Annotated in this window: 52 protein-coding genes and 4 pseudogenes (2 of these 56 cut by a window edge); 16 read left to right on the forward strand and 40 right to left on the reverse strand. The window is 70.0% G+C overall.

Annotation, left to right across the window (positions count from 1 at the left end; translation table 11 throughout):
* From QF037_RS49435 to QF037_RS49455, 5 genes are all read right to left on the reverse strand, one after another.
* Positions 1–1,160, reverse strand: the 5' portion of a protein-coding gene (locus QF037_RS49435; protein ID WP_307038069.1) for a hypothetical protein. 262 nt of this gene lie to the left of the window's left edge; the window shows 1,160 of its 1,422 coding nt (coding positions 1–1,160); it begins with the start codon at positions 1,158–1,160; its stop codon lies off the left edge, out of view.
* Positions 1,154–1,576, reverse strand: coding sequence for a hypothetical protein (locus tag QF037_RS49440; protein ID WP_307038071.1), 423 nt, complete (start codon positions 1,574–1,576; stop codon positions 1,154–1,156). The genes QF037_RS49435 and QF037_RS49440 overlap by 7 nt, the downstream gene beginning before the upstream one ends.
* Before the next feature lie 637 nt (positions 1,577–2,213).
* The gene (locus QF037_RS49445; protein ID WP_307038073.1) at positions 2,214–2,561 is read right to left on the reverse strand and encodes a helix-turn-helix domain-containing protein; all 348 of its coding nucleotides are present in this window, start codon (positions 2,559–2,561) and stop codon (positions 2,214–2,216) included.
* Positions 2,562–2,748: 187 nt separating this feature from the next.
* Entirely contained in the window at positions 2,749–3,111 is a 363-nt protein-coding gene (locus tag QF037_RS49450; protein WP_307038075.1) for a PadR family transcriptional regulator, read from the reverse strand.
* A 50-nt stretch (positions 3,112–3,161) separates the two neighbouring features.
* Positions 3,162–5,831, reverse strand: a complete 2,670-nt coding sequence (locus QF037_RS49455; protein WP_307038077.1) for an ATP/GTP-binding protein — start codon at positions 5,829–5,831, stop codon at positions 3,162–3,164.
* Between the two features lie 215 nt (positions 5,832–6,046).
* Between QF037_RS49455 and QF037_RS49460 the strand changes: the two genes are divergently transcribed.
* Positions 6,047–6,253 carry a hypothetical protein gene (locus QF037_RS49460; protein ID WP_307038078.1) on the forward strand — a complete coding sequence of 69 codons (207 nt, stop codon included), beginning with the start codon at positions 6,047–6,049 and terminating at the stop codon, positions 6,251–6,253.
* 25 nt (positions 6,254–6,278) lie between these two features.
* Here QF037_RS49460 and QF037_RS49465 read toward each other — a convergent pair whose 3' ends face one another.
* Together QF037_RS49465 and QF037_RS49470 are read right to left on the reverse strand one after the other, a co-directional pair.
* Positions 6,279–7,205 carry a zeta toxin family protein gene (locus tag QF037_RS49465; protein ID WP_307038081.1) on the reverse strand — a complete coding sequence of 309 codons (927 nt, stop codon included), beginning with the start codon at positions 7,203–7,205 and terminating at the stop codon, positions 6,279–6,281.
* Complete coding sequence (locus QF037_RS49470) at positions 7,202–7,909, reverse strand: hypothetical protein (RefSeq protein WP_307038083.1); 708 nt, start codon at positions 7,907–7,909, stop codon at positions 7,202–7,204. The genes QF037_RS49465 and QF037_RS49470 overlap by 4 nt, the downstream gene beginning before the upstream one ends.
* A 468-nt stretch (positions 7,910–8,377) precedes the next feature.
* On the opposite strand from QF037_RS49470, the pseudogene QF037_RS49475 reads away from it, so the two are divergent.
* The 3 genes and pseudogenes from QF037_RS49475 to QF037_RS49485 all read left to right on the forward strand — a co-directional run.
* Positions 8,378–8,515: pseudogene (locus tag QF037_RS49475) on the forward strand (AAA family ATPase); the annotation flags it as partial.
* A 107-nt stretch (positions 8,516–8,622) separates the two neighbouring features.
* Positions 8,623–8,778: pseudogene (locus QF037_RS49480) on the forward strand (VWA domain-containing protein); the annotation flags it as partial.
* A 500-nt stretch (positions 8,779–9,278) separates the two neighbouring features.
* Positions 9,279–10,271 carry a hypothetical protein gene (locus tag QF037_RS49485; protein ID WP_307038342.1) on the forward strand — a complete coding sequence of 331 codons (993 nt, stop codon included), beginning with the start codon at positions 9,279–9,281 and terminating at the stop codon, positions 10,269–10,271.
* 96 nt (positions 10,272–10,367) lie between these two features.
* Here the strand turns inward: QF037_RS49485 and QF037_RS49490 are convergent.
* Positions 10,368–10,622 (reverse strand): annotated as a pseudogene (locus QF037_RS49490) (hypothetical protein); the annotation flags it as partial.
* Between the two features lie 201 nt (positions 10,623–10,823).
* Between QF037_RS49490 and QF037_RS49495 the strand changes: the two are divergent.
* The 3 genes and pseudogenes from QF037_RS49495 to QF037_RS51350 form a co-directional block, all read left to right on the forward strand.
* Positions 10,824–10,898: pseudogene (locus QF037_RS49495) on the forward strand (rodlin); the annotation flags it as partial.
* A 145-nt stretch (positions 10,899–11,043) separates the two neighbouring features.
* A complete protein-coding gene (locus tag QF037_RS49500; RefSeq protein WP_307038085.1) occupies positions 11,044–12,018 on the forward strand; it encodes an LCP family protein in 975 nt (324 codons plus the stop codon).
* 63 nt (positions 12,019–12,081) lie between these two features.
* Positions 12,082–12,318, forward strand: coding sequence for a hypothetical protein (locus QF037_RS51350; RefSeq protein WP_373464017.1), 237 nt, complete (start codon positions 12,082–12,084; stop codon positions 12,316–12,318).
* 87 nt (positions 12,319–12,405) lie between these two features.
* On the opposite strand, the gene QF037_RS49510 is transcribed toward QF037_RS51350, so the two are convergent.
* Both QF037_RS49510 and QF037_RS49515 read right to left on the reverse strand, forming a co-directional pair.
* A complete protein-coding gene (locus QF037_RS49510; RefSeq protein ID WP_307038089.1) occupies positions 12,406–16,224 on the reverse strand; it encodes an nSTAND1 domain-containing NTPase in 3,819 nt (1,272 codons plus the stop codon).
* Between the two features lie 138 nt (positions 16,225–16,362).
* Positions 16,363–17,658 carry a hypothetical protein gene (locus tag QF037_RS49515; protein WP_307038091.1) on the reverse strand — a complete coding sequence of 432 codons (1,296 nt, stop codon included), beginning with the start codon at positions 17,656–17,658 and terminating at the stop codon, positions 16,363–16,365.
* 246 nt (positions 17,659–17,904) lie between these two features.
* Here QF037_RS49515 and QF037_RS49520 point away from each other — a divergent pair, with 246 nt between their 5' ends.
* Complete coding sequence (locus tag QF037_RS49520; RefSeq protein WP_307038093.1) at positions 17,905–18,771, forward strand: aldo/keto reductase; 867 nt, start codon at positions 17,905–17,907, stop codon at positions 18,769–18,771.
* Between the two features lie 116 nt (positions 18,772–18,887).
* Here QF037_RS49520 and QF037_RS49525 read toward each other — a convergent pair whose 3' ends face one another.
* Both QF037_RS49525 and QF037_RS49530 read right to left on the reverse strand, forming a co-directional pair.
* On the reverse strand, positions 18,888–19,253 hold the full coding sequence (locus QF037_RS49525) for a VOC family protein (RefSeq protein WP_307038095.1): 366 nt from the start codon (positions 19,251–19,253) through the stop codon (positions 18,888–18,890).
* Between the two features lie 10 nt (positions 19,254–19,263).
* Complete coding sequence (locus QF037_RS49530; protein WP_307038096.1) at positions 19,264–19,905, reverse strand: TetR/AcrR family transcriptional regulator; 642 nt, start codon at positions 19,903–19,905, stop codon at positions 19,264–19,266.
* Between the two features lie 188 nt (positions 19,906–20,093).
* On the opposite strand from QF037_RS49530, the gene QF037_RS49535 reads away from it, so the two are divergent.
* A complete protein-coding gene (locus QF037_RS49535; protein WP_307038099.1) occupies positions 20,094–20,657 on the forward strand; it encodes a hypothetical protein in 564 nt (187 codons plus the stop codon).
* A gap of 115 nt (positions 20,658–20,772) precedes the next feature.
* The gene (locus QF037_RS49540; RefSeq protein WP_307038101.1) at positions 20,773–21,255 is read left to right on the forward strand and encodes a hypothetical protein; all 483 of its coding nucleotides are present in this window, start codon (positions 20,773–20,775) and stop codon (positions 21,253–21,255) included.
* Between the two features lie 101 nt (positions 21,256–21,356).
* On the opposite strand, the gene QF037_RS49545 is transcribed toward QF037_RS49540, so the two are convergent.
* The 14 genes from QF037_RS49545 to QF037_RS49610 form a co-directional block, all read right to left on the reverse strand.
* Positions 21,357–21,659: a DUF1330 domain-containing protein gene (locus QF037_RS49545; RefSeq protein ID WP_266834946.1), complete on the reverse strand. Its 303-nt coding sequence runs from the start codon at positions 21,657–21,659 to the stop codon at positions 21,357–21,359.
* Between the two features lie 107 nt (positions 21,660–21,766).
* Positions 21,767–22,294: a DUF1772 domain-containing protein gene (locus QF037_RS49550; RefSeq protein WP_307038104.1), complete on the reverse strand. Its 528-nt coding sequence runs from the start codon at positions 22,292–22,294 to the stop codon at positions 21,767–21,769.
* A gap of 92 nt (positions 22,295–22,386) precedes the next feature.
* Positions 22,387–22,875 (reverse strand): nuclear transport factor 2 family protein, encoded by a 489-nt coding sequence (locus QF037_RS49555; RefSeq protein ID WP_307038106.1) that lies wholly within the window; start codon positions 22,873–22,875, stop codon positions 22,387–22,389.
* Positions 22,876–22,906: 31 nt separating this feature from the next.
* Entirely contained in the window at positions 22,907–23,119 is a 213-nt protein-coding gene (locus QF037_RS49560) for an acyl-CoA carboxylase subunit epsilon (protein ID WP_307038109.1), read from the reverse strand.
* 10 nt (positions 23,120–23,129) lie between these two features.
* Positions 23,130–24,689: an acyl-CoA carboxylase subunit beta gene (locus QF037_RS49565; RefSeq protein ID WP_307038111.1), complete on the reverse strand. Its 1,560-nt coding sequence runs from the start codon at positions 24,687–24,689 to the stop codon at positions 23,130–23,132.
* Between the two features lie 5 nt (positions 24,690–24,694).
* Positions 24,695–25,513, reverse strand: a complete 819-nt coding sequence (locus tag QF037_RS49570) for a 4'-phosphopantetheinyl transferase family protein (protein ID WP_307038113.1) — start codon at positions 25,511–25,513, stop codon at positions 24,695–24,697.
* Complete coding sequence (locus QF037_RS49575) at positions 25,510–25,848, reverse strand: acyl carrier protein (RefSeq protein ID WP_307038115.1); 339 nt, start codon at positions 25,846–25,848, stop codon at positions 25,510–25,512. Before QF037_RS49575 ends, QF037_RS49570 begins: the two co-directional genes overlap by 4 nt.
* A 67-nt stretch (positions 25,849–25,915) precedes the next feature.
* Positions 25,916–26,845, reverse strand: coding sequence for an alpha/beta hydrolase family protein (locus tag QF037_RS49580; RefSeq protein WP_373464018.1), 930 nt, complete (start codon positions 26,843–26,845; stop codon positions 25,916–25,918).
* A gap of 2 nt (positions 26,846–26,847) precedes the next feature.
* Entirely contained in the window at positions 26,848–28,341 is a 1,494-nt protein-coding gene (locus QF037_RS49585; RefSeq protein ID WP_307038117.1) for an FAD-dependent monooxygenase, read from the reverse strand.
* 32 nt (positions 28,342–28,373) lie between these two features.
* Positions 28,374–31,649: an FAD-dependent monooxygenase gene (locus tag QF037_RS49590; RefSeq protein WP_307038119.1), complete on the reverse strand. Its 3,276-nt coding sequence runs from the start codon at positions 31,647–31,649 to the stop codon at positions 28,374–28,376.
* 2 nt (positions 31,650–31,651) lie between these two features.
* Positions 31,652–32,590, reverse strand: coding sequence for an aromatase/cyclase (locus QF037_RS49595; protein ID WP_307038122.1), 939 nt, complete (start codon positions 32,588–32,590; stop codon positions 31,652–31,654).
* A 157-nt stretch (positions 32,591–32,747) separates the two neighbouring features.
* On the reverse strand, positions 32,748–33,530 hold the full coding sequence (fabG, locus tag QF037_RS49600; protein WP_307038124.1) for a 3-oxoacyl-ACP reductase FabG: 783 nt from the start codon (positions 33,528–33,530) through the stop codon (positions 32,748–32,750).
* Between the two features lie 27 nt (positions 33,531–33,557).
* On the reverse strand, positions 33,558–33,830 hold the full coding sequence (locus QF037_RS49605) for an acyl carrier protein (RefSeq protein WP_307038126.1): 273 nt from the start codon (positions 33,828–33,830) through the stop codon (positions 33,558–33,560).
* 278 nt (positions 33,831–34,108) lie between these two features.
* Positions 34,109–34,735: a hemerythrin domain-containing protein gene (locus tag QF037_RS49610; protein ID WP_307038128.1), complete on the reverse strand. Its 627-nt coding sequence runs from the start codon at positions 34,733–34,735 to the stop codon at positions 34,109–34,111.
* 263 nt (positions 34,736–34,998) lie between these two features.
* On the opposite strand from QF037_RS49610, the gene sigJ reads away from it, so the two are divergent.
* Positions 34,999–36,021 (forward strand): RNA polymerase sigma factor SigJ, encoded by a 1,023-nt coding sequence (gene sigJ, locus QF037_RS49615; protein WP_307038129.1) that lies wholly within the window; start codon positions 34,999–35,001, stop codon positions 36,019–36,021.
* Between the two features lie 12 nt (positions 36,022–36,033).
* Here sigJ and QF037_RS49620 read toward each other — a convergent pair whose 3' ends face one another.
* The 14 genes from QF037_RS49620 to QF037_RS49685 all read right to left on the reverse strand — a co-directional run bounded on the left by QF037_RS49620 (position 36,034) and on the right by QF037_RS49685 (position 50,280).
* Entirely contained in the window at positions 36,034–37,380 is a 1,347-nt protein-coding gene (locus QF037_RS49620) for a cation:proton antiporter (protein WP_307038131.1), read from the reverse strand.
* 26 nt (positions 37,381–37,406) lie between these two features.
* The gene (locus tag QF037_RS49625) at positions 37,407–37,823 is read right to left on the reverse strand and encodes a nitroreductase/quinone reductase family protein (RefSeq protein WP_307038133.1); all 417 of its coding nucleotides are present in this window, start codon (positions 37,821–37,823) and stop codon (positions 37,407–37,409) included.
* A 24-nt stretch (positions 37,824–37,847) separates the two neighbouring features.
* Positions 37,848–38,402 carry a flavin reductase family protein gene (locus QF037_RS49630; protein ID WP_307038135.1) on the reverse strand — a complete coding sequence of 185 codons (555 nt, stop codon included), beginning with the start codon at positions 38,400–38,402 and terminating at the stop codon, positions 37,848–37,850.
* 37 nt (positions 38,403–38,439) lie between these two features.
* Positions 38,440–39,939 carry an FAD-binding oxidoreductase gene (locus QF037_RS49635; RefSeq protein WP_307038137.1) on the reverse strand — a complete coding sequence of 500 codons (1,500 nt, stop codon included), beginning with the start codon at positions 39,937–39,939 and terminating at the stop codon, positions 38,440–38,442.
* A 61-nt stretch (positions 39,940–40,000) separates the two neighbouring features.
* Positions 40,001–41,635 (reverse strand): MFS transporter, encoded by a 1,635-nt coding sequence (locus QF037_RS49640; protein ID WP_307038139.1) that lies wholly within the window; start codon positions 41,633–41,635, stop codon positions 40,001–40,003.
* 114 nt (positions 41,636–41,749) lie between these two features.
* Entirely contained in the window at positions 41,750–42,565 is an 816-nt protein-coding gene (locus tag QF037_RS49645; RefSeq protein ID WP_307038141.1) for a dienelactone hydrolase family protein, read from the reverse strand.
* 92 nt (positions 42,566–42,657) lie between these two features.
* Complete coding sequence (locus QF037_RS49650; protein ID WP_307038143.1) at positions 42,658–43,023, reverse strand: antibiotic biosynthesis monooxygenase family protein; 366 nt, start codon at positions 43,021–43,023, stop codon at positions 42,658–42,660.
* A gap of 26 nt (positions 43,024–43,049) precedes the next feature.
* Complete coding sequence (locus QF037_RS49655; protein WP_307038144.1) at positions 43,050–43,655, reverse strand: nitroreductase/quinone reductase family protein; 606 nt, start codon at positions 43,653–43,655, stop codon at positions 43,050–43,052.
* A 12-nt stretch (positions 43,656–43,667) separates the two neighbouring features.
* The gene (locus QF037_RS49660; RefSeq protein ID WP_307038145.1) at positions 43,668–45,362 is read right to left on the reverse strand and encodes an NAD(P)/FAD-dependent oxidoreductase; all 1,695 of its coding nucleotides are present in this window, start codon (positions 45,360–45,362) and stop codon (positions 43,668–43,670) included.
* A gap of 59 nt (positions 45,363–45,421) precedes the next feature.
* Positions 45,422–46,684 carry a ketosynthase chain-length factor gene (locus QF037_RS49665; protein ID WP_307038147.1) on the reverse strand — a complete coding sequence of 421 codons (1,263 nt, stop codon included), beginning with the start codon at positions 46,682–46,684 and terminating at the stop codon, positions 45,422–45,424.
* Positions 46,681–47,937, reverse strand: coding sequence for a beta-ketoacyl-[acyl-carrier-protein] synthase family protein (locus QF037_RS49670; RefSeq protein ID WP_307038149.1), 1,257 nt, complete (start codon positions 47,935–47,937; stop codon positions 46,681–46,683). The genes QF037_RS49665 and QF037_RS49670 overlap by 4 nt, the downstream gene beginning before the upstream one ends.
* A complete protein-coding gene (locus tag QF037_RS49675; protein ID WP_307038152.1) occupies positions 47,937–48,260 on the reverse strand; it encodes a TcmI family type II polyketide cyclase in 324 nt (107 codons plus the stop codon). The genes QF037_RS49670 and QF037_RS49675 overlap by 1 nt, the downstream gene beginning before the upstream one ends.
* A gap of 234 nt (positions 48,261–48,494) precedes the next feature.
* Positions 48,495–49,361 (reverse strand): hypothetical protein, encoded by an 867-nt coding sequence (locus QF037_RS49680; RefSeq protein ID WP_307038154.1) that lies wholly within the window; start codon positions 49,359–49,361, stop codon positions 48,495–48,497.
* 163 nt (positions 49,362–49,524) lie between these two features.
* Entirely contained in the window at positions 49,525–50,280 is a 756-nt protein-coding gene (locus tag QF037_RS49685; protein ID WP_307038156.1) for a response regulator transcription factor, read from the reverse strand.
* A 282-nt stretch (positions 50,281–50,562) separates the two neighbouring features.
* Between QF037_RS49685 and QF037_RS49690 the strand changes: the two genes are divergently transcribed.
* The 5 genes from QF037_RS49690 to QF037_RS49710 form a co-directional block, all read left to right on the forward strand.
* A complete protein-coding gene (locus QF037_RS49690; protein WP_307038158.1) occupies positions 50,563–51,948 on the forward strand; it encodes a hypothetical protein in 1,386 nt (461 codons plus the stop codon).
* 239 nt (positions 51,949–52,187) lie between these two features.
* Positions 52,188–52,973 carry a response regulator transcription factor gene (locus tag QF037_RS49695; RefSeq protein WP_307038161.1) on the forward strand — a complete coding sequence of 262 codons (786 nt, stop codon included), beginning with the start codon at positions 52,188–52,190 and terminating at the stop codon, positions 52,971–52,973.
* Positions 52,970–53,740: a sensor histidine kinase gene (locus QF037_RS49700; protein WP_307038163.1), complete on the forward strand. Its 771-nt coding sequence runs from the start codon at positions 52,970–52,972 to the stop codon at positions 53,738–53,740. The genes QF037_RS49695 and QF037_RS49700 overlap by 4 nt, the downstream gene beginning before the upstream one ends.
* Before the next feature lie 130 nt (positions 53,741–53,870).
* Entirely contained in the window at positions 53,871–54,536 is a 666-nt protein-coding gene (locus QF037_RS49705) for a LuxR C-terminal-related transcriptional regulator (protein WP_307038165.1), read from the forward strand.
* Positions 54,537–55,033: 497 nt separating this feature from the next.
* Positions 55,034–56,158 carry the 5' portion of a hypothetical protein gene (locus QF037_RS49710; protein WP_307038167.1) on the forward strand. 561 nt of this gene lie beyond the right edge of the window, so 1,125 of the gene's 1,686 nt are visible here — the first part of the coding sequence; the start codon lies at positions 55,034–55,036; its stop codon lies beyond the right edge, outside the window.

Below are 56,158 nucleotides of genomic sequence, written 5' to 3' on the forward strand. Positions count from 1 at the left end.
TCGCTGATGCCGTCGAGTTGGGCGTCGTGGGAGATGTCGTCGCCGGGACCGCCGTATCCGACGTGGCGGTCCGTCACGACCATGCGAAGAGAGGTCAGCGGAATGCCGAAGCGGTCGGCCCTGTTCCTCACTTCGTCGAGGCGGGGCAGGTCGTGCTCCTGCCCTTGCGTGAGCTGGCGTCGGGACTGGGCAACCAGCACATGGAAACGCGGGGTCTGCAGGATCAGTTGTCCGGCCTTCACCGCCCAGCGCCACGGGCTGATGTCCGCGTCTGCCGCGCCGGGAACGATCATGCAGACGCGGCTGGTCCAGAGCCGGATCGCCTCACGCATCAGGTACTGAAGGTTGCCGGTGCCAGCGGCCGGGGTGCGCAGCAGGATAGGGAGGCTGATCATGCGGACGACCCGGTCCCAGAATGCGGCGTCGGCAATGTCCTCGGATTCCAACAGGTACATCAGGGCCGTCTCGTCGAGATGGCCGACGCCTCGCTGGGGTGCGGGGAAGCTCGCGAGTGTGGATCCGCCGCCCTGCCAGAGCGCGGCGAGGAAGGCTGACATCCGGTCGGCAACGTCGGTGGTCATCCGCGCCGTGAGGGCGTCGACGGCATCGCGGGTGGGAACGCGTTCCCCCGCGCGAGCGGCCTCGGCTCCCTGGACGACCGTGTTCAGGAACTCCTCGGTCGCCGCTTTGTCGAGGGTGCCGCGGCCACCTTCGAGAACGGAGCGGGACACCAGATGGGGGATGCCAGGAGAGTCGCCGGCTGGCTGGAGTGCGCCGAGCGCGGATGCGTCGAGGAGCAGCGCGGTGCTGCTTCCGGGCGGGGGAACATCCCCTTGTTGCCGGGCAGTGGGCAGTTGACCGAGAGCGAGAAGCACCGGCCGGTCGGCACGGGGAAGGCGATGGAGGTCGTCCTCGAGTTCGCGCTGGTCCGATGTGGTGCGCAGATAGATGAACCGGCGTGGTGTGCGGGGTCTGCCGGGCCATTCGAGGACCATGTCGGGGACATGAGTGTGGTTGAAGAACTCGGTTTTGGTGATGGTGGCACCGGGGTCCATGCGGCGCAGGTGCCGGGCGACGATGTCTTTGACCCGGGTGAACATCGTCCGGTCGTCGGGCTCGTCCATGGCCTGGGAGATCGACTGTTCGACGATGTTCACCACGAGCCCTCTCTGCGGGTGAGTTCGGCGGCGACGATGGCTGCCCAGTCCTTGAGTGGCAGGAGGGTTTCCTGCTTGTCCGAGAGCACGATCAGCCACAGGCGTGCGGCGACCGACTGGGCGAGTTCAGCGTCCAGGAGTTTTCGGGCTGCCTCGGTGTCGCTGGTGCCGAAAACGCGGCTGCTGTGCTGAAGGACTGCGGCTTCCACCTGGCCGGGTGAGTTGAGGGTGGACCAGGAGTTCGCGCGGAAGGGTGCCCAGGTGATCCACATGAAGTGATCACTGAGGTGGTGCTGGGCCTGGGCGGCTACGTAGCACTTGGCGAGGAACTCGTCGAACTGTGTTCCCTGATCGCTGGGTTGCGCGTAGTTCTTGACCTCCGCGCAGAACATGTCGTTCTGGTAAGGCTCGCCACGCATGGCGCCCCCCAGATCGAAGGAGAACGTCCGGCCTCCATACGGCCACGGCAGAGTCAGCCTGCGACCGCAGGACTCCGAATCTGTGTTCGCGTACGCGCCGAAGATACGCATCGTTCCCTCGAGCCACTGCTTGGCTCTGCGGGCCCCCGAGAAGCCCTTCACCTGAGCATCTTCGCCAACCACCACAGGCGTAGCTTAGTGCGATCGGATCATCACGATGCGCTCGAACGGGCCAATCTCCGCCACACCGACGCTTGCCGGCTCCGGGAAGGGAGACCCACGGCCTGGGTAAGTAGGATTTGGGCCCGCTTCTCAGGCGGATAGCTGCGGGGCATCACGGCCGCCTACAAGTCGATGGCCGATGGTCATTACTCTCTACGGCTACAGTCTCAAAAACTGGACGCAGCGCGAGCAGACACCGCTCTGACGCAGGAGACACATTGGCGTCAGGACACGGCGCCCGCTCGACTGCCGACTATCAACGGTCGAGGCGGGCGTTGCCTTGCTGGTGGGGCGCATTGGGTGCCGGGAGTAGTTAACCGGCCAGCCTCTTTGGTGATCGCGGTGCACAGTAGTGCAATGCGCGCGGCTTGAGCGGTGTAGTTACCGTCGGGCGCGACAGGTAACTAGCGCTGGCTCAGGCCTCGAATTCTGCGTTCAGCCTCAGCCTGGCGCCGAGCGCCCGTAGGTACCTGGCGAGTGTGCCGACCTCAGTCGCTTCCAGGGTGCCGGTTTCGATGGCGGAGACGCGTGATTGGGATACCTGCATCCGCTCGGCGACGGTCTGCTGTGTGAGCCCTCGACGTTTGCGCTCCAGGCGGAGGGTGGCCATCAGAATCTGCAGGTCGTCGGCGAGTGCCTCCTCGTCGGCGGGGAGGTCTTTTTGGAGATCCTCCCAGCTTCGCCCGCTGATGTCGGGAGTGGTGTCGCAGTAAACGCTGAGCACTCGGCCCTGTCGATGCAGTCCCCTGGGTTCCGTTGTCATGTCATATCCCCGGATGCCGTGCTGCAAGTATGGCCTGGGTGCAGGCAGTAGCTCGAAACTCGGCACTGTGTAGCTTCGTGAGCGGGTGTGTGGTGGTGGACTGCGGTGGTCCACCACCGTGCTGCCACGACAACCAAGAGCATGCTGCAGATGAGGAGTTGGATGGCACTGTCGGGTGGAACGTGGCTCATGTGCTGGCTCCTCCGTTGAGATCGGGCCGCAGCACGTACGAGAGAGCCCCTCGCCTGGAGATTATGCGAGCGATTTCCTTTGGGGCCTGCACAGCGCCAGCGGAGCTGAGGCGGTAGTAGCGGCGACGAGGACGTTTCTGCTCTCGCGGGTCGGCGTCTTCCCACCGGGATTCCACCCAGCCGACTCGCTCGAGACGCGCGAGGATCGGGTGGATCGTCCCGGATTCCAGCTCGACTTTTTCGCCGATTTGGAGGCCGTACATCTCTTCGCTTGGTTCCTCCAGGAAGGCCCGCAGGACCTGACAGGTCTGGAGGGTCATCTTGGGGGCGCGGACAGGTGGCCCCTCGGTCGTCGCCATGTTCTAACTCTACCAAGCCCTAGGTAGAGTTAGAAATCGATCTTTGAGAATCAGGCAGGATTCAAGTGCAGTTGGCGCTGCGCCACCAGCCTTCGCCAGCGCGTGCGCACTCCAGCCGCTCCTGCGATCCACCGCACCCGAGGCGCTTCAGGTGCAGGCATTTCCTGTCCGGCCAGGAAGTAAGCAATGTCGACGCAGTAGACGTTTCCTCTCCCTCGGGTCAGCTCACGCAGCTGCGCGATATCACCGGCCAGGCCGACCGTGTCGTCCAAGACCGCGTGGTGGAAGGCCGACACGAGAACCGCGGTGGCCTGCATGGACGCTAGACCGGCCCTGTCTAGGTCTGCCTGCAGTTCTTGGACACGCTCGCCGATGCCCGTTTCCGTACCCGCATCTCGCAGCAGTGACGCGAGTTGGACATTGATGCGTGTAGCCCGCAGGTCGACAGAGCGCAGTAGGCAGCGGGCCAGCTCGATTTCGTCATCGGCGACAGCCGGGTCGGCGAAGGCGAGAGCGAAAGCTCGCATCGCCTGCGAGGTTGCGGCTTCACCGGCGATACCGTGTTCCTCGGCTTCGAGGCGGGCATCCTGGTAGGCCTCTGCTGCGCGGCCGAGCTGGCCGTGAGGCCACCACACATCGCCGAGTACCCGGTGATGACGGCCCTGCCATCCAAGGTCTCGTGCCGTCTCCAGAACGGCGGGGAAGTCACCGGCGAGGCGCGACAGGTGGGCCAGGCCTCGTCGGGCGGCGAAGGCGAAGTGGCCGCCGCCCGCAGCGACCTGCCTCATGTTCTGGCGGGATAATTCCGTCAGCCCGAGATCGCGCTGCACTTTGGCGAGGTAGTAGACGGCGAGATCGTGCAGCCTTGCAGGCAGGAGGTTGGTGTTGATAACGGCTGTGAGCCGTTCAGCAGTACGTTCGCGGTGTTCGTGCTGGCGCCGGGCGAGAGCGCTGAGCGTTTCCGCCAGTGCTTCGGCTGCGGTGCGCAGGGTTTCCGCGAGTGCGCCATGGGGCGGTGCCACCGGTTCCCAGACAGAGTCCGACACGTACCGGAAGGCGGCATCGGTGAGCCAGTCCAGGTCGAGTTGGAAGTCCCTGGCGAGGGCGAGTCCCTGGCGCAGGCAGGCAACCAGCGTGGCTCTGTCTGGCTGGGAGGCGGCGGCCAGTTGGTCGCCCACCGCACAGAAGGCCCGGTGTCCGGCCCGCTTCCAGTCGTGGGCAGACCACCGGTCGTCAGTACCGTCGTCGGCGCTGCGGATACTGGAGCGGATCACCTGGTGTAAGTGGAAAGGCCATAACGCACTCTGTTGGTGCAGGATGAAGGGTCTGTCCACCAGCCGTGCGACGGGAGCTTCTCGGGTGAGGCCGGCAGCCTGCGCAGCAAGCGGAATGGACCATGACTCCAAGAGGCTGACGGAGCGCAGGACATCGCGTTCGGGCGTCGTCAGGTCGCGCAGTGTACGGGTGATTAATGCAGGGAATTCGTGGTCAAAGTCGGACGGCTGGGGCTGTCGGCCTTGGCGCCGCAGTTCCACGTAACGGCCGGCGGCCAAGTCCAGGTAGAGCGGCAGACCATGGGCGTGCGCGGTGATGACGCGTCTGATGTCCTCGTCGATCAGCGGCTGTCCGTCCCGGCTAAGCCGGTGGACAAGGTAGTCCTCGCAGTCTTCGGGCGAGAAATCCCCGACGAGTATCTGCCGGGCTCCGCTGTGATAACTCAACTGCGGCCAGGCAACCGGACCGGCCCAGTCGAGCTGACCCTGCAGCCCGGCATGCGCCCATTGCAGCCTGTTGCGGCCTGTGATGACGAAGAAGGCATTGGGCATCAGCCATACAACGCGCTGGATTAGCCGTTCAAGGTCTCGATGCGTGCGGTCTCCGACATCCTCGAACGTATCGAGGAGAACGACGAGCAGGGTCTTCTGTTTCCGGGGCAGCTGAGCCAGATCCCAGGCCAGCAGATGGGGTGCGAAGGACAGCATGTCCGCATCAGGTTCCGCCTCCAGCAGATCCGCTAAACGCGTGCACCCGACCAGAGCCCGGGCGGAACTGCGGTGCTCACGCAGGGCCCGGACCGCGGCACTCGTGACCTGTCCCGCCACGGCACCCACAGTGCCCGGCAGCAGGAGTGCCTGGGCAACGTCACTGAGCGCGGACTGAAGCTGCCCGGGGAGCGCGAGGGCATTGCTGAAGCGTGCGAAGGAAGAGCCGGTACGGCGCAGGTACTCCTCCAGGGACTCCCCCGGATGGTTGCGGTCCCAGTAGCGGCACAGCGCCAGGTCAAAAGCCGGCATGGGCCGGCCAAGGGCGGCCACAGCCAGTCTCAGGGACAGCACGATCCGCTCGAAGTCCCACCCCACGGACCGCGCGAGATCGATACGCACCGGGATGACCCGTGCACCGGCAGGAAACGGCTCCCACTGGGCCGGGCGGTGAGTGCCGTCGGCCAGTACCGCTTCGATTTTGCGGGAGAGCGTGGTTTTCCCGATGCCTCCGACGCCGTGGAACATCAGTACGTTGCGCCGGGGGCACTCAACGTTCTCCACATCGAAACCCGCAGCGGAAATCTCTTGGAGATGCTCTGCTAATGCAGTCATGACGGTCCGCCACTGCGTCTGCCGGTTGGTAAAAGCCTCAGCTGCGGCGACGCCGACATCGTTCGACCCGAACACCATGCGAAGATCCCGTACCACGCGGCCCCCCGGCTCCTGGTGGATCACCGGTTCACGGTGCATTCGTCGTGCCGGTGACCAGTCGTGACCCTATGCTCTCGTGTAGGCGGCCGTTGTTGTAGACCGCGTACCCGGAACAAGCGCGCGTTCCATCCCCTCGAAGGAGGTTCTTCATGCCCAATACCTCACCCTCGGCAGACGCTCCTCCTGCACAGGATGACGCCGCACCACACCGCTTAGGCTATGTCCATGCTCTGGAACGAGTGCAGATAGTGGCCTCCTGGTACACCCGTCAGATCAGCCAGGAACGAGAGGCGGCCTCCCCGGACCAGGACCGCATCGACGAACTCGTGGCTGGTCTGCGCCAGTGCATCACCGATCAGCGATCACTGCCGTCGGCGGATCCGGCGTCGGTGGCACGAATTTCGGCCGACTACGCGGCCCTCTACCGGGATCTCGGCAGCCGATGACCGCACAACTGCACCGGAACGGGATTCAGTCGATCGGCCTCGAGCCTTTCGGCAGCATCGGCCGGGCCAGTTCGTAGCTCTCCGCGATCTCATCCCTGTGAGCGGGCAGTTCACTCCACAGCCATTCCTGGATCTTCACGAACTCGATGGCCTCGTCCGTCGTGTAGAGACGGTTCCTCTCTTCCAGAAGGGCCTCAACCGCGGACTGCTGGTAACGGCGCCGGGGACTCCACAAGGGGTATCCCCCTCGGTTTACCACCATGATCGGGCCGACCACGGCGGCGGCTTCGGCCAGGCGAAGAGTTTCTGCCACCGCCGCGAAGCACCGGTGGTGGCCCTCGCGGGTGGTGAACCGGGCGGGCATATCGGGCGTCCGGGTCTCGGCGAAGCGGACGGTGACCCCCTGGAAGCTGTCGGCTGCCCGTACGGCCATGGGCACCAATTTGACCTCGTACCCCAGAGCGTGGAAAGCGGCGGCGCTGCGGAAGAACTCCTCAGGCTCGCCCGGCGCGATCTCGATCACCGCATGCGCCCGATGCTGCGCGACGAACCGTTTGACCATCCGCTGCCACGCCTTGAGATCCCTGCGGATACGGGCTCCCGCCGTACGGGAGTTGTGCCGCATCAGCGCCTCGTACCAGGGATGGAACTGCTTGAGGTCGTCCGTGCAGATCCGCACCGCCTCGCGCACCTCCTGCGCGTCCATGATCCGCAGTGTGATGGTGGTCTTTCCCGCACCGGGCTGGCCCATGATGTAGAGCGCCACAGGGCGTACCTGGGAAACGGGTTCTCCCAGCAGCAGACCGACGATCTGCTCGTGGAAGATCTGGTCCAGCTGCTGCCTGGGCAGCCGCACCGTCGGGCACCTGCAGTCCGCCTCGCACCCCGACACGGTGAAGTCAGCGGACACGATGCCCGCCCCGAACATCCCGTCTCCCCGGCGGTCGTTCACCAGTTCCTCCTGCCGATCCCGTCGTGCCGCCTCAGAATCAGGGCGAGCGCAATCCCATCCAGAACCAGCGCAACCGTGTAACCCCATTGCCGTCGGCGGGAGGCGCCGCCCTCAGCAAGATCCATCAGCTCGCCGGCGAACTCCTCGGCGTACCGCGCACGTTCGCTCAGCGGAAGAGGAGCGACAGCGACGTTGAGGAGCCTGCGCGCGAAGGTCGGCGCCTTCTTCTTCGGTTCCACGGGGAGCGGTTCGCTGCGCAGGGCGAAGTGATAGTTGATCTGCTCGATCTTGCGCGACGGTGCACCCGTGGCGCTGAGCCGGCGTACGCAGGCAGTCCTGGAGCTGAAGTCCAGCACGCATTCCATTCGCAAGGCACGCGGCTCCTCGCCCGGGGACATCTGCTCCGCCTCCTCCCCCACACGGATGTCGAGCGTGTATTCGTAATGAAGAACCCGCGGCTCCAAGCCGGAGAACCGCGGGCCTACTTCGGCGATCGGAGGACTCGGAGGACTCTCCATCAGCAGGGAGTTCTCGCCCAGGCTCGCGAGCACCGTGATGACCAGGTAAGCGCAGTTGTGTGCGTGCCGGTCGAAGTCGGCGGAGCTCTTGATCCACTCCTCGGCCTCGGCGGAGACCGTGACACGCCATGGTGCATTCACAGCGGACACCGTACACCACACACGCATGGCTTTCAGAACCCACATGTTGTATTCCGACTACAGTGAGCGCACGACGTGAACCATCCATGTCACCACGGCGCCTGACGCCCTCTTACCCCCCACTCGCAGCACGCACAGCTGTCCCTGCCGACCGGTCATCGTTCACGCCGACCAGGTGAACAGATGCCCGACTCCGACCGGCGCACTGCACATCTGCGCCCTTCCTCATCTACGGGCCGCACCGGGCCCGCAGACCGCGCAGTACCCACCTCCGGCAGAACAGAAGGCCGACAGGACATCACCCTCCCAAGGAAGGCGCCGAGTTGACCTGCTTCCTGCAGGAGGCAGGCTGGCGACTCACGGCGCGGTCACCATAGGAAGCGCAATAGGCCGGATTGGGGCGGGAATTGCCCGTGAGGCCCTTAAGATGATGATCTCCTCGCGGTTCCCTTGTGGCGCCGTTGCCTGGTGGTGCAGCGAGGGTGCAGCACGGTGCGAACCGCCAGGAGTGTCATGCAACTCAGCCGCGTCCGGGTCAAGAACTTCCGCAACTTCGAGGACTTGACGATCGATCCGTTCCCCTCCCCTGCAGTCATCGTCGGGGAGAACGGAGTGGGCAAGAGCAACCTGCTGGCCGCACTGCGCCTCGTGCTGGATCCCGATCTGCTCGACCGTCACCGTGTACATGAGTACCGACGACATCCGCGACGGCGGGCCCAGCCTCGCCCAGGGGTCGAGGTGCGTGTGGAGATCGAACTGTGGCCGTCCCGGCCACCCGCGTCGTCGACAGCGCGGGCTTCTTCCACGCCGGCCGCGATCCTCAAGCCGTTGACGATCAACTGCTGTACGACCGGCTGCTGAACGAGTTCCCCACGTGGCTGACCGACGCCCGCGCTGCCGGAGTCATTCCATGACGCTCCTCGGCTCAAGGCCTCCAGATTCCGGCGGATCAGCCGTGTCGAGGGACCGAAGGGACTGGCATCTCGGATGGGTGTAGCCCCACGACCGTGTTGGAGGATGCGACGGAGTGGGCGACGAGGATGAGGTCTGTCCAAGGTGCTCGCGGCCTGATCAACTCACCGCGGTGTGGCAGCCGCCAGCAGAACCGGGTGGTCGGGGGCACTGCGCTGGTGTGGGGGTCAGCTGGCAGTGGGTGACAGTTCGCCCGAGGCGGGGGACATTTCTGAGGTCTGGCCAGCTGCGGTCGCTTCCGCTGTCTCGGCGAGGACGTCGCGTCGGACGCCCTCAGGTGCGGCGGCGGGCAGGGCAACCCTGTGGGTGGGTGGTGAGTCTTCTGAGCGGTCACGTTGTGATCGGAGCCACGAGGAGAGACATCATCAACGCCATACGCAAGACCCTGACTGCCACCGCCGTCGTCGGTGCCGTTCTCGCGGGTTCCGCCGCCTGTGGAACGGTGGAGCAGCTGTCTGCCGGCAGGAAGCTCGAGCAGGCCTTCGAGAAGCTCGGCAAGAAGAACACGCTCTCCTTCGAGGTCGACATGAACACCGACGCCGCGTCCTTGAGGGCGCTGGACGCCGCGTCCGACCCCGAACCCGGGGAGGAGATCCCGGACGAGGTTGCCGAGTTGCTCAGCAACGCGAAGATCACCGTGACCGTGCAGTCGAGGAAGGCGCTCGACAAGTCCGGCGAGAAGGACCTCGTCGGCACGGCCGTGAAGGTCGGCACCGCGGACGGCGACCTTGTCGAGTACCGGGTGATCGGCGACTACACCTACCTCCGTGCCGACACGGACGTCCTGGGCAAGACGATGGGCAGCCCCCTGCCGGACGCCGACGAACTGCCCCCGGAGGCCGGGGCGATGAAGGACGTCCTTGAGGGCAAGTGGGTCAAGTTCAACACCGAGGAGATGGACAAGGCCGCCGCCGAGGGTCAGGAAGCCGAGGGTGGTCCCGCGCCGTCCCTCAGCGCCAAGACGCAGAAGAAGCTCGTCAAGGCCCTCCGTGAAGTCATCGCCCGTGAGGTGGAGTTCAAGACGACCGGTGACAGGGGCGATACCGAGCACGTCACCGCCACGGCCCCCTTCCGCACGCTGGTCACCAAACTGTTCGGCGAGATCCGCCCCCTGGTGAAGAACCTGCCGACGGGCATGGAGCTGCCGACGGACAAGGACCTGAAGGACGCTCCCAACGCCAAGGTGACAGCCGACTTCACACTCAAGAACGGCGAGCTGGCCCAGGTGGACCTCGACCTCGCCAAGCTGGCCGAGAACGCCAAGGTGAAGAAGCTCGGCCTGACATTGCGGATGCGCGAGGGCACCAAGCCCACCGCTCCGGCCGGAGCCACAACGCTCGACCTCGCCGACCTCATGAACGGCTTCCTCGGCGGTCCGGCGATGACCGATACCGAGCTCGAAACGAGCGATCTCGCCGACGAGGGCGCCCTGTAAAGCCGAGTTCCGATCACGCGTGAAACGCGGCGGCCCGTCCTTTTCCGTCCCCCGTGACGGAAAGGACGGCCCCGGCCTCTTGCGCCGGACGCCCCGTCAGTACAGCTTGTTGACCGCCGTGGTCGTGGTCTTCTTGAAGGCGGTCACGGGAGCGCCCTTGAAGTCGCCCATCTGTCCCCACTGCAGGACGGTGACGGTCCTGCCGTCCCGCCCGACCGACAGCAGGTCGACGTCGTTCGCGCCCCAGGATGTCTCGGTGTGCAGGCCACGGACGTGGGCGCCCTCCTCGACCTTCAGCTTGCCGTAGTCCCGGCTCTCGGCCTCGACGTCGGGCGAGGCCTTCTCGCATCGCGAGAACCGGTACCGGCCAGAGAGGTGACCGGCTGGCTTTCGACATCGCGTCGATCTGCACTGGCTGCGCGAGGTCTTGGGGCATGGCTGACAGTTCGTCATCAGGTGGCGCTAGACGTACTGGCGTGCGTCTCAGGAGATGCTTGACCGGAGTCTTTTCCAACCTCAGGTCGTGCGTGACGCAGGACCAGGACGGCCTAAAAGGGCGACGAGCCACTCTCGCACATCCTGGACAACATCCCGGTCCTTTCGGGCAACGCCGCCAGCGGCAGCTGATCTGCCGACACGCACAGCGGGCCGCCGAATTCTCGGCAGCCCGCTGGCTTACCTTCTCCCCATGGAGAAAAGCCCCCCTTCTTCCTGCTCCACATCCCCCCGCCCCCGGAAATGGCTTCGCCGTTCGATGATTCCGGGAGTCGTCATGCTGGTCACCGGATCGGTGCTCGGCATCTCCGCGTTCCAGGCGCCCTCACGAGCGCCGCACGCGATGAATATCCTGCTGATGGGAACCGACGGTCGCGACACCATCAGCCCCGAGGAAAAAGAGAGATTCCACGCGGGCGGTGTCGCCTGCGACTGCACGGACGTCATGATGCTCGTCCACGTGTCGGCACTCCGGGACCGGATCAGCATCGTCAGCCTGCCGCGGGATTCCCTCGCCGACATTCCCGAGTATCGCGACGATTCCTCCGGACAGGAGTTCCCGGCGCGTCCGGCGAAACTCAACAACGCGTTCGCGGAGGGCGGTGCCCCCCTCACCGTACGCACCGTCGAGGCCATGACGCATGTGAACATCGACCGCTATCTGCAGGTCGATTTCCGGCGCTTCATGGACGCCGTCGACGCGATCGGCGGGGTCGAGGTGTGCACCGCGCGGCCTCTGAAGGATTCCGCCACCAAGCTCGACCTCCCGCCCGGGAAGCACCGGCTGGGCGGCGGACAGGCGTTGCAGTACGTCCGCTCGCGGCACGTCGACGGCAGCGCCGACCTCGGCAGGATCCAGCGCCAGCAACGGTTCCTGGTGTCGGTGATGCGCGAGCTGAAGCACCTGACCAGCGATCCGGTGGCGATGGCGCGCGTGGCCCACGCGCTGCTCGATTCCGCGCAGGCGGACCCCGGCTTCGGTGTCGGGGAACTGGTGGACCTGGCGTCGTCGCTGAGCCGGATCCCCCTGTCGTCGACGGAGTTCACCACGGTGCCGGTCGCCGGGTTCAACCCGCTCATCGCGGGCGTCGGTTCGACGCTGCGCTGGGACGACAAGAAGGTGGACCAGGAGTTCGGGAAGCTGCGCGACGACCGTCCGCTGATCCCTCGTGGACAGTCGCCCCGGCCGGACGACCCGCCCCGGTTCAGCGGCTACGCCCCCGTCCGGGGGAGCTCACTGGCGTGCTCGTGACGGGCGTTCTCCCTCGCACGCTGGGCCAAACGGGGCACAACCCGCAACCACGCCGACGACGAGATCAACGACGCCGTCGACGCCGCCTACCGCACGAAATCCGGCCGGTACGCCGTCAACATCATCAAGGCCATCACCAGCCCCGAGGCGAGCTCAACGACCATGCGGCTCGTGCCCCGTTCCGAGGGGACCAGGTCGAAGAACAGCTCGAAGGTGGTCACGCGGCTGCTCGTCAGCGCGGTACACACTCCAGTCGCCGGGCCGCCTCGCGACGGTCCGGACTGCTCGTTCTCCAACTAGGCGTTACGTCTTCGCGCTCACTCAGATCACCGAGTACATGGCCCACGAGCACACAAGAACGGCGCCCCGATCCCCCGAGGCACACCCTCACCCGTCCCCGCCCCAACCACTCGCCCGGCACACGCTGCGGTAGGAGGCGTCGGGGATGTAGGTGCGCCACTGGGCCGGGGACAGGGTCGTTGCGGTGCGGGCGCAGATCCGGTCGGCTGCGTAGGAGGGGGTGACGGGGTAGCGCTGGAGGGGGACGTGGAGGCTGCTGGCGTGGAGGGTCGCGCCGTTCGGGGTGAAGGCGAGGGAGACGATGCCCTCGCCGGGGGTGGTGAGGCCGCTGCCGAGGGGCTGCTGGTCGGCGGTGTCCCACAGCTGGAGCGAGCCGGAGTCGCCGGCGACGGCGAGGGTGCCGCCGTCCGGGCTGAAGGCCAGGGCGCTGACGGCTTCCGGGGAGCCGTTCGCCGGGGGGACGGGGAAGACGCTGGGCAGGACGCCGAGTCGGTGGGTGAGGTCGCCGTCCCACAGGGCGACGCGCCCCGAGGCGTCGCCGACCCCGGCCCGGGAGCCGTCCGCGCTGAAGGCCACCGTCTCGATCTCCTCTCCCAGGCCCAGTGCTCGCGCCGTACCTGCCCCGGAGGGCAGGGTGGTGAGACGGTCGCCGGTGACGAGCAGACGGCCGTCCGGCCGCAACGCCAGCGCGGTGGGGTTCATGTCGCCGAGCACGGCGGTCCTTCGGCCGGTCGTGGTGTCCCACGTCTCGCCGATCTGGCCGTCGGACTGATCGCGGACGGTCACCAGCAGCCGTCCGCCGGGGCTGAGGGCGATGAGCTCCACCGCTGCGGCGGCCGGCGACGGTGCCAGGGCAAGCGTCGTGCGGATGCGACCACGCGCGAGGTCCCAGAGGGCCAGCGACTGCGCCGAGGCGCCGCGGCCCGGCGCGGAGAGGCCGTACGCGAAGGCCGTGCCGTCCGGGCTGAAGGCCAGCAGTGGCAGCGGCACGGCGTCCGTCGCCGCCGGTCCGGCTCCGCCGTCGACGGCGGGAGGAGGGGCGGCGGGCAGCGTACGGAGCAGGCGGCCGTCGCCCGTGTCCCGCAGCCGGAACGCGTAGCCGCTGTCGGACTGCTCGGCGGTTGCGAGCGTACGACCGTCCGGGCTCAGCAGCGCGGCGCCCAGCGGGATGCCACGCCACGCGGAGGTGGTCGCCGGCCCCAGGGCGAGCGTGTGCACCGTGCCCCCTTCGAGGTACCGCAACTCGGGCCGGTCGGGGTCCCAGGCGATGGCGCCTTGCGGCCGCTGGTCGTTGAGGGAGTGGCGGAAGACGGGAGCATCGGGCGCGGAGAGCCGCCATACGGCGAGCTCGGCAGGGCCGGAGGCGGCCAGGAAACCGCCGTCCCCGCTGAAGGACACGGACGCGGCGTCCGGGTAGGCGATGTCCGCGACCTGCTGGCCCGATGCCGTGTCCCAGACGTGTACGTCCGTCTCGGAGACCGCCGCGAGCAGGTGGCCGCGGGGGTCGAACTCCACGCGGGAGTTGTCGTCGCCGCAGGTGTTCGCGCCCGCGCTCGTCCAGGCACCCGCCAGGTCGCGGTGCGAGGCCAGGTCGCGGACCTGGATGGGGCCGTCGGCGGGGCAGACCGCCACCAGCCGGCCGTCCGCCGTGGCGGCCACGTTCGTCTCGCTGTCCGTCCGGGCCTCGAACAGCAGTCGGCCGTCCGAGACGGCACGCAGTTGCTGCCGCGGCTGCTCGATGGCGCTTACGAGATAGCTCCGGGGGTCGGCGACGAAGGAGACGAGGTACTGCGACGAGACCGCCGCCGGCCCGGCCCAGCGGCCCGAGGCGAGGTCCCACAGCCGCTCGCCCCAGTCGCCGTCGAGCTCAAGGAGCCTGCCGTCGCGGCTGGCCGCCCACGTTCCCGAGGTGCCCGCCGGCAGCCGCCCGGAGGCGATGGCCCGGTGGGTGACGGTGCTCCAGGTTCGCCAGGTCCGTCCGTCGACGCTCAGCAGGACACGGCCGGAGCGGACGAGGAAGCGGGAGGCCGTGTCGCTCTGCGCGGGATCGGTGAACGCGTCCCGCTCGGGCTGGGCCAGGGCGTCCAGCAGGGCCGCACGTGTCTCCGGCAGGGGCGCGATCCGCCAGGCGGCCAGGCTCAGCAGCATCGCTGTCCGCGGATCCGTGGTCCGCATGGTGTCGGACACCGCGGCGACCCGCCGGGCCGCGGTGTCCTCCTCGTCCCGCACCTCAGTGCCGTGCTGCTGCCAGGCGACCAGGCTGATCACCAGCGCCACTGCGAGCAGCGCGGAGAGCGTGGCGGCCAGGCGCCGGGTCCGCCGCCTGGTACGGGCGACGGCGTGCCGCTCCGCGTCGCGTGCGGCGAGAGCCGCGTTCAGGAACGCGCGCTCGGCCGAGGTGAGGTGCTCCTGCCGGGCGTCAGGCGACGGCTCCCCCGGGGACCGCTCGCCCGGCGCGAAGAGTTCCGCAGCGCGCTCCAGGCGTACACCCCGGTACAGGGCCCCCTGGTCGCGGCCCAGTTCCAGCCAGGCGCGGGCGTCCTCGGCCAGCCTGCGGTGGGCGACCAGCCGGACGCGGTCCTCGTCGATCCATCGGCTCAGCCGCGGCCAGCTGGTGATGAGCGCCTCGTGGGCGAGTTCCACGGTGTCGCCGTCGAGGGTGAGCAGCCGGGCGGCGGCCAGCCGCTCGACGACCACCGGCAGTTCGGGGTCGGACCACTCGTCCAGTTCCGCGCGGGTGGCCGAGCGGCGGGTGTCGGGAGTGCCCTCGCCCGGCGCGATCAACCGCAGCAGCAGCCGGCGCGCGGCGCCCTCCTGGGCGGGCGTCAACGTGCCGTACGCGCGTTCCGCGGTGGCCGCGATCGCGCCGTTGACGCCGCCCGCCGCCTCGTACGCGGCGAGGGTGAGGATGCGGCCGCGGCGGCGGCGCCAGGTCTCCAGCAGCGCGTGCGAGAGCATCGGGAGCGCGCCGGGCTGGTCGACGACCTCCTCGACGAGACGCGAGGTCAGCTCGCGTTCGACCACGAGTCCGGCCGCGGTGGCAGGGCCGGTGACCGCCTCCCGCAGCTCCGCCGGGCTCATCGGCCCCACCAGGAGGCCGCAGCGCCGCAGCGCGTCGGTGAGTTCCGGGTGCTCGGCGCACCGCCCGTAGAAGTCGGCGCGCATCGCGATCACCGTACGGAGCCGGGAGTCCGGGTCCTTGGCCGTGAGCAGCAGGTCGATGAAGCGGGTGCGCTCGGCCCGGTCCCGGCAGAGGGTGAACACCTCCTCGAACTGGTCGATGATCAGCCAGGTGTCGGGGTCATCGTCCTTCGGCGTCAGCAGAGGGCCGTACGTGGCCGCCGGGCGCTCTCCCGGAGTGAGGATCCGCAGTGCCGTCCGACGTCCCAGGCACTGCGCCGCCTCCTGGACGGCCGGGATCAGCCCGGCGCGCAGCAGCGAGGACTTGCCGCTGCCCGAGGCCCCGAACACGGCGGCGAACCGGTGCTCCCGCACCAGCTCCAGCAGCTCGGACACCGGACGGTCACGGCCGAAGAACAGCTCCCGGTCACCCGGCTCGAAGCGGGCCAGCCCCCGGTACGGCGACTTCGCGTCGTCCTCGGCGGTGCCCGCGACGTCACGGGCCGCCGCCTGGACCCCGGCGGCCTCCTCCGCGGCCTCCTTCCAGCGCGCTTCCCACTCGCCCGGGTCCGCGTCGCACGCACGCGCGTAGGCCCGCGTCACCGCCGCCGACGGGAGCCGCTCACCCGCCGCGGCCCGGGACAGTGTCGTCACCGACACACCGGTGTGCTGGGACATCTCGCGGTACGACGGATTGCCCGCCTTCTGGCGCAGCAGCCGCAGTTCGTGGGCGAATCGCTGGACCGGACCGGCGTCCGGGTCCACCGGGCGCTCGGGACGACCCAATCTAAGCTCCCCAAAAGCAACAAAAGATGGTGCTTCCGGACTATGACGGAACCGACTGGCATCGGACAACGCCCGGGCCGGTGACATCGGTCACCGGCCCGGGCCTCATGCTTCACCGCACTCGGCGGCGTGGTGCTGTCACGCGTGCTCGTAGTAGGACAGGTGGCTCTTCCAGTTGCCGACGGTGTCCGGGATGAAGGTGCCGCCGGGCGGGGTCACGATGAACTGGTCGTCCCAGTTCTGGGGGTTCGCCCGGACGTTCAGCCCGTCACAGCGGCCCATGTGGCGCGACTGGGTGTTCTCCACCTCGGCCATGCACTGGCCGGTGTCCGCCATCAGTTCGTCGCCGTCGGCGAACCACCACTGGGTGTGGTCGTTGTAGTTGCAGGTCTTGAGGACCGCGTAGCCGGAGGAGGTGTAGCCGAGGCAGGAGTTGCCCTGGCCGATCAGGTAGCCGACCGCGCCGTCCTTGTTGGTGTGCGTCGTCTCGGCGATGTCCCAGTTGTAGTGCGGCGAGTTCCAGCTGCCCGAGTACAGGTCGTCGTGCACGGTGGAGCCGGCGGCGTTGTGGGGGAGGCGGAACTGCAGGCCGTTGGCGATGGGCTGGCCCCGCTTCTCGGCGATGACCGGCTCGACGGACCCGCCGCCGGTGTAGGCGATCGGGAAGGCACCGAAGTTGTGGCCCATGAGGTAGTTCACCGTGTTCTGGATGGCGCCGGTCATCGCCGGTCCGACACTGCCGATGCGGTTGCCCACCGTCTTGAGCAGGTTGCCCATCTCCTTGAACGTGGCCCTGACGCCCTGGCCGACGTACTTCTCGTCCAGCTTGTCGAGGCCGGAGAAGGCCAGCATGGAGACCGTGGCGTCGAAGAAGGCGCCTCCGACGCTCTTCCAGTTGAGGTAGCCGTCGGTCAGGTACTGGAAGGCCAGGGCGCCTATGAAGCCGCCGGTGAACGACGCGATACGCACGCCCCACTTGCAGCCGACCGGTCCGGTGAGCGAGCAGATCAACGTGGAGGCGAGGAATGTGACCACCGCGTCCACGGCGATCTCGACCGCCCGTGCGGTCAGATAGGACCAGCCGGCCTGCGTCGCCTTGTGCATCTTGCTCACGCAGTCGGCGGCGGCCTCCTTCTCCTTGACGGCCACGATCTTCGTCTGCTGGGCGTCGAGCGAGTACGAGGCGGCCTGCACGGTCACGACCGGCTCGGTCGTCACCGTGCGGGGCGGCTTGCCGTACGCGGCCTCGATCGCGTTGACCGAGTCGTCGCAGAACTGCGTGGCCGAGATCTTGGGCTGGGCGGCCCTGAGGGCCGGTGCCCTGGCGTCCAGGATCGTGGCGGCCACGGCGGCGACCAGTACAGCGATGAGCAGCGTCCGTAGCGTCCGTATCGGCACCCGTTGGAACGGGCGCCCACTGAACCAGGTCAGCACTGATGAGCTCCTTGGGAGGACGTATGGGTCAGCGGTCGCGGCGGTGCGGGTGTCGCCGGCGCGCTCCGGCCCCTCGGGGGAGGGACTGGGGTGACCCGATCCTGGAGCCGCCACAGTTGTTGCTCAAGCCCCTCGCCAGGCCGCAAACAACCCTGTGACCTGCCAGAACGCCATCACGCCCTAGGTGTGTCGAGGAACCCGCATGAGGCGGTCCCAAGTATCGTCGGGCTGGTGAGGGGGAGACCGATGACTTCAAGCACAACGAACACTCCGGGTACGGCGGGCACGTTCTCCATCGGAGGCGAATACCGGGTAACGCGGCTTGGGTTCGGCGCCATGCGCCTGCCGACCGGGCCCGGCCCTGAGCGGGAAGCCGCCATCGCGGTAGCCCGGCGCGCCGTCGAGCTGGGCGTCACCTTGATCGACACCGCCCACATGTACGGATGGGGCGCCAACGAGGAACTCCTGGCCGAGGCCCTGTATCCATACCCGGACGACTTGCTGATCACCACCAAGGTCGGGGTCACCCAGTCCGGGCCGGAAGGGTGGGCGTACGACGCACGGCCGGAGAGCCTGCGCGAGCAGGTCGAGCAGGGCCTGCGCCGGCTCCGGACCGAGTACATCGGCCTTCTGCAGCTGCACCGCATTGACCCGAAGGTTCCGGTCGCCGAACAGGTCGGGGCGCTCCGCGAACTCCAACTGGAAGGGAAGATCGGGCACATCGGGCTGTCCGAGGTCACCCCAGCGCAGCTCGCCGAGGCCCGGCAGACCACCGAGATCGCGAGCGTACAGAACCGCTACAACCTCTTCGACCGAGACTACGAGTCGGTTCTGGAGGCATGCGAGGCCACTGGCATCGCCTTTCTTCCCTGGCGCCCCGTCGCCGCAGCAGCCGACTCCGGCCAGGCATCCGCGCTCGCCACCGTCGCCACCGAACTAGGCGCAACCGCCCCCCAGGTCCTGCTCGCCTGGCTGCTCGCCCGTTCCCCGGTCGTCCTGCCGATCCCCGGAACCGCCTCGCTCGCCCATCTGGAGGAGAATTTCGCTGCCGCAGACCTCCGGCTCACCGACTCCCAGCGGCAGCGCCTCGACCGTACGGCCGCGCCTGCCTAGTACTGCGTCACTGTCGCTGTCCGGCCCGATCACGGCCCGGCTCAGCTGGTCCGCCTGGCGGCGCCATCGAGCCCGAGCCCGCGCCGGCCATTACCGCCGACAAAGCCGGATGGCCGCTACCTGGGGGACATGACCTCGAAGAGATTTCCGGCGTCATCGGTGAAGTACAGGCCGCGAGGACACAGCGGGTGGTCGATCCGGCCGTTGTCAGGCTCGCCGGGATCGTTGCCGTAGGGCACCCCGGCGGAGTTGAGCCGGGCGAGGATCCCGTCGAAGGACGACGGATCCACGTCGAAGGCCAGGTGGTGGCCGACCGGATTCTCGACGGACATGAAGTCCAGCGTCAGGGAATCGTTGATCTGTACCGGCGCGAAATGCCGGTCCGCGCCTCGATAGTCCAGTCCCATGACGGAGGCGAAGAAGCGCGCTGCTGCCTCGTTGTCGACGGCTGGAACGATGGTGTGGTTCAGCGTGATGGACATGCTCTGTCTCTCAGATCTCGACTGGCTGGGACAGGACGCCGTGCAGGAAGACGTCGACGAGGTCGCGCACTCGCAACGGCGGCGCCGGATCCGTCGGCTCGCTTCCGGTTGGCGGCCTGCCGGCCCCGGCGAACAGGAGACCCAGGAAGATCAATGCCGACTGCTCGGGAGGCAACCGCAGCGACTCCCGCTCAGGCTCGAAGAGTTCGGCCAGCGCCTCTCGCACGGGCAGGGTGCCGGCCGCACGATCGGGCTGGGCCTCTGAGCTGCCGGGACGGCCACGTCGTCCGCGCCCGCCCGTCGTATGAAGCGCCCCGACCACCGCGCCGACCCGGTCCAGGTGGGCGTGCAGCGCCGAGGCAGCCTCGGTCAGCCGGTCGGCAAGCGGCTGATCCATGGACACCAGAGCGAGTTCGTCGAGGGCGTGGGCAGGACTGAGCGCCTCGGCCACGCACGCGTCCAGGAGTTCCTCCTTGTCCGCGAAGACGCGGAAGATGGTGCCCTCCCCGATCCCTGCGGCCCGGGCGACCTGGCGTGTCGTCACCGCGCTGCCGTGCTCGATCACGAGGGGAAGCGCGGCACGAACGATCATCTCCCGGCGGCTGTCGGGATCCATCGCCGGTGCTCTTCGCCGACTGGGTGCGGTCGTCATGGACGCAAGTATCGGAGTGAGCACTCACTCCGGTCAAGAGATCGCCGACACGGAGCGTCAACCTCGCTCGATCGCTCGGGCGGACCACCCCGGCGAGCGGTACCTGGGCCGGCTTCAACTGCCGATCTTCACCCGGCCTGTCGACCCTCCCGTCGGGTACCGGCTGGTGTCCCGGTAGCGTCCGTTCCATGGCCGCCCTTGATGCGCTCGCCCGCCTCTGCCCGCCGCCCGCCCATCCGCCACCTGCGGTGGACTGGGCGCAAGCCGAGCGCGGCCTCGGTCTGGCTCTGCCCGCCGACTACAAGCAGCTCGTCGAGACATACGGCGACGGCATCTTCGACGAGACGATCTGGCTGCTCGTCCCCGACTCCGCCTACGACGACTGCGACCTGCACGCGCAGACGACGCAACGGCACGAGATCCTGGCCGACCTGTGGGAGTTCGAGGACAAGCCCGCCGGTCTGCAGGAGGCGGGGGCGAGGGTCCTGCCGTGGGCATTCGAGGAGGGCACGGGAGCGTTCCTGTACTGGCTCGCGCGGCCCGGTCAGCACCCCGATGACTGGACCGTGCTCTACAACGAGGGTCGCGGCCCCCTATGGGAGTACCACGACATGGGGTGCCTTGCCTTCCTACTGGCGGTGCTCACTGGAACGGCGGAGACGGAGTACTTCGGCTACCTCTACGACGTGCTGAAGCCGACGGAGCACCGCTTCGCAACGGCCGACCAGATCCTTGGAACGACCAGGCAGTGATCTCATCGGCCGCTCCCTACGACCTGGCTCGCTGCTGACGCACCTCACTGAGCGCCGTACTTGCCCGACCGGCCAAGTACGGCGCTCAGTCACACCAGGAGGCATCGTGGATTGCATGAGCCTCGACGAGCTGCTCGAGCAGGCCAGTGTCGACGTGGCCGCGCTGCCGCCGGCGCCCGCCTCCCCCCGCCGGACAGCAGGTACGCGCCCGGATCACCGCCTCGCCCGCGTATCGATGCGCCGTCCGCGGGAAGTGCGGCTTGACGGCCCGTGTCCTCGACACCGGTCAGGGGCCCGCTGGTTGGATCTGTGTCTGAGCCACGGCCTGCCGTGCACGAGCGGCGGCAAGATCACGGCAGCCCGCCGGCCGCTGTACGGCACCGATCACGTCGCACGCTGGCTGCTCGGTGTGCTGGCCAAGCCCGAGTCGGCCGGTGCGATCCTGGAGCCGGCCACGATCAACGCCGAGCCGGGGCTGCTCATCACGCTGGGCGGCCAGACCATCGGCACCGTGTCGCTCGGGGTGTCGGACGGTCTGGTGCGCCATGTGCGGCTCCAGCTCAACCCGGACAAGCTGCGCGGTGTGAACCCGCCCTGAGCAGCTGTGACGCCGGTGATGGCGGTGTCTTCGGGAAACGCAGAAAGGCTCCCGCTTCGCCGGGAGATCCGGCGCAACGGGAGCCATGGAGGCAGGTGGGGTCAGGCGGCCTGCACGCCTTCGAAGATCAGGATCCTGCCCTTGGTGTTGCGGACGCGCAGGGGGACGATCTCCTGGTAGGCGGGAGAGTCGTACCAGCGCTGGGCCGCTTCGGCGTCCGGGAACTCTATGACGCCGGTGAAGGCCTTGCTCTCGCCCTCCAGGACCTGCCAGGGGGCGCCGCGTACGAGGTAGCGGCCGCCGTGGGGCTCGATGGTGGAGACCAGCTTGGCGCTGTAGGTGGCCACCATCTGTGGGTCGCCGTCGCCGTTGAGTTCGGCTTCGGCTATGACGTAGGCAGTCATGTCTCGTCCTCATTCGTCTTTCGTCGGTGTGGTGGTCACGCGAACGCGCCCGGCCCACCAGCTGCTGCTGGTGGGCCGGGCGCGTTCGGCTGTGGGAGCGAAGGGGGCTAGGAGCGGGTGGAGAGCGGGGCCGGGGCGGGTGCGGCGGAGGCCGTGCCGGTGACCCGGTGCGTGATCGCGGAGAACGCCAGCAGCCCGAAGGCCACCAGTGAGGCGACCGTGCGTACCGCGTGGGACGTCTGCCACTTGTCCCTCACGTCGGCCCAGTCGGACGGCGGGGACGTGACCGTCCAGTCCTTCTGGTCCGCGTTGATCGGGAGGTTCACCACGATCGTCAGGATCAGGATCAGGAGGAGCAGGGCCAGGGCTGCCAGGGGGAGGTAGAGGTCTTTGCCCTTTGCCTTCCAGGCGCCAAAGACCAGGATCGCCGTGGCGATGATCGTGGGGATCAGGGTGGCGGAGGCCAGGGTGTCCAGGGAGTCGAGTTCTACCTGGCGGACCTGGGCGTAGACCTTGGCGTCGTAGTCGCGCAGGGAGGTCTCCAGGACCAGTACGCAGACCAGGAAGCCCGTGAAGACTCCGCCGAAGATCAGGCCGATCCAGCGGGCGATCGAGAACAGCGGACCTTGCTTCATTCACAACTCCAGGGCGGCTGCGGGGTGGTGGGGCGCTCAGTCACTCACTCCGCCAGCCTTCCACAGACGTGGTCGAGTCCTGGTCGAGCGTTTCAGGCGGCTTCCGCCTTGGCTCGCGGGGCCTCGCCCGACTGCCAGACCAGGTCGAAGACGAAGCGGTGGATGCGCCAGCCGTGCGGGGTGCGGCGGGCTTCGGCCTCGTAGTGGCCGCCGATGGTGAAGTCCGCTGCCGGCTCGTCGGCTTGGCGGACGTGGACCGCCATCAGGTGGGCGGTCACCCGGGCCTCGTCGCCGTCCAGGTCCACGGTGTGGTTGGCGCTGATGTGGTGGGTGCGGGCGAAGGTCGTACGGGCCATCTGCTGGAAGCCGACCAGGCCTTCCAGGCCCTTGAACTCGCCGAAGGGGAAGGACAGGTGGACGTCCTCGGTGAAGATCTTGTCGAGCCAGGCGTCGCTGCCGCGGTCCTTGTCCAGGTGGTGGACGTAGCGGTCGCAGAGCTGGGTGAGCTCCAGGCGGTCGTTGAGGAGCCGCAGTTGGCGGTAGAGGGTTTCCAAGCCGGCCTCGTCCTGCGTTATAGACATCTTCGAGTCCTTCTCTAGTGAGGCGTGCGGGTCAGGCTGCTCGCTGGAACTGGATGCTGCGCCAGGCGCGGGGCTGGAACGGGGTGGGCTGCTGGCGGTGCCAGCGGGCCGCGGTGGGTGGTCGGCGGCCCTCCGTGGCATGGGGAGGCGTGCTCATCAGGCGCTGGTGCAGGACGGCTATGACCGCGGCCAGCTCCTCCGGGGTCGGGTTGCCTCGCTCGATCTTCAGCTCGAGAGGTGACATCGGTGGCCTTTCACTGGGGTGGCGTGCCGTGCTTACGGCGGGGCAGGGACGCGTCCTTCGCAGCGAGCATCCTCAGCGCACTGATGAGTGACAAGCGGGTGTCCGCGGGATCGATGACGTCGTCCACCAAGCCGCGCTCCGCCGCGTAATAGGGGTGGACCAGGTTGCGCTTGTACTCGTCGATCTTCTGGGCGCGCGTCTCCTCCGGGTTGTCGGACGCCGCTATCTCCCGGCGGAAGACGACATTGGCGGCGCCTTCCGCGCCCATCACCGCTATCTCGTTCGTGGGCCAGGCCAACGCCACGTCGGCGCCGATCGAGCGGGAGTCCATGACGATGTACGCGCCGCCGTACGCCTTGCGGAGCACCACCGACACGCGGGGGACGGTGGCGTTGCAGTAGGCGTACAGGAGTTTGGCGCCGCGGCGGATGATGCCCTCGTGTTCCTGGTCGACGCCGGGCAGGAAGCCGGGGACGTCGACGAGGGTGACCAGGGGGATGTTGAAGGCGTCGCAGAACTGGACGAAGCGTGCTCCCTTCTCGCTGGCCTTGATGTCCAGGACGCCGGCCATGGCGGCGGGCTGGTTGGCGACGATGCCGACCGTGCGGCCGTCCAGGCGGGCGAAGGCGCACACGATGTTGGGGGCCCAGGCCGCGTGGACCTCCATGTACTCGCCGTCGTCGACCAGTTCCTCGATGACGGTGCGGATGTCGTAGGAGCGGTTGCCGTCCGCCGGGACCGTGTCCAGGAGGGCGGGGCAGCTGCGGTCGGCAGGGTCCTCGGTGAGGGTCTCCGGGGGGAGTTCCCGGTTGTTGGACGGCAGCATCGAGACCAGGTAGCGGACCTCGGCGATGCAGGTCTCCTCGTCGTCGTAGACGAAGTGGGCGACTCCGGAGGTGGCGGCGTGGACGTCCGCGCCGCCCAGGCCGTTCTGGGAGATCTCCTCGCCCGTCACCGCCTTGACGACGTCGGGGCCCGTGATGAACATCTGGGAGATCTCACGGACCGTGAAGACGAAGTCGGTCAGGGCGGGCGAGTACGCGGCGCCGCCCGCGCACGGGCCGAGCATCACGGAGATCTGCGGGATGACGCCGGACGCCAGGGTGTTGCGGCGGAAGATGCCGCCGTAGCCGGCCAGCGCCGAGACGCCTTCCTGGATACGGGCGCCCGCGCCGTCGTTCAGGGAGATCAGGGGGGCGCCGGCCGCGATGGCCATGTCCATGATTTTGTGGATCTTTGTGGCGTGGGCCTCGCCCAGGGCGCCGCCGAAGATCCGGAAGTCATGGGCGTAGACGAAGACCGTGCGGCCGTCGACCGTGCCCCAGCCGGTGATGACTCCGTCGGTGTAGGGCCGCTTGTCCTCCAGGCCGAAACCGGTGGCCCGGTGCCGGCGCAGGGCCTCGATCTCGGTGAAGCTGCCCTTGTCGAGGAGGAGGGCGATGCGTTCGTGGGCCGTCAGCTTGCCCTTGGCGTGCTGACGTTCGGTGGCGGCGGGATCGGGACCCTCGAGGATGCGGCCCTTGATCTCCTTCAGTTCCAGCGTCGCCGCGGTGGACGGTGTGGTGTGCATGGCCATCACTCCCAGGTGGGGCAGACCTGCCGCTCGGCGGCGATCCGTTCGGTGGCGTCGTCGGTGTAGAGGCACTCGGTCGGCAGTCGGCGGGCGAGGATGTCGGGCCCGGCGGCGCCGGCGGGGGCCGCGATGGCGACGGCGGCCACGTGCGCGGGGCAGCTCGGCATGTTCTCGATGCGCCAGCCCCTCGGGCGGGCGGGAGCGTCCGGGTCGGTGCGCTCGCCCAGGTAGTCCGAGTTCAGTTCGCGGCCCAGACCGGTGCCCAGGCCCTTGAAGTAGGCCTCCTTGCGGGTCCACAACCGGCCAAACGCCAGGGGCTGTTCGGCGTCGGGCAGCGCCCGCAGTTCCCGCTGTTCCGCCGGGTGCAGTTCCGGCAGGCACAGTTCGACCGTCTCCAGCGTCGGCACCCGCTGGACATCCACCCCCAGGGGGGCGTCCGCGATGCTGATCAGGGCGATGCCGTGACTGTGGGAGAGGGAGAAGTGCAGCCCCGTGCCGTGCAGGACGGGACGGCCGTGCGGGCCGCCGCAGCACGGGCAGGTGTCCCGGCCGAGCGGGAGCCCGGCGGGCGGGATGCCGGTGTAGGCGGACAGCAGGCGGCGCAGCGCGATGTGCGCCATCAGGTAGGTGAGGCGGTCCAGGGGGCGGACGAACGCCGCCGCCCGTTCTCGTTCACGGTCGTCCAGTTCACTGGTGACCATGTGCTCGGGGTGCTCGCCCGCCCATTCGGTGCCGATCACCCACAAGTGGACCTGGTGCGTGTCGACACTCAGCCGGGGGACGGTGCGCAGGAGTGGGGCGGTGGAGCGTACTGGGCTCATCGCGCCGTCCCGTAGGCGGGTACGGCCACCGATACGGCCAGCAGGGCGGCGATCTCGCCGACCGTGTCGTCACGCAGCAGGTCGTGCGTCTTGATCCGGACGTCGAGCTCGTTCTCCAGGCGGCGCTTGAGGCACAGCGCCGTCAGGGAGTCCACGCCGAGGGCGCGCAAAGGCCGGTCGGGGCCCACCCGGTGGGCCGGCGGCACGTCGAGGACGTGGGCCAGTTCCCGGCAGAGCCAGGACACGATCGTCCGGGTGCGGGCGTCGAGGTCCATGGCGCGCAGCGCGGACGGTGCGGGTGGCCGTACGAACAGCGGAGTGCTGGTGTGGTTCATGGACGTGTCGCTTCCGTCGAGGGGGGCGCGGGGCGGTGATGGTGCGTGCGGGTGGGGGGTTGGGCTGTCAGGCGGCCGCGGGCAGCGGCGCGGTGGTGCCGGTGACCGCGTGCCCGGCGAGGCACTCCTCGAGGAAGGCGAGGGCGCGCAGGTGGTAGGTGTGGGCGGTCCAGCCGAGGCTGATGTTGTGGCCGGCCTGCGGCAGGCGTTCCACCAGGACGCGGGGGGCGCGCGGCAGCAGCCCGGCCAGTTCGGCCAACGCGTGCTCGTCGTGGCGCCACCACTTCTCGTACTCGGCGAACGTGAACCGGACAGGCACCCGGACCCGGGCGGCGACCGACGCGAACCGAGCGGGCCAGGACCGTACTTCGGCGCGTTCCCGCTCGGGCATGGGCGCGACGGGGCAGGTGCGGAACGTGTCGGGCGGATACAGGCGCAGGGCGCCCCAGTTGTGTTTCCAGTGGCCCTGGCCGCCGGCCGAGGGCAGATCGTGTGCCGGTACGGCCAGACGGTGGCCCAGCCCTGAGACGTCCACGCCCAGCAGGGGTGCCGTCAGGCCGTCCGCGGCGCACATCAGGGCGAGTTTGCCGCCGTAGGAGTGGCCGACGACGAACACGCCGGCGCCCAGGTCGTGCGTGGCCGCGTAGTGGGCGAGGGCCGTGCGGACCGTGGCCGACTGCTCGGCGAGGGTCTGGCCCGTCGGCAGGTCGGGGGTGGAGGCGCCGTAGCCCGGGCGGTCCAGGGCGAGGACGGTGTAGCCCAGGCGGGCGCCGAGAGTGAGCAGTGACTGGCCGGGGTGGGCCCGGCCGTCGAAGTAGCCGGCGGTCATGCCGCCGCCGTGCAGGGCCAGGACGGTGGCGCGGGGTGCGCCGCCGGGCGGGGTGGCGAGCAGGGCCGAGAGGCGCAGGCCCGCCGCGTCCAGCGTGACGCGGCGGGGCCCGGCGGCGGGCGGGGCGTCAACTGCCGTGCACGCCCCGCCCGTTGGTGGGATATCCACGCTCACGCCGTGCTCCCCGATGTGCTGTCCCCCGCTTCACCGAACCAGCGGTGCAGTGCGGTGCGCAGTTCGGCCGCATCCGGCGTGGTGCCGGTGGCCCAGGCGATGTAGCCGTCGGGGCGGACCAGGAGGGCGGTGGTGGCCGTCAGGACGGGTTCGGTGTCCTGCGGGCGGACCGTCACCGTCGTCACCCGGTCCTGCCACGGGGCCGCCGCCTCCCGCAGGGCCGGGTCATCGGCGAGGTCGAGCAGGACGCCGCGGCCCGGGTGCAGGAGTTCCATCGTGGTGACGGGACCCTCGGCGCCCGTCAGGGTGCGCGGGGGCAGGCGCCGGCCCAGCAGGGGGTGGGTGCCCTCGCCCACGTCGTAGCGGACGTCCAGGCCGGAGACCAGACCGGACAGGTGCCGCTTGACGTCGTCGTACTGGATGAGCTCGCCCATCAGCTCGCGCAGCGGGCTCATCTCCGGGCCGCCGACGAAGAGCATGCCCTGGGCGTGGGTGTTCATCAGCAGACGGGCACCGGCCGCGTGGCGTTCACTGTGGTAGGTGTCGAGCAGGCCGATGGGCGCGCGGCCGCGGACCTCGGCGGCCAGCTTCCAGCCGAGGTTGGCGGCGTCCTGGACGCCGGTGCTCAACCCCTGCCCGCCCGCCGGGAGATGGACGTGCGCCGCGTCCCCGGCGAGCAGGATGCGGCCGCGCCGGTACTCGGTGACCTGCCGGGTGGCATCCGTGAACGAGCTGACCCAGTGGGCGGTGCCGGCGCTGATGTCCTCGCCGGTGATGTCCTGCCAGGCGTCGGCGACCTCCGTGAAGCTCACCGACCGCTCCCGTTCACGGCCGGGCTCGACATCGGGGACGACGATGATGCGGTCCACCCCGTCACCGAGCGGGGCCGCCATCACCATGCCGCCCGGCAGGCGCTCGCCGAGGAAACGCGGGCGCAGATCGCAGCCGGCGACGTCGGCGAGGTACATGGTGCGGGTGGCGTCCGTGCCGGGGAAGGAGAACCCGGCCGCCCGCCGCACGGGACTGCTGCCGCCGCCGCAGCCCACCAGGTAGGCGGCGGTCAGGCGCTGGACGCCCTGCGGGGTGGCCACGGTGATCTCGACGTGGTCGCCCTTCTCGTCGAGCTCGAGGAACTCCCAGCCGCGCCGGATGTCCGCCTCCAGGGAGATCGCCCACCGCTCCAGAACGTCCTCGGTGTGCGACTGCGGGACACCACGCGCACCGAAGTGCGCGTCCTGAAGGACGGTGTAGTCGAACTGCACGCCGCCGAAGTGACCCATGGGGGCCTTCTCCAGGTCCCCGAACCACGGCAGCAGACCGCGCTGTTCGAAGACCTCCATGGCGCGTGCGGTGAAGCCGAGCCCGCGGGACTGGCCGGTGGGCTGCTCCAGGCGTTCCACCACGACGACGTGGGCGCCGCCCAGGCGCAGTTCCCCGGCGAGCATCAGACCGGTCGGGCCGGCCCCGACGATGATGACGTCGGCGTCCATGGTCTCTCCTCTCCCCTACTCGTGAATGGTGGTCAGCCGAACAGTCCGGCGATGTGCTCCGGCGCCTTCGTACGGCCCCAGTCCAGGGCCTGGCCGAGCAGTTCCGGCGTCGCCTCGAAGCACTTGTTGTCCGGGTCGCCCAGCGCGAACGGCTCCGGCAGGAACTTCGACTCCCGCAACTGCTCGAAGAGCAGCTCGGCGGCCTCCCCCGGCTCCAGCCCCCCGGCCTCGACGGCCTGGCAGGTGCTGCGGGTCAAGGTGAGCAGGGAACTGATGTCCTCGCCGACCGGCGCCGGCAGACCGGGAGTGGTGGTCTGCTCCAGGTCTTTGAGGATCTGCTCGTCGCGGTTCTCCATGAAGCGGCGGTAGGCCCGCTCGACGGTCATCGTCGGCATGATGCTCGTCGACTCCCACACCCGGGTGACCGCGTTCCACAGGTCGTAGTGCTTAAAGCCGACGAACGAGCTGTAGACGAGGTCGTCGTGGACGTCGTACAGGCCCTGCTGGAGCCGGTCGATGTACTCGAAACGCTCGGTGGACCAGTCGCCGTCCCGAGAGGCCTCGATCAGCCGCCACGCCAGGGAGTTGACGACCTCCAGGGTGTTGGTCAGGCCGCGCGAGTACAGCGCGTCGATGAAACCGGCCGCGTGCGCGGTCAGGCAGTACCGCTCGCCCACCGTGCTGGAGGAGGAGTACTGCAGACGGCCCGTGGCCACCCAGGGGCGCACCGCGCGGGCGTCGGTGAACTGCTCGGCGATCTGCGGGAAGCGGGCCAGGAACTCGTCGAACTCCTGCTGCGGGGTGAGGTCCTGGGACTTGGGGAACTTCCGCTCGTCCAGCGTGAGGCCCACACTGCACAGCGGGCTGATCGCGCCGTCGTGGTTGTCGAAGGGGATGACCCACAGCCAGCCGCCGTCGAAGACGTGGTGCAGGGTGCCGTGGTGCCAGGGGCTGGGCTGCTGGTGCCCGGCGGCGGACGGGGCGTCGTCGTAGGGGGTGACGCCGACCATGTGCGTGAACAGGGTGCGGGAGTGGTGGCGGGCGCGGGTGGGCTCCTCGCGCAGACCGAACGCGTCGGCGACGGGGGAACGGAAACCGCTGCCGTCGACCAGGTACTCGGCCCGGTACTCCACCCCGCGGTCCGAACGCAGCACCGCGCCGTCGGGGCCCGTCTCGATGTCGGTGATACGGGTGCCGAGCAGCGGGGTCGCGCCGTAGCGGACGGCCAGGTGGAACAGGTAGGCGTCGGTGTCCTGCCGGAACAGGTGGCTCTCGGTGCGCTGCCACTCCGGGACGACCAGCTGGTTGATCTCGTCGGGGTTCTGGTCCTGGCCCTCGCGGTGGTAGACGAAGCCGAAGTTCTGCTTGCGGCCGCTCATCGGGGAGACGTGGTCCTGGATGCCGCGGAAGCTCGCCATGTGCACGATCTCGGGGACCTCGTAGCGTTCGCCGACGATACGGGTCATGGCGGAGGTGTACGGGATCGTGGACTCGCCGACGGCGAAGCGGGGGTGGGTGCCGGCGTCGATGAGGAGCACCTTCACGCCGTTGCGGGCGAGGACCGCGCCGAGCATGCCGCCGGCCATGCCCGCGCCGAGGATGGCCACGTCGTAGCGCTCGTGCGCGTGGTCTTTCGTGTTCATGGGGTCACCCTTCGGGGAGTCGTTGGCGGCCTCGGCTTCGCCGTCGGCCTTGGGGGTCCCACCCGCACCGCCCGTGCGACGTGTTGATTCGGGTGCGGGTGCGGGTGGCCCCTGTGGGACGGAATCGCCGTCGGCAGCTGCCGGTTCGGAGGTGGAGAGTGCGGCGGCTACGGACTCGGGCGCGAGTACGAGACTCGGCTTCCGTGCGTCGTCGGCTGTCGGGCGTTCCGTCGTGGGCGGGCCGAACCAGTGGGTCAGGGCCTCCGGCAGGGGGGTGTCGCTCGGGGACGTCCAGGCGATGTGGCCGTCGGGGCGGAGCAGGAGGGCATCCGTGCCGGGGAGGTCGGCTGTGGCGGTGAGCGTGGTGACGTAGTCCGACCAGGGGGCCGCCTGCTCGTGGAAGGGAGCGGCCTTCGGGGTCAGGAGGAGAAGCAGGGGGCGGGCCGGGTGCAGCAACTCCGTTGTCGTGCAGGGGCGGTCGCCCGTCGTCAGGGTGGTGCTGGGAAGGCGTACGCCCTGGTCTCCGTAGCTGATGTCCAGGCCCGCGATCATCGACGCCAGGTGGGTGCGGACCTTCTCGGAGGGCAGGAGTTCAGCGAACAGGGCCCTGGTCGAGTTGGATTCCGGGCCGCCCAGGAGCAGCTGGGACTGGACCTTGATGTTGGCGAGGACTCTGCGGCCCACCTCGTGCCGTTCGTCGTGGTAGGTGTCGAGGAGGGGCTGCGGGGCCCTGCCGGTGGCTACCGCGGCCAGTTTCCAGCCGAGGTTCACCGCGTCCTGGAGGCCCAGGTTGAGGGCCTGGCCGCCGATGGGCATCTGGCGGTGGGCGGCGTCGCCGGCGAACAGGACGCGGTCGTGCCGGTAGACGGACAGTTGGCGATTCGCGTCGCCGAAGGAGTTCACCCACAGCGGCGTGCCGGACGTGATGTCCTCCCCCGTGACCCGCTGCCAGACCTCGCACACCTCGGCGAAGTCCGGCTCCGCGGTGCGGAGTTGGGCTTCGCGGCCGAACTCGTGCACCATCACGCGGGTGACGCCGTCGCCGCGCCGGGCGGCCACCGCCATGCCGCGTTCCAGGCGCTGGAAACGCCGGTTGGGTACGTCGATGCCGGCGACGTCGGCGCGCAGCAGCTCGCGGTGCGCGTCCTCGCCGGGGAAGTCGGCGCCCAGCAGACGGCGTACGGTCGAATTTTCGCCGTCGCAGCCCACCAGGTACGCCGCCCGGATCCGTACCGGCCCGCCGGGACCGGCGGCCACCGCCTCCACGCCCTCGCCGGTGGTGCGCAGGGCGCGCAGGGTGTGGCGCCGCTCGACACGCGCGCCCAGTCCGGCCGCCCAGTCCTGCAGCAGGCGTTCGGTCTCGGTCTGCGGGACCTTCCACTGCCCGGGGCGGGTGCTGGGCAGGGTCAGGTCCAGCGGGATGCCGCCGAAGTGCCCGCGCACCTCGCACGGCGGGGTGCCGAAGGCCTCGAGCAGGCCCCGGCTGTCGAGGATCTCCATGGTGCGGGCGTGCAGGGTCGAGGCCCGCGACTCGGTCGTCGGGGCCTCGCGGGTCTCCAGTACGACGACGTCGGCGCCGCCGAGGCGGAGTTCACCGGCGAGCATCAGCCCGACCGGTCCCCCGCCCACGACGACGACGTCGGCCTCCAGCCGCTGGTACACCATGGTCAGCGCTGGTTCTCGGCGTGGTCCTTGGCGTGGCCCAGGGTGGCGCGGCTGTTGGTGCTCAGCGCGCCGTGGACGTACGCGCGGGCGTCCGCGACCGTGGCGTCCTCGCCGAGGATCCTCGCGATGTTCGCGGTGTTGAGGACCACGGTGTGCTGGGAGGAGGCGGTGGTGGTGCCGTCGGCGGCCTCGGTGAACGTCCAGTAGCCGGTGTGCAGGGTCATCAGCGCGGGCAGCGTGACCTGCTTGTAGGCGATCTTGTGGTGCGGGAACGTCACCCGGTACGACTTGGTGGTGTGCGTGGAGCCGTCCTTGGCGCGGGTGTCCATCTCCAGGCTCTGCAGACCGGGGGCGGGCTCCTCGAAGCGGACGGTGGCCACGTGCGGCAGCCGCTCGGGCCACAGGCCGGCCTCGTTGACGAAGTCGTAGGCGTCCTTGGCGGCGCCGTCGATCGTCACGGAGTCCTCGAAGGAGAACGTGACGTCCTCGGTGGCGTGGGCGAGTTCGACGTTGGTCTTCAGTGCCGCGAGCTCCGAGCGGGAGTTGCGGTCGACGGCCTCGTCGATCCAGGCCAGGCCCTTGGGGTCGTCGTCGATGGCCCGGTAGTCGTGCAGGAGCCGCACCCGGGAGGTGGACTCGGTGAGCGGCTCGATGATCCAGGTGCCGCCCATCGCGGCGACCGGCGGGGTGGAGACCTCCTGGCGGAAGGTGATGACCAGGCCCTCGGCGTCCAGGGTGCGGCGCGAGGTCCAGTTCTTCGGCTCGCCGTTGGCGGTGGCCCAGATACGGATCCGCTCGCTGTCACCGTCGGCTTCGACACGGTCGACGAAGATGGTGGGCGGGAAGATCCGAGGCCAGTTCTCCACCTCGGCGATCAGGCGGTAGACGGCCGTTGCGGGGGCGTCGACGTCGACGGTGTGCTCGACCTCGCGGAGCGTCATGGCTGAACTCCCTTCAGGGGCAGGGGTGTTGGGCCTGTCCGGCGGATCAGGCTGCAGGAGACGGGCGGTACCTCGTTGATGCGGGCGAGCGGGACGCTCCGGGGAAGGGTGTGCGGGGCCCCACGTGCGTCTGTGGCGTGATCCGCCGGGCAGGCCCTCAGAAGTTGCCGAGACCGCCGCAGACGTTGAGCGCCTGTGCGGTGATGGAGGCTGCGGTGTCGGAGGCGAGGTAGCCGACCAGGCCGGCGACCTCTTCGGGGGTCGAGTAGCGGCCGAGCGGGATCTTCGACTGGAACTTGGTGAGGATGGCGTCCTCGGTGGTGTCGTAGGCGGCCGCGTAGCCCTGGCGCACGCGCTGCGCCATCGGGGTCTCCACATAGCCGGGGCAGACCGCGTTGACGGTGATGCCGGTCGGCGCGAGCTCGTTGCCGAGCGCCTTGGTGAAGCCGACGACGCCGTGCTTGGACGCGGAGTAGGGGGCGCCGAGGACCACGCCCTGCTTGCCGGCGGTGGAGGCGATGTTGATGATCCGGCCGCGGTCCTTGTGGCGCATGCCGCCGGCGTTGAGGACCGCGCGGGTCATGCGGAAGACGCTGTTGAGGTTGGTGTCGATGACGTCGTCCCACAGCTCGTCGTCGATGTCGGCGGTGACGCCGCCGCCGCTGCGGCCCGCGTTGTTGACGAGCACGTCGACGGTGCCGAACCGCTCGACGGCGGCGGTGACGAACGCGGTGACGCTGTCGGAGTCGCGGACGTCGACGGCGGCTCCGTCGACGTCGAGGCCTTCCTCGCGCAGCTGCTTGACGGTGCTGGTGACGTTCTCGGCGGTGCGGGCGCCGATGAAGACGCGGTGGCCGCCGGCGGCCAGGATCCGGGCGGCCGCGAGGCCGATTCCGCTGGTGGCGCCGGTGACGAGAGCGACGCGCTGGTCCTGCTGCATGGTGGCTTCTCCCTGGGTCCGGTCGAATCAGGCGGCGGTGGCGGCCGGCGACAGCAGCTCGTTGACGGCGGCGATGAGGGTGCGGGGGGTGCGGTTGTCGGTGAAGACGTCGTCGTCGAGGGCGATGCCGTACTCGCGCTCGATGCGGCCGCCGGTCTCCAGCAGGGCCAGCGACTCGTAGCCGAGCGACTCGAAGTCGAGGTCGAGGATGTCGCCGTCCAGGTCGATGCCGTCGTCGGCGCCGGCGCCCTCGAGGAGGATGCGCTTGAGGTCGGCGAGGGCGAATGCGGAGGAGCTCATGAGGGGGTCCCTTCGGGGATTGGCAGTGGTGGATGGGGTGGGCATGGCGATGCCCCTGCCGGTGGGGCTTGGCAGGGGCATCAGGTTGAACAGGAGAGAGCGCGTAGGAGCTCGGGAGGTTCTGTCGGCTTGCGGCTACGGGTCCGATGTGGCTGGTCGCGCAGTTCCCCGCGCCCCTGCGGGGCGCGGCCCCGCAGGGCATGGGAACGCCCCTGCCGGGGCGGGGGATGTCGCCGGCAGGGGCGTGCTCCAGGGGGCCCGTCAGGGGGCCGTGGGGGTCAGACGCCCCACAGGTGGCGCTTCTTGTAGCTCGACTCCCAGAACAGCTTGTTGAGGACCTTCACCGGGGCCGGCATGGTGTCCAGGAATGCCTTGCGGTCGGTGTCGTTCTGCTCGTCGGTGATCCAGGGGAAGTAGACGGCCGCGCCCTTGGGGCCCTGCTTGCGGGCCATCGCGCCGCGGAAGGCGTCCCAGTCCTTGGTGGTGCAGGCGTCCTGGATGAGCGGCAGCGCCTCGCTCTCCTCGTGCTTCATGTGGTCGCCGAGGACCCGGATGAGTTCGGCGACGCGGTCGGCGAGGTCGGGGGTGTTGCGGGCCAGGCCGTCGTCGACGGAGGCGAGGACCGGGTCCAGCTGGGCGTGCTCGGCCTCCATCTCGTCGAGCAGCTTCTGGTCGGCGGGCCGGCCGGCGACGGCGGCCGCGACGCGCGGCCACAGGTCGGAGTCCTCGACGGTGTGGTGCACATGCAGCTGGTGCTTGAAGTTCGCCCAGCCGTCGCGCACCTCCGGGGACTGGGAGCGGCCTGCGGCGACCGCCGCGGCGAGCCGCCTCATGTCGCGCCGGAACGCGTCGTGCGTGGCGTACATGACGGCGAAGTTGATCGGGGCCTGCTGTGCGACTGCCATGGTGTGCGTGCCTTTCTTGGGTGACCGGTCGCGGCCGGTCGGCGGATGGGGTAACTCGCTGTCGCGAGTGGGGAGTTCGGACCCTTGCGGCCGAGCTCCCCACGCCCCGCGGCCCGGGATGCCCTCGCGAATGAGAGGGATCGGCCATGGCCGGATGTGACACGAATCGCCTTCTTTGTGATCTGAATCACATTCGCGGAGGGTGATGTCACAATCCCCGGGCGAAAGGCGTCTCGGGTGTGAGCTCGTCACAGGGAGGCACCATGTCCGACAGCCAGGCAGGCGACCACACGGCCAGTTCCGTCGAAGCCTCGACGGAGGTCTTCGTCGGCTACCGCGAGTTGCTGTTCTCGATCGTCTACAACCTGCTCGGCACGGTCGCCGACACCGACGACGTGCTCCAGGAGACCTGGTTGTCGTGGTCGGCGAAGAAGAGCCGCTCCCCGCACGAGGAGATCGACAACCCTCGTGCCTATCTCGTACGGATCGCGGTCAACCACGCGCTCGCCCGCAAGGCCGCCGTCAAGCGACGCCGTGAGACGTACGTGGGTCCCTGGCTGCCGGAACCGCTGGTGACGCGGGGCGCCGCCGAGGAGGAGCCGGTCGCCGAGCCCGCGCACCGGGCGCTGCAGAGCGAGTCGGTGTCGATGGCGCTGATGGTGGTCCTGGAGACGCTGTCCCCGCTGGAGCGGGCGGTGTTCGTGCTGCACGACGTGTTCGGCTACGCGCACGCCGAGATCGCGGGCATCCTCGACCGCAACCCCTCCTCGGTGCGCCAGCTCGCCCACCGGGCCCGCGCCCACGTACAGGCGCGGCGTCCCCGCTACCAGGCCGATCCGTATGTCCAGCAGCGGGTCACCGAGCGGTTCATCGACGCCGCTCTCGGCGGCGACCTCGGTCTGCTGATGGAGATGCTGGCACCGGACGTGACCATGTGGACCGACGGCGGCGGCAAGGTCCGCACCGCGGGCCTGCGTCCGGTCATCGGCCGGGAGAAGGTCTGCCGGCTGCTCGCGGGCTACGCGGGACGCACCCCCAAGGACCTCGACATCCACTACCGGCACGTCAACGGCGACCCGTCGGCGGTGGTGTTCTCCGAGGACTCCCCGTACGCGGTGCTGGTCATGGACCTCAGCCCCGACAGCGACCAGGTGCGCGGCATCTACGCCGTGGTCAACCCGGACAAGCTGGCCCGGGTGCGGTCCGGCGAGTCCTCCGAAACCACCGAGCCCTCCGAAACCACCGAGTCCTCCGAGCCCTCCGAGCCCTCCGAGAACGAGGTCTGAGGGCCGTGGGTGTCAGTGCGCGCCGCGCCCGCGACCTGCGGCCGCTTCGGCGACGCCGGCACGCGGTGCGACGGCCACCTCGGCGACGTCCGGAGTGCCGACTGCGCTCCCCACCAGGGGCGCCCGGTCGTCGTCCCGCAGCAGCCGGTTGAGGACGGGCGCCGCGATCCCGGTGGTGACCAGGGCCATGAGCACCATCGCGGAGAACAGCTGCACGGTCAGCAGCCCGAGGCTCAACCCCACGTTCAGCAGCACCAGTTCGGTCAGACCGCGGGTGTTCATCAGCACCCCGAGCACGGTGGCGTCCCGCCACTCCATGCCCGTCAGCCGGGCGGACAGGGCGACGCCACCGAGCTTGCCGAGGCAGGCCACCACGATGATGGCCACCGTCTGCAGGACACCGCCCGCGCTGAGCGTGGTGAGGTCCACGGACAGGCCGGTGACGACGAAGAACACCGGAAGCAGCAGCTTGCCGACGGTCTCCAGGGGCGGCATCGCCACCCGGTGCAGCAGGCTGTCGTGACGCCGGGGCATCACCAGACCGAACATGAACGCCCCGAAGATGGCGTGGATGCCGATGTGGGAGGTGACGAACGCCGAGGTGAACACGCCGGAGGCGACGAGCACCGGCACGTACTGCGTGTGCGTGACGCGCAGCCGGTCGCTGATCGTGGCGAGGACGGGGCGTACCAGCCACAGCATGACGACCAGGTAGACCGCCGACCAGGCCATCACCGTCAGGAATCCGGCGGTGCCGGTGGCGGTGGTCAGGGCGACGACGACGGCCAGCATGCACCAGGCGAGCACGTCGTCCGCGGCCGCGAGCCCGAGGGCCAGGGTGCCGGCGCGGGTCTTCTGCAGACCCTGTTCGGCGATGATCCGGGCCAGTACCGGGAAGGCGGTGATGGACATCGCGACGCCGAGATAGAGCGCGAACTCGGTGAACGGCACGGTCTTTCCGTTGACCACGTCGTGCGAGCCGTAGATCAGCCAGGCGAGCCCGACGCCGAGCGCCATGGGCAGCGCCAGCGAGCTGATCCAGATGGTGCCGGTGGAGCGGAAGCGGCCTTTGAGGGCGCTGCCGTTGAACTCCCAGCCGATGATGAACATGAACAGGAGCAGGCCCACCTGGGAGACGACGCCCAGATGGGGGCGTATCTCGGCGGGGAAGAGCCGGTCGGGCAGGTCGCCGGGGAACAGTCCGAGCAGGCTCGGTCCCAGGCAGATGCCGACGGTGATCTCACCGATGACGGCGGGCTGTTTGATACGGCGGCACAGCGCGGTGACGGCGGCCGCCAGGGCGAGGATCAGGGCGATGCCGCCGATCGCCGTGACGGTGATCCACTCGGAGTGGGGCACAGCGGTCTCCTGTCAGGGGGCGGCGGTCATGGCCGGACCGGCGCGGTCGTGGACGTGGCGGCATCGACGGGGCGCAGTTCGATGAAGTCGAAGGCCTTGAAGCGGCGCAGCAGGGGCCGCAGCGGCGCCGGTACGACGGACTGCTGCGGGTCGGTGAACACCTGCGGCTGGTCCAGGCGGATCAGCTTGCCCCGGGTGTGCAGTTCGCAGCCGCCGCCGGCGATGGTGTTGCGCACCCAGTCGGACTGGGGGCCGTACGGCAGCGACAGGACGTAGTTCCCGTCGCGCTTGAACACCTTGACCGGGGTGCGGTAGACGCGCCCGGACTTGCGTCCCACGTGCAGGACGGCGCCGAACCCGGGCATCCGGGTCAGGACGGGGCCGACGAAGCGGTTGGCGAAGGTGCGGTTGAAGCGGGCCAGTCGCCGTTGGATGGCGGACATCCGGAACTCCTTTAGCGTGCGGGGTCAGACGTCGAACATGGGGTGGGTACCGCGCTGTTCGGCCTCCAGGGAGCCCATGGAGCCGCGGAAGAAGATCAGTGGTTCCGACTCGCCGCTGGACACGCCCAGTTCGGCGACCTTACCGATGAAGATCGTGTGGTCGCCGCCCTCGACGGCGTTGACCAGGCGGCAGGACAGGAACGCCATGGCGCCGCTGAGCACGGGCACTCCGGCGGTGGAGTAGTGGTGGTCGACGCCGTCCAGGTTCGCGGTGTGCCTGCCCGCGAACGCCCAGGCCAGCGGCTCTTGCCGGCCGGCGAGGAAGTTCACCGTGTAGGCACCGGACTCCTCCACCACCGCGCGCAGGCGGGACGCCTTGTGGAGGCAGAACAGCACCAGCGGCGGATCGAGGGAGACCGAGGTGAAGGAGTTGACGGTGGTGCCGGCCGCCTGCGAACCGCTGCCGCTGGTGATCACGGTCACGCCGGTCACGAACATGCCGCACACATTGCGCAGCACCTTCCCGTCGATGGGACCGTCGGCCCGCTGTTGCAGGATGCCTGGCTGTGTCGTGGTCATGGGCGCCCCCTGGGGGAAGAAGGCCCCGGCGAGGGGCTCAGCGGATGCTCTGGGCGTACGTGAACAGGCCGTACGGGTCGTAGAGGGCCTTGGTCGCGGCGAGCCGCGGGTAGTTCTCGGCGTAGTAGGACCGCTTCCAGTCCTTCAGGGCCGGGTCGATGAAGTTCTGGTAGGTCTCGCCGCTGGAGTAGGGGTCGATCGCGGCGAACCCGCGGTCCACCCACAGCCGGGCGGCCGCCCGGCCCTCGGCGGTCGGTGAACTGGGGATGGTGGCCAGGTAGTTGGTGGTGTAGAGGCTGTCGCGGTGCACGTACGCGGTCGCCGTGCGGGCGAGGTCGGCGGCGGCTCCGCCCACCGGGAGAACCTGCAGCTGGTGGATCTGGCCGGCTTGGCGGTCCGCGTCGAACACGGCGAGGGCCGCCGCCCACCCGTTGCGGGCCATGGGGGTCTTGAACATGCGGCTGCGTTCGAGGCCGAACGCGGGCCGGGTCAGCTGCCCTTCGGGGTGCAGGTCGGCGGCCCGGTGGCACTGCTCGGTGGTCCTGGTGGCGCAGCCGTAGACGCCCGTCATCAGCGAGCGGTGCGGCATGACGGCGTCCACCCGGGAGGCGGGCGGCCCGGTCAGGGTGAGCAACCGGCCCACTTCGTCGGCGAGTTGGGCGGCCGTGCCGGTGGAGACCAGCCGGATCGCGGGCACCGGGGTGGCGCCGGGCGCCGCGTCGGGGAGCGTGATCACGGCGGCGCCGCCGATGGCGCGGGGGGCGTCCACCAGCCAGCGGGCGTATCCGTCGAGCATGTCGAGCGCCTTGTCGTAGGCGAAGACGAGCGTCGCGGTGGCCACGTCGGTGACGGCGGAGGCGGTGGCGGTGTACGAGGTGACGACGCCGAAGTTGCCGCCGCCACCGCCGCGTATCGCCCAGAACAGATCGCTGTGCCGGTTCGGTGCGGCGGTCACGATCCGGCCGTCGGCCAGGACGACGGTCGCGGAGGTCAGGGCGTCGCAGGCCACGCCGAGCGGGCGGGTCAAAAAGCCGAGGCCGCCGCCCTGGAGGAAGCCGCCGGCCGCGACGGTGGGGCCGGCGCCGCCGACCACGGCGAGCCCCGCGGGGGCCAGCGCGTTCAGCAGGTCGACGTTCTGGGCGCCGGGCCCGAACGTCGCCGTAGTGCCGGTGAGGCTGATGGAGTTCAGCCGGGACACGTCGACGACCAGGCCGGTGGTGGTGGAGTAGCCGCCCAGGCTGTGGCCGCCGCTGCGGATGGCGACGGGCAGGTCGTTGTCCTGCACGAACGTCAGGCACAGGGCGACGTCGGCCGCGCTCGCGCAGTACGCGACGGCCTGCGGGTCGATGGTGTCGAACTGCTGGAGTTCGAGCTGTTTGGCAGTGGCGTAGGAGGCTTCGCCGGGCAGCACGAGGGTGCCCGAAAGACGGCCGCGCAGCTGCTCCCAGGGAGCGGCTGCGCGGGCTGGGGAGGGGTGGAGGGCGGCGAGCGCGAGGGCTCCGCCGGAGGCTCCGAGGAGTGTTCTTCGACTGATCATGTCCGGTCCCAATACAAGCGCCCCCGGCCCTTGTGGGCCGGGGGCGCGGACGGTGGTGCGGTCAGTGCGCGGCGGTGGCGTCCTTGGCGGGCGCGGTCTCCGGCTGCGCGGGCGGCGCGCCGTGTCCCATGCCCGAGGGGGTCGGCCCGCCCTTGAGGGCGAGGCACAGGGCCGCGCCGGCGAACATCGTCAGGGCGGGCACCAGCATGGTGGGCTGGAGCGCGTCGACGAAGCCCTGGTGGAAGACCTTGCCGGCCAGTTCCTGGATGGTGTGGGCGACGTCCTGCGGTACGTCCGCCGGCAGCGAGGCGCTCTGCTGGGTGCCGACCTCGACCTGCTGGGCGCCGTCGGCGAACCCGGAGACGAAGTCGGCCCGGTAGTCCTGGGGCAGCGACTGGGCGGCGGTGGCGGCCTCCTCGCGCAGCGCGGAGACCAGCTTGGCCTGGAGCACCGCGCCGATGACGGCGCCGGCGAGCACGGAGCCGACCTGGCGCAGCGCGTTGTTGACGCCGGAGGCGGCGCCGGTCAGGTGCGGCGGCACGTTGCGCATCACTTCGGCGCCCATCGGGGCGAAGGTGCAGCCGGCGCCGAGCCCGGCGACGAAGAGCGGGCCGACGAACGCGGTCCAGGAGCTGTCGGTGTCGGCGACCATGAAGATCCAGGTGATGCCGATGCCGAACATCGACAGGCCCGCCGTCAGGATGTACTTGCCGCCGAACTTCTCCGCCAGGATGCCGGCCGGGCCGGCCGTGAACATCGAGCCGAGCGCGAGGGGCACCAGGACCAGGCCGGTCTTGATCGGGCTGAAGCCCAGCACGGACTGCAGGTAGATCGTGGTCGGCAGGAGGATGCCGAGGACACCGAAGGACACCGCGATGCCGACGAGGTTGACGACGGAGAAGTTGCGGTCCTTGAACAGGGAGAACGGCAGCAGCGGCTCGTTGTCCTGCTGGCCGCGCTCGTACATCAGGAAGGCGCCGATCAGGACGGCGGCGGAGACGAGCAGCGTCCAGATGAAGCCGTTCCACTCGTAGCGCTCACCCTCGATGAGGCCGAAGGCCAGGCAGAACAGCGCACCCGAGGCGATGATCACGCCCATCAGGTCGAAGCGGTGCTTGACCACCCGCACGTTCTTGGGGATGAGCTTGAAGCCGAGCACCAGCACCAGCAGGCCGACCGGGATGTTGACGAAGAACACCCACCGCCAGTCCAGGTGGGTGACCAGCAGACCGCCGAGCGTCGGGCCGACCGCTCCGGAGACACCCGCGACCGCGCCCCACACGCCGTAGGCGGCGCCGCGCTTCTCCGGCGGGAACACGTCGGTGATGATCGACAGGGTCTGCGGCATCAGCATCGCCGCGCCCACCCCCTGCAGCGCGCGGAACGCGATCAGCTGGGAGGGGTCCTGGGCCAGACCGCAGGCCAGGGAGGCGAGGGTGAACAGGGCCACGCCGGACAGGAAGAGGTTGCCCTTGCCCCGGATGTCACCCAGCCGCCCCGCGGTGATGATCAGCGTGGCGAGGACCAGGGTGTAGGCGTTGACGACCCACAGGATCTTGTCGAGCGAGGCACCGAGGTCGTCGGTCATGTCCGGGATGGCGATGTTCACGATCGTCAGGTCGACCAGGGTCATCACGAACCCCAGGCACAGGACGCTCAGAACCGCCCACGGGTTGGTCTGCCGTTCTTGAGTCATGTTCCTCTCCTTGTCGCGGCGTCTAAGGCGCTCACGTTGTGTGGCGGTGCACCCAAGAGGGCGGTGCCGGTCCGGGTGTGACATGCACGCGCGGCGGTGAGACGCACGTCACATTCAGGCCGTGGGGGTGAGGCGTTCCCGCAGGAAGGCGACGACCCGGGTGCGGGCGGTAAGGGCCTGGTGGCCCGGTGCCTCGCGCACCTCGACGGTCAGCACGGAGTGGGCGCTCTTGGCGAAACCGCCCGCGTTGCCGGGAGCGGAGTCGAGTTCGATGACCTCGAAGGCGTCCCCGAGCCGGGCACGGAGCGTGCCGAACCGCTCGGCCGGGGAGATGCCGTCCTTGCTGAAACGCAGACCCAGCACGCACAGTCCCTCGCCGCGCGTGCGGGCCACGACGGCGTCGAGCTCCTCGGCGGCGAGCCCGGCGTCGGCCTTGCGGGTGCGGTTCGTCGGGAACGGCACCGAGGGCTGGCTGACGACGGGGGCGAGGACGGCGGGATCGACGGCGGCGGCCAGCGCGAACCCGCCGGTGAAGCACATGCCGATGACGCCGACGCCGGGGCCCGGGGTGCGCGCGGCCAGATCACGGGCGAGCGCCCGCAGATAGTCCGCGACGGGGCGGCGGGCGTTCGTGGCGAAGGCCCGGAACTCGGCCGACACGCACAGCCGGGCCACCACCCCCAGGGTGTAGGGCGGGGAGTCCGCACGGCCGGGGGTGCCGAACAGGGAGGGGACCGTGACCGTGAACCCCTCCTTGACCAGGTGCTCGGCCAGGCCCAGCACCTCGGGGGTGATGCCGGGGATCTCCGGGACGAGGATCACCCCGGGCCCGGCCCCCTTCTCGTACACGTCGTGGGTGACGGAACCGGCGGTGAAGGAGCGCCGGCTCCATCCGGTCAGGTCAGAGGTCGGTGCGGTGCCGGTCGTCACGGCGAACTCCTAGTGAGGCAGGCGCGGTTGGTGGCCGCGCCCTGGTCGTCGTACGACGTGGGCCCTACGACGACCAGGGTGCCGCCGGCCGGTCAGGCGACGCAGATGCCCTCGACGGCGATCTTCTCGTAGATGTGCGGGTAGGCCGTGATGCCGTCGGGGTACTTGGCCGCCGACTGCTGGAACTCCGGCTTGCTGAAGGCGGCGAACAGGGCCTCGGTGGACTCCCATACGGCCACGTTCACCAGCAGGCGGCTGCCGGCGATGCCCTTGTGCAGCTGGGTCTGGATGCAGCCTGGGCTGCCCTTCATGTACGCGGCGTCCTCCTGCCAGATCTTGAGGAACTCGTCGTACAGCTCGGCCGGCACGTCGAAGACGTTGACGAGTGTGATCGGCCCGCTCTTCTCCTGGAACTGCTTGATGAGGGGGGTGGCCGGGTCCAGCGCCTCGATCTTCATCTGTTTCCTTCCTGGTGGCGGGGTGCTCAGAGCTCTTGCGGGTCGAGGTCGTCGGGGGTGATCTCCAGGACCGGGATGGGGCGGGCGGCGCGCTTTTGGAACTCGGCGATGAAGGGGAAGACCTCGCAGAACTCCCGCCACCTGCGGTCGCGTTCGTCGCCGGCGAGGATCCGCACGGTGGCCGGGAACTGCTCGGGGCCGATGTCCACGCTCACCTGCGGGGTGGCGCGCACGTTGTGGAACCAGGCGGGGTGGCTGGCCTGCGGGCCACCGGGCACGTCGAAGTGGCCGGGGGCGGCGCACACGATGTAGCGGCCGTTGTCGTAGACGTAGCCGACCGGCAGGGTGCGCTTGAGGCCCGTCTTGCGGCCGGTGGTGGTCAGCAGCATCGCGTCGAGGCGCCCGAAGTGCCCCATGATCTTTCCGCGGGACTTGCGGTACAGGAACAGATGCAGGTGCAGGAAGGACTTGTTGACCTTCTTGACGTACTTGTTCGGCGGCTTGGAGTACAGGTAGACGTTGAAGCGGGTGAACGCCTGCACCAGCGGGTTGGTGTCCTCCATCTGGGGGCGGGTGGCGGACCAGGAGGACAGCGCCGCCTCGTCCTCGGGTCGTGCGGTGGTCTGGGACATGGCCGTCCTTCCTTAGAGCGCCTTCTTGCCCTGGAGAGCCGAGCGCAGGCCGCTCTTGACCAGGGAGCGGGCGATGTCGCGCATCTCGCCCTCGGGGGCCTTGCGCAGCGACCAGTTCATGAACTTGGCGACCATCGCGGTGGTCGGGTACACGAACCGCGTGGAGTCGTCGTCCTTCCAGCCGAACACCGGGTTCAGGCCCTCGCACTCACGCAGCGCCGTAAAGATCGTGTCCGCCGCGGTGTCCCCGTCCAGCTCGCCGATCTCGTACTTCTCGCACACCTCGGCGGTCAGTTCGAGGATCTTCTTGAACTCGTCGTGCGGCCACCACAGGCCCGGGTACGGGGTGTTCTCCAGCTCCTTGAGGTGCTGTTCGTTCCCGTCGAGTTCGTACTGCACGCGGGCCCGGTGCAGCCGCATCACGCCCGGTGTGAGGAACCCGCCCCACACCCGGAACACCGCATTCCACAGCCGGAAGTGGGAGAAGGAGATGTAGGAGGCGTTGACGAGGTCGTCGTTGTACTGGAGCAGACCGCGCTCCAGCTGCTCGACGTACTCGAACCGCTCCACCGACCAGTCGTCGTCCTTGACCGACTCCAGGATGCGCGTGCACAGCGAGTACACCACCTCGAAGGTGTTGGACAGGCCGCGCGAGTACAGCGGGTCCAGGAACCCGGCCGCGTGCGACATCAGGCACCAGCGCGGGCCGATGGACCGGCTGGAGGAGTACTGCAGGCGGTCCGTGGAGATCCACTCACGGACCCGCTTGGCGCCCACGAACTGCCGCTTGACCGCCGGGTACTTGTCGAGGAAGCCCTGCCACTCCTGCTCGGGCGTGAGGTCGGTGGGCTTGGGGTAGGTGCGCTCGTCCATGGTGATGCCGACCGAGCACATCGGGTTCTTGGAGCCCTTGACGTTGTCGAACGGGATGATCCAGAACCAGCCGCGCTCGATGAGGTGGTGCAGGGTGCCGCCGTGCCACTGGGCGGGCGGCCGCTTGCTGACCGGGTGGTGCGAGACGTCGTCGAACGGCTTGACGCCGATGTAGTGCGTGAACATCGAGCGGGCGTGGTGCTTGAAGCGGGCGGGCTGCTCACGCAGGGCGAACTTCTCCGCCAGCGGGGAGCGGAAGCCGCTCGCGTCGATCAGGTACTTGGCCCGGAACACCTCGCCGTTGCGGCCCGTGATGGTGACGCCGTCGTCGTCGAAGTCGAGGTCGGTGGCGAACCAGTTCTGCCGGGTGACACAGCCGTACTTGGCGGCGACGTTGAAGTAGTACTGGTCGCTGTCCTGGCGGAACAGATGGCTGGCGTCGGTGAGGACCTTGGGGATGACGAACATCGTCGCCTGCTCCGGGTCCGGCTCCCGGCCCGCCTCGTGCTTGATGAACCCGAAGCTCTGCTTCTTGCCGTGGTGCGGGCCGATGTTGTCGGCGACCGCCTTGGCGCTGAGCAGATGGCCGAGCTCGGGGACGTCGAAGCGCGACTTGAGAATGTGCAGCCACTCGATGAGCTGCGGCGTCATCGACTCGCCGACCGCGAACCGCGGATGCTGCCCGGCGTCCACGAGGACCACCTTGGTGCCCTGACGGGCCAGGATCGCCCCCGCGACCGAGCCGGCCAGGCCCGATCCCAGGATGAAGACATCGCAGTGCTGGACGTTGTCGGACCTCTTGGCCTGGCCCTTGGCCATCACCTTGCTGGCCATACGCGCCACCCTCTCTTCTGACGTTGTCTGAGCCTTCTGTGTCGGGGCCCGGTCGGCGTTCACGAGCCGCTCCGGCGCACGACCATCGCGGAGTTGAAGCCGCCGTGGCCGCGGGCGAGGACCAGCGCGGTGTCCACCCGGGCACTGCGCGCCTCGCCGGTGACCAGGTCCAGGCGGTAGGCCGGGTCGGGGGTGACGTGGGCGGTGGGCGGGATCACGCCGTCCCGGATGGACAGCAGGGCCGCGGCCACGTCCAGGGAGGCGGCGCCGGACAGCAGGCGTCCGGTCATCGTCTTGGGCGCGGTCACCGGGACCGCTTCGGGGCCGAAGACTTGGGTCACCGCGTCCGCCTCGGCCCGGTCGAGCTCGGGGATCGCGGCGGCGTCCGCGAACACCACGTCGACATCACCGGCATCGGTGCCGGCGTCCGCGAGTGCCTGGCGGATGGCCCGCTCCAGGCCCGGCTCGCGGCCGGTGCCGGGCGGCGGGTCGAAGGTGGCCGCGTATCCGGCGATCTCGCCGTACACGCGGGCCCCGCGCTCCCGGGCCGCCTCGGCGTCCTCGAGGATGAGCAGGGCGCCGCCCTCGCCCGGCACATGGCCGGCCGCCTCGATGTCGAAGGGCAGATAGGCGCGGCCGGGGTCGTCGCTGGTGGACAGGCGGCCGGCGGCGAGCTGCGCGACATGCCCCCACGGGCAGATCGAGCCGTCGACGCCACCGGAGACGATCAGCTTGCTGCCCTTGCGGATCTGCCGCCGGCCCTGCGCGAGGGCGTCCAGGCCCCCGGCCTGGTCGGAGACGACGACGCCGCTGGGGCCGCGCATGCCGTGCCGGATGGAGATCTGGCCGGTGTTGACGGCGTAGAACCAGGCGAAGGACTGGTACGCGCTGACGTACTGGCCGCCCTTGCTCCACAGCGCCTGCAGTTCGCGCTGGCCGAACTCGAAGCCGCCGGAGGAGCTGGCGGTGACCACGCCCATGTCGAAGGGCGCCCACTCGCCGGGCGTGACGCCCGCGTCCGCGAGGGCCCAGTCGGCGGCGACCAGCGCGAGGCGGGTCATGTGGTCGGTCTGCGGCAGCAGCCGGCCCGGCAGATGGTCCTCGGCGACGAAGCCGGGGACCTCGCCGGACAGGCGGGCCGGATAGCCGGAGGCGTCGAAGCGCCGGATCTCGCCGATGCCGCTGCGGCCCTCGACGGTGGCGCTCCAGAAGTCCTCGGTGCCCAGGCCGTTGGGGGCGGTGACGCCGAGTCCGGTGACGACGACGCGGGTGGTCGTGGCCAAGGTGGCGGTGGCCGTGCTCAGGGATTCGGTCGTCTTCATGCCGCCCTCCGCAACACCATCGCGCTCTGGAACCCGCCGAATCCGCTGCCCACGCTCAGGACCGTGTCGGTGCGCTGTTCACGGGCGTGCACCGGCACGTAGTCCAGGTCGCACTCGGGGTCGGGTTCGTGGAGGTTGGCCGTCGGCGGCACCACGTTGTTCTCGATCGCGAGGACCGAGGCGGCGATCTCCAGGGAGCCGATCGCGCCGAGCGAGTGCCCGACCATGGACTTGATGGAGCTGACCGGGGTTTCGTAGGCGTGCGCGCCCAGGCTGTGCTTGAACGCCGCGGTCTCGTGCCGGTCGTTCTGCTTGGTGCCCGAGCCGTGGGCGTTGATGTAGTCGACCTGCTCGGGGTTGATGCGCGCCTCGTCCATCGCGAGCCGGATCGCCTCGGCCATCTCCAGTCCGTCGGGCCGCAGCCCGGTCATGTGGAAGGCGTTGCAGCGGGTCGCGAAGCCGGCGATCTCGGCGTAGATGTACGCCCCGCGCCGCTCGGCGCGCTCGCGCTCCTCCAGGACGAACATGGCGGCGCCCTCACCGAGGACGAAGCCGTTGCGGGTCCGGTCGAAGGGGCGGGAGGCGTGCTCGGGGTCGTCGTTGCGGGGGGTGGTCGCCTTGATGGCGTCGAAGCAGGCCACCGTGATGGGCGAGATGGGGGCGGCCGCGGCGCCGGCGAACATGACGTCGGCGCTGCCCTCGCGGATCAGCTCGGTGGCGTATCCCACCGAGTCCAGGCCCGAGGTGCAGCCGGTGGAGACGACGGCGGCGGGGCCCTCGGCGCCGACCTTCCAGGCCACTTCGCTGGCGAAGGAGCTCGGGACGAAGTAGTCGTACAGGTGCGGCACCGCGTAGCGGTGGTCGACCAGGTCGAGGCGGCCGCCGTCGGAGACGATGCGGTACTCGCGGTCCAGGGCCATGGTCGCGCCGACGCCGCTGCCCACGGTGACGCCCGTGCGGTGCGGGTCGAGGTCGCTCAGGGCAAGGCCGCTGTCGGTGAGGGCCTCGCCGGTGGTGACGACCGCGAACTGGGCGGCGCGGTCCATGCGCCGGACCTCCTGCGGGCTCAGGCCGTGCAGTTCGGGGTCGAAGTCGACCTCGGCGGCCACCCGTGAGCGGAACGGTGTCGCGTCGAAGGAGGTGATGGTGCGGGTGGCGGTGCGACCGGTGCTGAGCAGGTTCCAGAAGTCCTTGGTGCCCACACCGCCGGGGGCCACCACACCGATGCCGGTGATCACTACCTGGCGCGCCATCAGGAATCCCAGTGGTAGAAGCGGGTGGCCATCGCGTCGGCCGGCGAGCGCCAGGTCGCCGGGTCGTAGGCCTCGATGAACGGCTTCAGGTCGTCGCTGACCTGCACGAACCGTGGGTCGGTCTTGGCCTGTTCGATGTGCCGGCCGCCCTGGTCGTCGTCGAAGTCCTGGAGGTGGAAGTACAGGCCGCGGTAGGCGAACAGCTCACGGCGCCGTGTGCCCATCAGGTGCGGCATCTCGGTGCCGTCGAACTCCTGGAAGATCCGGGCGACATCACCGATGGACGCCGGGTCCATCCGCGCCACGATCAATGTGCTGTGCATGGGCTCTCTCCCTGGGGGAAATTCCGGATGCGTTTCCGAACAAGAACTCCGCGATCTCGTGGACTGCGCGGAAAGGGAATCGGGAGCGCACTGGGCGGGAATTTCTTGAATTCGCATCGCCGTGCGGACAGTTCACCGGATCCTCACTTACAGCTTCTTCGGTCCCTGACCGAATAACAACGCGTATCCGTGCAGATCCATGTCAGAAATTCTTCAAGGGACTGCGGCGGACTGTCAGATTCCGGCGTCGCTGCCGGCGGCGCGACGGCGCGCGAAGCACTCGTGGACGTCCGACTCCGCGTAGTACGTCCGCCCGGCCGTGGACCGCCTGCGCCAGCGCTGTTCGCTGGCCAGCCGGTAGACGGTGCCGGTCGGCGTGGACCACAGCCGGGCCACGTCCGAGGCGGTCAGCCAGCGCTCCTGCGCAGGGCCGTCGCCCGCCCGCCGCATGGCACGGCGCAGCTCGGTCCACAGCCGGCCCGGCCAGGTGTGCGCCCCGTCGGCGTCGCACCGGATACCGGGTCCGGACTCCACGTCACGGCCCCGCAGTTCGGTGACCAGGCGGCCCGGACAGCCCGGCATCACACAGGGGCCCAGGCTCATCCGGCGCGGCGGCTCGCTGTGCGCCACCCGGTGCGCGGCCCGGACCAGGCGCGCCACCTCGCGGGTGGCGTCGGCGACGGCGGGGTGGGCGGCGAGCCAGGCGGCGTGCCGTACCAGGAGGGCGGCGAGGGCGGTGACCGTGCGCTGCGGGGTCGGCGCGCCGCGCTCGGCGACGACGAGGCCGCTCCACGAGCTGAGGGTGGCGGTGATGTCCGCCCGCACATCGGCGGCCGCGGCGTTGAACGGCAGACCCGAGGGCACCGGCCCGCCGCTGGTGCGCTCCTGCCCCTCACCGGTGGCGCGGCCCCCCAGAACCTCCTCCAGTTCGGCGTGCAGGGCGGGCAGTTGGCGCAGCCGCGCCACGAACAGGTACAGACACTCCCGGCACAGGCGCAGCCGCGGCGCCGCGGGCTCGGTCTCCTGGACGGCTTTCTTACGGCAGTCGTCGCCCTCGCAGCGGATGCGGGGTGCGGTGGACGTCATTTCTGGTCGGTTCATTCGGTTCATTCGAATCCCCCGTGGACGGTGGGCGAGACATTTCACCTTTGCTGCCCTGCACCCGGAAAGGCGTACGTCAGGGACGTACGCCTTCGGGCACAGGCGGCGATGGATGTGTGAATGGGAAGTGCCGAATGCAAAAAAGTGCGAGGAACGCCGGCGTTCAGGCCCGGCCGATCCGGAAACCCACCCCGTGGACGGTGATGATCCAGTCACGGGAGCCGAGCTTGGTGCGCAGGCTGCTCACATGCGTGTCGACGGTGCGCCGGGACCAGGAGTCGGCCCACACTTCGCGCAGCAACTGCTCGCGGGTGACGACCGTCTCGGGCCGTGCGGCCAGCAGGTACAGCAGGTCGAACTCCTTGCGGGTCACCGCGATGGTGCGGCCGCCGAGGCGGACCTCGCGCAGCGCCGCGTCGATGCGCAGCGCCCCGATCGACAGCACCCGGCGTTCGATGCGGGGCTGCACGCGGCGCATCACGGCCTCGATACGGGCCAGGAGTTCTCTGAGCCCACAGGGTTTGACCAGGTAGTCGTCGGCGCCGGCCTGGAGGCCGAGCACGACGTCGAGTTCACTGCCGCGGTCGCTGAGCACGACGACCGCGGTGCGGCCGGCCGCGGTCAGCTGACGGCACACCTGAAGGCCGTCGACGTCGGGCAGGTCGGGATCGAGGAGCACGATGTCGACGTCCGCCTCGCCATAGGTCTCGAGCGCGGCATAGCCGTTGCGGGCACGCTCCACGTGGTGCCCGTGCCGGCGCAGTGCCTCCGCCAGCGGTGCCGCGTCCTCGGCGCGGGCGTCGACGATCAGGACACGCCAAGCCGTGTGCGTCGCCGGAGCGGCGCGGGCCTCTGCTTCGAACACCTCGCGGCGCAGTGGTGCCTGTGGGTTCAGCAGGTCGGCTGACGCCTGACGCATGACTCACCTCCACATCAGCCGGAATCGGAGCCTCGTACGGTTTCAGCCACCGTAAGCAACGTCGTGCCAGCTGCCGGTCAGCTCAACTACAGGAGAGGCTCAACGGCAGGCATGGGGTTGGCCAGCCCTGCGGCGCGGCCACGGCGTGCGGGCTTGCAGAAGGTTGACGTACCGGTGCGGTGCAGCTGACACAGCCGTGCGGTCGGGCTGTCATGGCACCGCCGATGCTGACACCAGTACCGGTGTGATCACCGGCCACGACCACGACGACGGGGTGGAGCCATGGACGCGAGCATGCCGGCGGTGCGCCGGCCGACCCGAAACGGCGCCCCGGACGCGCCGCGGCACTTCGCCGTATGGGCGCCCGCCGCCACGCATCCGCGCACTCCCCCGCTGTTCCCCATGGAACGGCTGCTGCACGCCATCGACGGCCGGGACAACGGCCGCGCCTGGGTGCCCGGTTCGGTGCGCACGGTCCGCATCGGCCGCGATGTCACGGGCAGCGCCATGTCCTGGTCGACGTACCTGGGCGAGCTGCGCGACGCCGAGCGCCTGCCGCGCGGCATCGTCGTCGATCTGCCCGCCGCCACCACCAGCGTCGAGCGCGCCGCCGACCTGGTCCTGCCGCTGCTGCGCGCACTGTGCACCTCGACCGGCCCCGACCCGCTGCACCTCGCGTTCCTCGTCACCGGCCGGGCCCGGCCCGAACTGGCCGCCGCGCTCGGTGCGGTGGCGCAGATCACCGGCGTCGAGGACGGACGGTTGAACGCGGTGTCGGTACGGGTGGAGACGCTGCCCGGCTGGGCCCGGGACCCCTTCCACGTCGCCCGCGCCGAACTCGCCCTGCCCCGGCCGGGGTTGGCCGAGGTCCGCTACACGGACAGCGGGCGCGAGGTCCGGGTCCTGCGGGCCCACCCGGCCCCCGGCGGCCCGGCGCCGGCGGTGGGGGCGCGCCGGGGTGGGCGGTATCTGGTGGGCGCGGGCGACGACGGGGCGGGGGCGCGGCTGGCGGTTCGTCTGGTGCGGGAACTGGGGGCCCAGGTCGTGCTGTTGGGCGGCGAGGCCGGAACCGGGACCGGGCAGGGCGTGCGCGCACCGGGGCTCCCGAGCCCCTACGGGGACAGGCGCGGGCGCGGCGACGGGGCGCTCGTACGGGTGCCCGGACAGCCGGGTCCGCAGGGGGCGGGCGCCCGCGCCGGGCGGGGCGGCGGGGTTCTCGTACGGGTGCCGGGGCGGCCGGGGCAGTACGCGGACGTTCGCGGGGCCGTGCATGCCGCGCTACGGGAATTCGGCGGGCTGGACGGGGTGGTGCACTGTCCCGGCGGGGGCGAGGCGCGGCTGCTGGGTGGGCTGTCCGTCGGGGCGGCCCGGGAGACGGTCGCCGACGCCGTCAGCGGCGCCACCCACCTCGACCGGGCCACCGCGGGGCTGCCGCTGGAGTTCTTCGCGCTGGCCGTCGACACCGACCCCTACCAGGCCCTCGCCGGCGCCTCCGTGCCCGCCGCGATCGCCCGCGCGTTCGGCTCGGTCGCCGCCGCCCGCACCCGGCTCGCCGCCACCGGCGCCCGCCACGGAGCCTCGCTCGCCGTCTGCCGGCCCGGCGACCTCGCCCACCTGCTCAGCCGCGACCGCGACGCGTGGTCCGGCCCCGCTCCGCGGGCCGCCTGACGAGCCCGTACGACGCCGATCTTCCCAGTGGCATGACAAGGTGCCGGACCGGGCCGCACGGCCCCTGACAACAGGCCCGCTCCCGCCGTCCGCCATGACAGGGCTCAGCCACGAAACTTCCGGTCACGCGCACGGTTTCGCCCCACCGCGTGGCGGAATGTTGACGTCCGTCGCGCCTGCTCAGCAACCTCGAGGACTCCGGTCATGCGTACGAATTCCTTGAGAGGAGCGTGAGCGCAATGGACGTACTGGTTGTCGAGGACGATGACGGAATGGCCGAGGCACTTCAACAGATGCTGCATCTGCACGGCCACGACACCCGCCGCTGCGACACCGGTACCGACGCCCTGGCGAGCCTGCCGGGCACGAAACTCGTCCTGCTCGATCTGAGCCTGCCCGACCTGGCCGGACACGAGGTGTGCCGGCGGATCCGGGAGAACTCCTGTGTGCCCATCGTCGTGCTCAGCGGCAGCGACCACGAACTGGACCGGGTGACGGCCCTGTACGCCGGGGCCGACGACTTCGTGCCCAAGCCCTTCAGCCGGCATGAACTGCTCGCCCGCATCGAGGCGGTGCTGCGCCGCAGTACCTGCTGCTGCGGACAGTCCCAGAAGGACTCGGCCGCCGACTCCGCGCCGCTCCCCGTACCGGTGCCGCGTCCGCGCCGTACCCCGCCGGAGCCGGCCGGGGAACCGGCCGTGGCCCCGGACAAGCTGCGCGCGGGACCGCTGTGGCTCGACACGCGCACCCGCCGGGTGTTCCTCGACGACGACGAGGTCCGGGTCACCCGCAAGGAGTTCGACCTGCTCGCCATGCTGCTGGAGGAGCCGGGCACGGTCATGCAGCGCGAGGACATCATGGCCCGGGTGTGGGACGAGAACTGGTTCGGCTCCACCCGCACACTCGACGTCCATGTCGGATCCCTGCGCGGGAAACTCGGCAGCACGCGGTGGATCGAGACGGTACGGGGGGTGGGGTACCGGCTGACGGTGCCGGCGGCCATCGGCTCCGGGGCCGAACGATGAACGCCAGCGGCTACGGTGCGACCGTCCTGCCGCACGACACGACCGGCCGTCCGGACGACGCGGGGGTGCGTCCGTACGGCGTGGAGGCGCTTGCACAGGGCTCGGCTGAGGTGGCCGGTGGCCCGTACGGTCTCGCGGCCGCCGCCGCGCATCAGCTGCGCGGGCCGTTGTCGTCGATCCGGCTGCGGTTGCAGATGCTGGGCGAGCGCCGGCCCGATGTCGCCGAACTCCCGGGTGTGCTGGGCGAGGTGGACCGGCTGGCCGCGCTGCTGAACCAGATTCTCGACTGGGGCGCCGCGGGACAGGGGCCGCCGCCCGAGCCGGTCGAGGTGCTCGACGTCGCCGCCGCCCGGGCGGACGCCTGGAGTGTGCTCGCCGACGCGCGGGACGTCCGTATCGACCTCACCGGGACCGCCGCGACGGCCCTGCAGACGCACGGGGCGCTGGAACACGCCCTGGACGTCCTGCTCGACAACGCGGTGCAGGCGGCCCCGCCCGGCACCACCGTCACCTGCGCCGTACGCATCGCCGGGCAGCACGTCCACGTCAGCGTCACCGACGAGGGCCCCGGCATGACGGACGCCGAACTCGCCCATGTGGGGCACCCCTTCCGGCGCGGGACGTCCGGGGCCGCGCGTGAGGGCAGCGGGCTCGGACTGGCGATCGCCGCGTCCCTGTTGCGAGCCTCCGGCGGCCTCCTCGGCCTGGGCCGTGCCGCGTCGGGGGGCCTGACCGCCACGGCGGTCCTGCCGTTGGCACCCGACTGAGGCCGCGCCGATCCGCCGAGGGCGGCGAGGTGCGCCTACGCACGCAAGCGTCATAGCCCCAACTCGGCCCTGGCAAAAGGTAGTTGCCCCCACGCGCCGACCCTCGGCGCCCTGCCCCTGGAGCCCGGACATGGCCATCGAGGTACTCCTCGCCCACCCTCACCCCTCCGTACGGGTCGCGCTCGCCGGGCTGCTCGGTGGAGAGTCCGACATCGAGGTCGTGGGTGAGTGCGGCGACGGCAGGCGGGCGCAGGACCTTGCCGGGCGGCTGCTGCCGGATGTCCTCGTGACGGGGCTGCGGTTACCGGGGCTGGACGGTGTGGAGCTCACGCGCCGGCTCGTCGGGCGGGCCGGGCCGCACGGGGTCCGTGTCGTCGTCCTCGCCGACGTCGCCGCCGGCTCCCTCGCCTTCGAGGCGCTCGGGGCGGGTGCCCGCGGACTGCTGTGCCAGGACACCGACACCGGCGAACTGCCGCGCGCGCTGCGGCTGGTCAGCGAGGGCGGGGCGCTGGTCTCCCCGCGGCTGACCCGCCCCCTGATCGACGCGTGTCTGCGCGGTCCCGGCCTCCCCGACATGCCCGCCCTGGACAACCTCACCGCACGCGAACGCGAAGTGCTGTCCCTGGTCGGCACCGGGCTCTCCACCCAGGAGATCGCCGACCGGCTCGTCGTCGCCGAGGTCACGGCCAAGACCCATGTCCGCCGCACCATGGTCAAACTGGGCGCCCGCACCCGCACCCAGCTCGTCGCCATCGCCTACGAGAGCGGCATGCTCCGCCCCCGTGTCCGGTCGTAGGGCCCAACGGTCCGACGGGTCAGGCCCGCCCAAGCCCACGCCCGCTCGGCGCCCAGGCACGACTGGCCTGTTTCCGGCATCCCCGCGCGACGTCGTCTCAGTCCCGTCTTGAGTCGTGTTCAAGCGCGTCCAGCGATTCTCGAAGCACGGCTCGGCGGGACGGGCACGGGAAGGGGCCCCGGGGAATCGGGCGCGCACACCGCGGGATGTCCTGAATCCGGCGCTGCGCTACGCGGCGCCGGGCGGCTGTACGGGGGAACGTATGTCAACGGATCTGTGGACGTACCGACCGGCGGCCGAGATGGTGGGCCGGGAGTTCGATCTGATCGGCGTCCAGGGCAGGCTCGAGGACCCTTCCGGAAGGCTGATCACCCTGACCGGGCCCGGCGGAGTGGGCAAGAGCCGACTGGCGGCCGAGGCGGCTGCCGGGGTCGCGGGAGCTGTTCCCGGGCGGGATCCACAGCGTCGATCTGCCGGCCTGTCTGGACCTGGAGTCGGTGCTCGAGAACATCGACAAGACCGTACGGGACATCACGGAACGCACGTTGCTGCTGCTCGACGGCATTGAGCACATCGCGGGCGGGCTCGCGGTGCCGCTCGCACGGCATCTCGCCGACACACCCCTGCTCACCGTCCTCGCCACCGGGCAGGAGATCCTGCGGACCTCCGGCGAGTGCGTCCTGCCGGTGCCCCCGCTGCCGCCCCCGGGAGAACTCCTCGAAGCCGATGTCGCCGACGTCCAGGACAATCCGGCCGTCCAGCTCTTCGTCCGCTGCGGCCGGCAGGCCAACCCCGCCTTCGCGCTCACGCCCGAGAACGTCGGCGCCGTCGTCGACATCTGCAACCTGCTCGAGGGACGTTCCGCTGGTCCTGGAGCTCGCCGCGCGCCGACTGCGGCTGTATCCGCCGCAGGAACTGCTCGGCTGGCTGCGGCGGGGCGGCGACCGTCATCTGCCGGGGCCCTCGACGTACCGGAGCGGCAGCGCTCCACCCTCGCGATCGCCGAGTGGAGCTGCCGCGGCCTGAGCGCGCCGCAGCGGTCGCTGCTGGCCCGACTCGCCCTGTTCCAGGGGGGCGTCACCCTCCCCACCGCCGAGAAGGTGTCGCCACTGGGGGCGGCGGAGACCACCGTCGCCCTGGAGACCATGCTCGACCGCGGACTGCTCACCCTCGAGGAACAGCCGCGCGCCGACAGCCGCCTGACGATGCCGCGCACCGTTCGCGCCTACGGTCTCGCCCTGCTGGAGGAGGCGGGCCCGGAGCGGGCCCTGGCCGCCCGGCAGGCGCACGCCCGCCACTACCGGCGCCTGCTGCCCGCGCTGGAGGGCCGCTTCCACGGCTCGGAGCAGCAGCGCTGGCTGCGGGTCGCGGTCGCCCAGCACGACAACGTGCTCGCCGCACTGCGCCACCTCGAGGACGAGGACGGCACAGGCACCGGCACGTACGAAGGACACGAGAAGGGGAAGGAGGAAGGAGGCGGGGGCCGCGTGCGTCCCGAACGGGCGGCGGCGCTGCTGGAGAGGGCGGGCCTGGTCACCGTCTGTCTGCAACCCTGGCTCGTCCGCGGCGAGTTGAAGGAGGGGCTGCGCTGGTTCGACGCCACCGGACAGGCCCTGAAGGGT

The organism is Streptomyces canus, assembly GCF_030815415.1.
GTDB classification, from domain to species: domain Bacteria; phylum Actinomycetota; class Actinomycetes; order Streptomycetales; family Streptomycetaceae; genus Streptomyces; species Streptomyces canus_F.

Excerpts from the sequence above, each read along its gene's own strand:
- QF037_RS49445 (WP_307038073.1), bottom strand. The coding sequence starts at position 2,561 with ATGACAACGGAACCCAGGGGACTGCATCGACAGGGCCGAGTGCTCAGC.
- QF037_RS49630 (WP_307038135.1), bottom strand. The coding sequence starts at position 38,402 with ATGACCACGACACAGCCAGGCATCCTGCAACAGCGGGCCGACGGTCCC.
- QF037_RS49660 (WP_307038145.1), bottom strand. The coding sequence starts at position 45,362 with ATGGCCAGCAAGGTGATGGCCAAGGGCCAGGCCAAGAGGTCCGACAAC.
- QF037_RS49575 (WP_307038115.1), bottom strand. The coding sequence starts at position 25,848 with ATGAACCACACCAGCACTCCGCTGTTCGTACGGCCACCCGCACCGTCC.
- QF037_RS49700 (WP_307038163.1), top strand. The coding sequence starts at position 52,970 with ATGAACGCCAGCGGCTACGGTGCGACCGTCCTGCCGCACGACACGACC.
- QF037_RS49655 (WP_307038144.1), bottom strand. The coding sequence starts at position 43,655 with ATGTCCCAGACCACCGCACGACCCGAGGACGAGGCGGCGCTGTCCTCC.
- QF037_RS49650 (WP_307038143.1), bottom strand. The coding sequence starts at position 43,023 with ATGAAGATCGAGGCGCTGGACCCGGCCACCCCCCTCATCAAGCAGTTC.
- QF037_RS49555 (WP_307038106.1), bottom strand. The coding sequence starts at position 22,875 with ATGTCTATAACGCAGGACGAGGCCGGCTTGGAAACCCTCTACCGCCAA.
- QF037_RS49665 (WP_307038147.1), bottom strand. The coding sequence starts at position 46,684 with ATGAAGACGACCGAATCCCTGAGCACGGCCACCGCCACCTTGGCCACG.
- QF037_RS49535 (WP_307038099.1), top strand. The coding sequence starts at position 20,094 with ATGGCCGCCCTTGATGCGCTCGCCCGCCTCTGCCCGCCGCCCGCCCAT.
- QF037_RS49705 (WP_307038165.1), top strand. The coding sequence starts at position 53,871 with ATGGCCATCGAGGTACTCCTCGCCCACCCTCACCCCTCCGTACGGGTC.
- QF037_RS49585 (WP_307038117.1), bottom strand. The coding sequence starts at position 28,341 with ATGGACGCCGACGTCATCATCGTCGGGGCCGGCCCGACCGGTCTGATG.
- QF037_RS49610 (WP_307038128.1), bottom strand. The coding sequence starts at position 34,735 with ATGGCAGTCGCACAGCAGGCCCCGATCAACTTCGCCGTCATGTACGCC.
- QF037_RS49545 (WP_266834946.1), bottom strand. The coding sequence starts at position 21,659 with ATGACTGCCTACGTCATAGCCGAAGCCGAACTCAACGGCGACGGCGAC.
- QF037_RS49500 (WP_307038085.1), top strand. The coding sequence starts at position 11,044 with ATGCTGGTCACCGGATCGGTGCTCGGCATCTCCGCGTTCCAGGCGCCC.
- QF037_RS49640 (WP_307038139.1), bottom strand. The coding sequence starts at position 41,635 with ATGACTCAAGAACGGCAGACCAACCCGTGGGCGGTTCTGAGCGTCCTG.
- QF037_RS49670 (WP_307038149.1), bottom strand. The coding sequence starts at position 47,937 with ATGGCGCGCCAGGTAGTGATCACCGGCATCGGTGTGGTGGCCCCCGGC.
- QF037_RS49695 (WP_307038161.1), top strand. The coding sequence starts at position 52,188 with ATGGACGTACTGGTTGTCGAGGACGATGACGGAATGGCCGAGGCACTT.
- QF037_RS49450 (WP_307038075.1), bottom strand. The coding sequence starts at position 3,111 with ATGGCGACGACCGAGGGGCCACCTGTCCGCGCCCCCAAGATGACCCTC.
- QF037_RS49560 (WP_307038109.1), bottom strand. The coding sequence starts at position 23,119 with ATGTCACCTCTCGAGCTGAAGATCGAGCGAGGCAACCCGACCCCGGAG.
- QF037_RS49520 (WP_307038093.1), top strand. The coding sequence starts at position 17,905 with ATGACTTCAAGCACAACGAACACTCCGGGTACGGCGGGCACGTTCTCC.
- QF037_RS49675 (WP_307038152.1), bottom strand. The coding sequence starts at position 48,260 with ATGCACAGCACATTGATCGTGGCGCGGATGGACCCGGCGTCCATCGGT.
- QF037_RS49550 (WP_307038104.1), bottom strand. The coding sequence starts at position 22,294 with ATGAAGCAAGGTCCGCTGTTCTCGATCGCCCGCTGGATCGGCCTGATC.
- QF037_RS49685 (WP_307038156.1), bottom strand. The coding sequence starts at position 50,280 with ATGCGTCAGGCGTCAGCCGACCTGCTGAACCCACAGGCACCACTGCGC.
- QF037_RS49625 (WP_307038133.1), bottom strand. The coding sequence starts at position 37,823 with ATGTCCGCCATCCAACGGCGACTGGCCCGCTTCAACCGCACCTTCGCC.
- QF037_RS49690 (WP_307038158.1), top strand. The coding sequence starts at position 50,563 with ATGGACGCGAGCATGCCGGCGGTGCGCCGGCCGACCCGAAACGGCGCC.
- QF037_RS49540 (WP_307038101.1), top strand. The coding sequence starts at position 20,773 with ATGAGCCTCGACGAGCTGCTCGAGCAGGCCAGTGTCGACGTGGCCGCG.
- fabG (WP_307038124.1), bottom strand. The coding sequence starts at position 33,530 with ATGCAGCAGGACCAGCGCGTCGCTCTCGTCACCGGCGCCACCAGCGGA.
- QF037_RS49530 (WP_307038096.1), bottom strand. The coding sequence starts at position 19,905 with ATGACGACCGCACCCAGTCGGCGAAGAGCACCGGCGATGGATCCCGAC.
- QF037_RS49570 (WP_307038113.1), bottom strand. The coding sequence starts at position 25,513 with ATGAGCCCAGTACGCTCCACCGCCCCACTCCTGCGCACCGTCCCCCGG.
- QF037_RS49595 (WP_307038122.1), bottom strand. The coding sequence starts at position 32,590 with ATGACGCTCCGCGAGGTCGAGCACACCGTCGACGTCGACGCCCCCGCA.
- sigJ (WP_307038129.1), top strand. The coding sequence starts at position 34,999 with ATGTCCGACAGCCAGGCAGGCGACCACACGGCCAGTTCCGTCGAAGCC.
- QF037_RS49470 (WP_307038083.1), bottom strand. The coding sequence starts at position 7,909 with ATGTGGGTTCTGAAAGCCATGCGTGTGTGGTGTACGGTGTCCGCTGTG.
- QF037_RS49590 (WP_307038119.1), bottom strand. The coding sequence starts at position 31,649 with ATGGTGTACCAGCGGCTGGAGGCCGACGTCGTCGTCGTGGGCGGGGGA.
- QF037_RS49440 (WP_307038071.1), bottom strand. The coding sequence starts at position 1,576 with ATGCGTGGCGAGCCTTACCAGAACGACATGTTCTGCGCGGAGGTCAAG.
- QF037_RS49635 (WP_307038137.1), bottom strand. The coding sequence starts at position 39,939 with ATGATCAGTCGAAGAACACTCCTCGGAGCCTCCGGCGGAGCCCTCGCG.
- QF037_RS49605 (WP_307038126.1), bottom strand. The coding sequence starts at position 33,830 with ATGAGCTCCTCCGCATTCGCCCTCGCCGACCTCAAGCGCATCCTCCTC.
- QF037_RS49680 (WP_307038154.1), bottom strand. The coding sequence starts at position 49,361 with ATGAACCGACCAGAAATGACGTCCACCGCACCCCGCATCCGCTGCGAG.
- QF037_RS49525 (WP_307038095.1), bottom strand. The coding sequence starts at position 19,253 with ATGTCCATCACGCTGAACCACACCATCGTTCCAGCCGTCGACAACGAG.
- QF037_RS49565 (WP_307038111.1), bottom strand. The coding sequence starts at position 24,689 with ATGCACACCACACCGTCCACCGCGGCGACGCTGGAACTGAAGGAGATC.